This window comes from Isoptericola sp. NPDC056573 (genome assembly GCF_042793335.1).
GTDB lineage: Bacteria > Actinomycetota > Actinomycetes > Actinomycetales > Cellulomonadaceae > Isoptericola.
This window is the reverse complement of sequence record NZ_JBHTUY010000001.1, coordinates 111274-168224: the sequence shown is the minus strand read 5'-3', so window position 1 is coordinate 168224 and position 56951 is coordinate 111274. Positions and strand designations below refer to the sequence as shown.

The window sequence follows — 56951 nt, the reverse complement described above, 5'->3', positions numbered from 1 at the left end:
GGCCTCACGGACCAGGTCCGTGCGACTTCACCCCAAGGACGCCGTGGAACAGCGCCCGAAATTGGGTCCCCCGCCCCTGCGTGCGGTCAAGGTCCCCGACCGGCTGCAGGGCTCGGCGTTCCGGTCGAGACCCGGCGGATCACCCGCCGAGTGGTTGACACCGTAGCGGACGCGCGAGGCGATGTCACGTTTCGGTCACAGCGTCTGTGGACGACGCTCCCGGACGTGCGTCCGCCCAGGTCGAACCGGTTACCCGTGCACGACGAAGCCCCGCCGCGCAAGGGCGCGGCGGGGCTCCGTGTGACGTGTCGGACAGACTCAGCCGACGCGGATGAACGTGGGGTTCGACTGCCAGATGGCGCGGTACTTCACGACGTCGCCCGGCTTCGGGGCGTCGATCTGCATGCCGTCACCGGCGTAGATCGCGACGTGACCCGGGGTCCAGACCAGGTCGCCCGGCTTCGCCTCGGAGGCGGAGACGACGGTGCCGGCGTTGCGCTGCGCGGACGAGGTGCGCGGCAGGTTGATGCCGACCTGCGCGTAGACGTACTGCGTCAGGCCGGAGCAGTCGAAGCCGGACGGGCTGGAGCCGCCGGAGACGTACGGGACGCCCACGTAGCGCATCGCGATGGAGACGATGGCCGAGCCGTTGGCGGACGCCGGGACGGCGGTCTCGACCTCGGCGCGCTCCTCGGAGCGGGAGACGGTGCTGGTGGAGCGGTCCGCGTCGACCGACGACTCCTCGACGACGGGCTCCGGCTCCGGCTCGGGCTCCGGGGCCGGGGTGATCTCGGCGCCGGCCGCGATCTTCGCGGTGACCTTCTCGACGTCGACCTTGGCCTTGGCGTCGACGGTGACGACCGGGGCCGCCTCGAGGGCCTCGCGGGCCTGGTCGGTCAGGGCACCGAGGTCGACGGTGCTGAGCTTCTTGGCGGCGTCGGTGTCGACCGGGGCGGCCTGCGCGGCGCCGGCGCTGGCGAAGGTCGAGACCAGGAGGCCACCGGCGGCGGCGGCCACGGCCACACGGCGGCCGGCGACGCCGGACGGGGCGAGGGCGATCGGACGACGGGCGGCGCGGTGCCGGCCGTGGTTCGTGCGTGCGCTCACGTGTCTACCTCTCCTGTCGCCTGCGAGGTCAGCTGTCGGGTTCGGGTGGGAGAAACACCCGGCCGTCCGTGCCCGTGACCGGGCCCGTCCGGCTTCACCCCAAGGACGTCGTCACCGACGCCCGAAGTGGGTCCCCCGCTCCTGCCGTGCGGATGTCCGTGGAGCTCGGCCGGTGGCAGGGTTCGGCGGTCCGGTCGAGCGCCCGCAGGATGAACTCCGACGAGCGCCCCGACCGTACCGGACAACCCCGGGCGATGTCACGCTGCGGTCACGATGTGGCGTGCCGCCCCGGCTCAGGAGCCGGACCGCAGGTCAGCGGCTCGCGACGAACAGGTGCTTCGCCAGCTCCTCGGGCAGGTCGAGCACGATGCCGGACCCCTCGACCTCGACCGCGACGTCGTCGCCGGCGGTGCGCGCGACGATCTGCGCGCCCGGCACGAGACCGGACTCGGCGAGACGCGCCAGCAGCTCGATGTCCACCTGGAGCGGCTCGGCGATCCGCTGGAGCACCAGCTCGACGCCGTCGCCGTCCGCCAGGCCCTTCGCCCTGCGCGCCTCGAGCACGCCGGGCAGGGACTGCACGCCCTCGAGGAACGGCACGTCCTTGTACTGCTCCCCCAGCTCGGACAGACCCGGGATCGGGTTGCCGTACGGGTCGGCGTGGGGGTGGTCGAGCAGGGTGACGAGCCGCTTCTCGACGAGGTCGCTCATCACGTGCTCCCAGCGGCACGCCTCGGTGTGCACGTGCTCCCAGTCGAGCTTGATGACGTCCGTGAGGAGCCGCTCGGCGAGCCGGTGCTTGCGCATCACGCGGGTCGCCTTGGTCTGCCCCGCCTCGGTGAGCTCCAGGTGGCGGTCCCCCGTCACGACGACGAGACCGTCGCGCTCCATGCGCGCCACCGTCTGCGACACCGTCGGCCCGGAGTGCCCCAGTCGCTCGGCGATGCGGGCGCGGAGCGGCGGGATGCCCTCCTCACCGAGCTCGTAGATCGTCTTGAGGTACATCTCGGTGGTGTCGATCAGGTCGGTCACGTCCACTCCCGTCATTCGGCGCGGCCTAGTCTATTCGCACGCGTGGGCGCAGGCCGGGTCGCGCGGCGCCGTCGTGCGCACTCCTGACGAGACATCCTGCCCTGCCCCACCGACGACCCGCTCCCACTCGCCCGGAACCGGAGACACCATGCCCGCTGCGTCGAGCCACCCGAGCCCTTCGAGCCACCCGAGCGTCGTCATCCCGGCGTCGCTCCTTCCGGCCGACGGCCGCTTCGGCTCCGGCCCGTCCAAGGTGCGCCCCGCCCAGGTCGCCGCGCTGGCGGCCTCGGGCGACCCGGCGGCCCCGGTGCTGGGGACGTCGCACCGGCAGCCGGCCGTGAAGGACCTCGTGCGGCGCGTCCGCACGGGCCTCGGCGAGCTGTTCGCCCTGCCCGACGGGTACGAGGTGGCCCTCGGCAACGGCGGCGCGTCGGCGTTCTGGGAGGTCGCCGCGGCGAGCCTCGTCGAGCGCCGTGCACAGCACGCGGTGTTCGGGGAGTTCGGCGGGAAGTTCGCCGCGGCGACGACGCGCGCACCCTTCCTCGCCGACCCGGACGTGGTGTCGGCCGAGCCGGGCACCGTGGCGCACCTCACGCCGGTCGACGGCGTGGACGTGTACGCGACGCCGCACAACGAGACCTCGACCGGCGCGATGGCGCCGGTGCGGCAGGTGCCCGGCGCCCGCGCCGACGGGGCCCTGCTCCTCGTGGACGCGACGTCGGGCGCGGGCGCGCTGCCGGTGGACGTCGCCGACACCGACGTCTACTACTTCGGCCCGCAGAAGGTCTTCGCGGCCGACGGCGGCCTGTGGCTCGCGGTCTGCTCGCCGGCCGCGGTCGAGCGCGCCGAGCGCGTGGAGGCGTCCGCCGGGACCGCTACCGGGCGGTGGGTGCCGGAGTTCCTGTCCCTGACGACCGCGCTCGCCAACTCGCGCCTCGACCAGACGCTGAACACGCCCGCGGTCGCGACGCTGGTGCTGCTCGCCGAGCAGGTCGAGTGGCTCCTGGGGTCGGGCGGCCTCGCATGGTCGAGCGCCCGTACCGCGGAGTCCGCGGGCGTGCTCTACGACTGGGCCGACGCGCGCGACTGGGCGACGCCGTTCGTCGCCGACCCGGCCGAGCGGTCCACGGTCGTCGCGACGATCGACCTGGACGACGCGATCGACGCCGCCGCCGTCGTCCGCGTCCTGCGCGAGAACGGCGTCATCGACGTGTTCCCGTACCGCAAGCTCGGCCGCAACCAGCTGCGCGTGGGGGTGTTCCCCGCCGTCGAGCCCGACGACGTCCGGGCCCTCACCGCCTGCGTCGACCACGTGGTGGCACACCTCGGCTGACGCCCTCGCCGGCGGGGCCTCCCGAGCACGCCTCACATCGTCCCAGTTCAGCGAGCATTTTTCACCCGTTAGGTCACGGGCTGATAACGTGCCGCCTCGTCACAGACGGGCGATGTTGCCGGGAGGCCCCGCATGCCGGAGATGCACCATTTCACCTACGGGCTGATCACCCCGCTGCTCGCGTACGCCGCGTCGTGCCTCGGGGCGGCCACCGGCCTGTCCGCGACGGCGCGAGCCCGCGCCGCGACGGACACGAAGACCCGCGCGGCCTGGCTGCTGGTGGCCTCCGTCGCCATCGGCGGCACGGGCGTCTGGGTCATGCACTTCATCGCCATGCTCGGCTTCACGGTCACCGACATGACGATCAACTACGACGTCCCGCAGACGGTCCTCAGCGCCCTCGTGGCCGTGGTCGTCGTCGCGCTGGGGCTGTTCCTGGTCGGCTTCGCGGGCGACCGCCCCCTGTGGCTGGTCTCCGGCGGCATCGTCGCCGGGCTCGGCGTCGCGGCGATGCACTACATGGGCATCGCGGCCATGCGGATGACGGGCCACATGGAGTTCTCCCTGCCCGTGGTGGGGCTCTCCGTGCTCATCGCGATCGTCGCGGCGACGGCGGCCCTCTGGCTCAGCGTGAACGTGCGCGGCCGCGCCGCGACGTTCGGTGCAGCCCTCATCATGGGCGTCGCCGTCAGCGGCATGCACTACACCGGCATGGCCGCCCTGACGATCACGGGGGCCTCGGGCGTGCCGACGACCGGCACGACCGCCATCGACCTGCTCGGCCCGCTCATCCTCGGGATCGCGGCGCTCACGGTCGCGCTCATCTTCGTCGTGCTGATGTGGCCGAACGAGGAGGAGATGCGGGACCAGCAGGAGTTCGAGGCACGGATGCAGCGGCGCGCGAACGGGATCACCCCGCCGGCGCGGCGCGCCTCGCGGCGGGAGCCGGCCACGCACCGGCACTGAGCGCGCCTCCGCGGCGCCTGCGCCGCGGAGGGCCCGACGCCGTCAGGCCGTCGTCGGCACCCGCTCGGCGTCGGCGCGGCTCAGCTCGCGCCGCACGCCGTCGCGCGTGGTGACGCCCTCGAGCACCTCGCGGTCGAGGTAGACGACCTCGAGGTGCGGGCGCGACAGCACCCGGTAGCGCACCCGCAGGTGCCAGCGCCGTACCGCCCAGGCGGTCGCGCCGGCGGCGACGAGGAACGTGGCGATCGAGCCCACGAGGATCGACCAGCGCGGGCCCCACGCCTCGCCGATCCAGCCGACGATGGGCGAGCCGATCGGCGTCGCGCCCTGGAAGACCATCACGTACAGGGCGATGACCCGGCCCCGCATCGCCGGGTCCGTGGACACCTGGAGCGCGCTGTTGGCCGCCGTCATCATCGTGAGCGACGACAGCCCCACCGGGATGCACGCGACGACGAACGCCGGGTAGGTCGGCATGAGGCCGAGCACCGCCGTCGAGAGCGCGAAGGCGAACGCCGAGCCGATGACCAGCCGCACCCGCGGGCGGTCCCGGCGCGCGGCGAGCAGGGCTCCCGCGAGGGAGCCGATCGCGAGGACCGAGCCGAGGATGCCGTACTCGCTGGCCCCGCGTCCGAACTCGACCCGCGCCATGAGCGCGGAGGTGAGCTGGAAGTTCAGCCCGAACGTCGAGACGACGAACATCACGACCATGATCACGACGATGTCGGACCGCCGGCGCACGTACTGCACCCCCTCGCGGATCTGACCCTTGGCGCGCGGCGCGGCCGGCTGGGGCCGCAGCTCGCGGACTCGCATGAGGGCCAGGGCCGCGATCGTCGCCCCGAAGGTCACGCCGTTGATCATGAAGACCCAGCCGGCGCCGACGGCAGCGATGAGCAGCCCGGCCACGCCGGGGCCGATGAGGCGCGCGGCGTTGAACGACGCGCTGTTCAGGCCGACGGCGTTCGGCAGCTTGTCGGCCGGCACCATGTCGGCGACGAAGGTCTGGCGCGCGGGGTTGTCCAGCGCGGACACGACGCCGAGAAGGAGCGCGAAGACGTAGACGTGCCACAGCTCCGCCCGGCCGGACAGCACGAGGGCACCGAGAGCGAGGGCCAGCACGCCCATCCCGCCCTGGGTGGCCATGAGGAGACGACGGCGCGGCAGCCGGTCGGCGAGCACGCCCGCCCACGGGGAGAGCAGCAGGAACGGCACGAACTGGAGGGCCGTGGTGAGGCCGACGGCGATGCCCGAGTCGTCGCTGAGGTCGGTGAGGACGATCCAGTCCTGGGCGATGCGCTGCATCCACGTGCCGACGTTGGCGACGAGAGCCGCCGCGAACCAGATGCGGTAGTTCGTGTACTTCAGGGAGGAGAAGGTGGCGCTCATCGATCGAGCTCCCCGGCTGGTTCGTCGCTCGCGGGGGCCACGGATCTCCTTCTCCTCGGGGTGTCGTCGACCGTGGCAACAGACTATCGAATCGTTCTATTCCCCGCCTGGTGAGTGACCCGGCCCACCCGTCCGACGAAGTCCAGTACGGTGTGCGCCGTGTGCACCGCGGGTGTCGGGCCTTTCAGCACGCCGGGCTCGTGCCGGGCCCCGACGAGGGACACGATGGTGCTCACGACGACGTCGCGTCGGACGGCACGGACCACGTGCTGACGTGTTCGTGAGGACTGGACCGGCGGAGGACACCAACGATGCGCGGAATCATCCTGGCGGGCGGCAGCGGCACCCGGCTGCACCCGATCACCCTCGGGGTGAGCAAGCAGCTGGTGCCGGTCTTCGACAAGCCGATGATCTACTACCCGCTGTCGACGCTGCTGCTCGCGGGCATCCGCGACGTGCTGGTGATCACCACGCCGCACGACGCCGCGCAGTTCCGGCGCCTCCTGGGCGACGGGTCGCAGTTCGGCATCTCGATCGCCTATGCCGTGCAGCAGGTGCCGAACGGGCTGGCGCAGGCGTTCGTGCTCGGCGAGGACTTCCTCGGGTCCGACGCCGCGGCGCTGGTGCTCGGCGACAACATCTTCTACGGCCAGGGCCTGGGCGACCAGCTGCAGAAGTTCACCTCGGTCGAGGGCGGCGCCGTGTTCGCCTACCGGGTCGCGGACCCGACGGCGTACGGCGTGGTCGAGTTCGACGCCGACGGGCGCGCCGTGTCGCTGGAGGAGAAGCCGGCGCGGCCGAAGTCGAGCTACGCCGTGCCGGGCCTCTACTTCTACGACAACGACGTGGTCGAGATCGCCAAGGGCCTCCAGCCGTCGGCGCGCGGCGAGTACGAGATCACGGACGTCAACCGCACCTACCTCGACCGCGGGGACCTGCACGTGGAGGTCCTGCCCCGCGGCACGGCCTGGCTCGACACGGGCACGTTCGACTCGCTGCTGGAAGCGTCCGACTTCGTCCGCACGATCGAGCGCCGCCAGGGCCTCAAGGTGGGCGCGCCCGAGGAGGTCGCGTGGCGGCGCGGCTTCCTGTCCGACGACGACCTGCGCGTCCGCGCCGAGGCCCTCGTGAAGTCCGGCTACGGCACCTACCTGCTCGGCCTGCTCGAGCAGTAGCCCGGCAGTCTCGGGCGAGCACCCGTCGGGCGAGACCCGTCAGGCGAGCACCTCGGCCGCGGCGGCGTCCCAGCGCTCCGCCCAGTCGCCGATGGGCTCGACGCCGGCAGCCCGTAGGGCGTCGTGGCCGAGCACGGAGAACGCCGGCCGCGGCGCGGGGCGCACGAACGCGTCGGACGTCGTGGGCTCCAGCGGGGTGTCCAAGCTCGCGGACGCGAGGACGCGGCGGGCGAACCCGAACCACGACGTCCGCCCCGAGGCCGTGCCGTGGTACGTGCCCGCCGGGACCCCCGCCTCGACGAGGCGGGCGATCAGGTCGGTCAGGTCGCGCGTCCAGGTGGGCTGGCCGACCTGGTCGTCCACGACCGCGAGACGGTCCTTCTCGGCGCCGAGGCGCGCCATCGTCCTCGGGAAGCAGCCGCCGTGCGCCCCGTACAGCCAGGCGGTCCGCACGATCAGGTGGTCCGGCGCCTCCGCGCGCACGGCCCACTCCCCCGCAGCCTTGGTGCGCCCGTACGCGGACACGGGCGCGAGCGGCGCGTCCTCGTCGTAGGGCGCGGTGGCGGCGCCGTCGAACACGTAGTCCGTGGACACCTGCACCAGGCGGGCGCCCGCCGCGTGCGCGGCCCGCGCGAGATTCGCGGCTCCGGTCGCATTGACGCGGAACGCCTCGGCCTCGTGGGCCTCGGCGTCGTCGACCGCCGTCCACGCGGCGGCGTTGACCACGACGTCGAACCCGCGGGCCGCGGCCAGGACGGCGTCGGCGTCCGTGACGTCGAGGTCCGCCCGACGCAGCCCGACGACGTCCGCCCCGGCGTCTCCGAGACGGGCCAGCAGGTCGGTCCCCAGCATTCCCGTGGCGCCGACGACCAGCCAGCGTCGCGACGCGGAGGTGGCGGGCGGTGCCGTCGTGGTCTCGGTCACCGTAGGATCCTACGGGCCCGACCGTCGTCGAAACCTGGCCGACCCCGCGAAGGAGCGCCCCGTGCAGATCCGCGAGCTGGCCGTCCCCGGCGCCTACGAGATCACGCCGCAGCAGCACGGCGACCCTCGCGGCGTCTTCCTCGAGTGGTTCAAGGCCGGGCCGTTCGCGGACGCCGTCGGCCACCCGCTCGACCTGCGGCAGGCCAACGCCTCGGTGTCCGCCGCCGGCGTGCTGCGCGGCATCCATTTCGCCGACGTCCCGCCCGGCCAGGCGAAGTACGTCACCTGCGCGAAGGGCGCCGTCCTCGACGTCGTCGTCGACGTCCGCGTCGGCTCGCCCACCTTCGGGCGGTGGGACTCCGTCCTGCTCGACGACGTCGACCGGCGCGCCATCTACCTCGGCGAGGGCCTGGGCCACGCGTTCATGTCCCTGGAGGACGGCTCGACCGTGCTCTACCTGTGCTCCGCGGGCTACAACCCCGGCCACGAGCACGGCATCCACCCCCTGGACCCGGAGGTCGGCATCGAGTGGCCCACGACGGCCCGCGACGGCTCGCCGCTGGTCGCGCAGCTGTCCGACAAGGACACCGCCGCCCCCGGCCTGGCCGAGGCGAGGGCCCAGGGCCTGCTGCCCACCCACGACGCCGTCGAGGACTACCTCGCGTCGCTCCGCGGCTGACGCCGCGCACCCCTACTGGCCGCTGCGGGCGTACTTCGCCTCCACGGCCGCCTTGGCCGGGCGCCACCAGTCCTCGTGCGTCCGGTACCAGTCGACCGTCGCGGCCAGGCCGGAGCGGAAGTCGGTGAACTGCGGGGTCCAGCCGAGCTCGGTCCGCAGCTTCGTGGCGTCGATCGCGTAGCGCAGGTCGTGCCCGGGCCGGTCGGCGACGTGGTCGAAGTCGTCCGCGTCGCGCCCGAACAGCTCGTTGAGGGTGCGGACCACCTCGAGGTTGTTGGTCTCGCCGTCGGCGCCGATGAGGTACGTCTCGCCGACGCGGCCGCGGTCGATGATCGCCCACACGGCGGTGTTGTGGTCGTGGACGTGGATCCAGTCGCGCACGTTCAGCCCTGCCCCGTACAGGCGGGGACGGGTCCCGTCGATGAGGTTGGTGACCTGCCGCGGGATGAACTTCTCCACGTGCTGGTACGGGCCGTAGTTGTTCGAGCAGTTCGAGATCGTCGCCTCGATGCCGAACGAGCGTACCCACGCGCGCACCAGCAGGTCGGAGCCGGCCTTCGTCGACGAGTATGGGCTCGAGGGGTTGTACGGCGTCGCCGGGGTGAACCTCTCGTCGCCCTCCAGCGGCAGGTCGCCGTACACCTCGTCCGTCGAGATGTGGTGGTACCGCACCCCGTGGCGGCGCACCGCCTCGAGCAGCGTGAACGTGCCCACCACGTTGGTCTGCACGAACGGCGACGGGTCCGCCAGCGAGTTGTCGTTGTGCGACTCCGCGGCGAAGTGCACGACGAGGTCCGCGTCGCCCACGAGGCCGTCCACCGCCTCCGCGTCGGTGACGGACGCCTGGACGAAGTTCACCCGGTCCGCGACCGGGGCCAACGACGACCGGTCCCCGGCGTACGTCAACGCGTCCAGCACCGTCACCACGGCGTCCGGGCGCTCCGCGACCGTCTGCTGGACGAAGTTCGCCCCGATGAAACCGGCGCCACCGGTGACCAGAACCCGCATGAGGACCTGAACCCATCTGTGGAGGGAACGACCGGCTCAGCGCCGGCCGAGAGCACGATACTGCCAGCCGCCCCCGGTCCACGCGGCGCGGTCCAGGGCGTTGCGGCCGTCGAGGATCGTGCGCTGCGCGACCAGCGTGCCCACGTGCTCCGGGTCGAGGTCGCGGTACTGCTTCCACTCCGTGAGGAGGAGGACGGCGTCCGCGCCGGCGAGCGCGGCCTCCAGGTCCCGCTCGTAGTGGAGGTGCGGCTGCTTCGCGCGGGCGTTGTCGATGGCCTGCGGGTCGTGCACCGTCACGACGGCGCCGAGCTCCGCCAGGCGGGCCGCGACGTCGAGGGCGGGCGAGTCGCGGACGTCGTCGCTGTCGGGCTTGAACGCGGCGCCGAGCACCGTGACCTCGGCGCCCTCCACCATCCCGCCCAGCACCTCGGACGCGAGGTCCACCATGCGGGTACGACGGCGCGTGTTGATGGCGTCCACCTCGCCGAGGAAGGCGACGGCGTCGCCCGCCCCGAGCTCGTCGGCGCGGGCGCGGAAGGCGCGGATGTCCTTGGGGAGGCAGCCTCCCCCGAAGCCCAGGCCGGCGTTGAGGAAGCGGCGCCCGATGCGCGCGTCGTGGCCGATCGCGTCCGCGAGGCGGGCGACGTCGCCCCCCGCCACCTCGCACAGCTCGGCCATGGCGTTGATGAAGGAGATCTTGGTGGCGAGGAACGAGTTGGCGGCCACCTTCACCAGCTCGGCCGTCGGGTAGTCCGTGACGATCCGCGGCACGCCCTCGGCGAGCGGCCGGGCGTAGACGGTGTCGAGCGCCGCCGTGGCCCGCTCCCCCGCCGCGCCGTCGGGCACGCCGTAGACGAGGCGGTCGGGGTGCAGCGTGTCCTGCACGGCGAAGCCCTCGCGCAGAAACTCCGGGTTCCAGGCGAGCACCGCCCCTGGCCGCGCCGCCGCGACGACGCCCGCGAGTCGTTGCGCCGTGCCCACCGGGACGGTGGACTTGCCGACGACGATTTCACCCGCCGCGAGGTACTCGACCAGCTCGTCCACCGCGGCGTCCACGAAGGCGAGGTCGGCCGCGGGGCCGTCCTTCCGCTGGGGCGTCCCGACGCACACGAAGTGCACCTGTGACCCGGCGACCGCAGCCATGTCGGTCGAGACGGTCAGCCGGCCTGTGCCCATGACCTGCGACAACAGCTCGTCCAGCCCTGGTTCGAAGAACGGCGCCTTGCCCGCGGCCAGCGCGTCCACCCGCTCGGCGTCGACGTCGACGCCCACGACGTCGTGGCCCAGCTGCGCCAGGCTCGCGGCGTGCACCGCACCGAGATACCCCAGACCGATCACCGAGACCTGCACGTTCGCTGCCCTTCATCGAGGCATCCGTGGGACGACGAGGCGCCCCAGGACGCCCCGCGCTCACTCTAGGTCGCGCCCGGACGTCGGACGAGGCCGGAACCCCCGGACAGCACGACGGCCCCGGCCGGTCGCGAGGACCGTCCGGGGCCGTCGGATGCGACGTCGTCGCGCGACGTCAGAGACCCAGTGCCGCCTGGATGGGCTCGAGCGTGAAGTAGACGAGGAACATGGCCGCGGCCACCCACATGAGCGCGTGGATCTGGCGCACCTTGCCGAGCGCGAGCTTGATGATCACGAAGGCGATGAAGCCGGCGCCGATGCCGTCGGCGATGGAGTACGTGAACGGCATGATGATGATCGTGAGGAACGCCGGGATGGCGATCTCCACGTTGCGCCACGAGATGCCCGCGACCTGCGCCATCATCAGGTAGCCCACGAAGACGAGGGCGGGCGCGGCGGCCTCGTAGGGCACTAGCGCGACGACGGGCGACAGGAACGTCGCGAGCAGGAACAGGACGCCGGTGACGACGGCGGCGAAGCCGGTACGCGCGCCGGCACCGACGCCCGTCGTCGACTCCACGTACGCGGTGTTGGACGACGTGCTGCCGACGCCGCCCAGGACCGCGGCGAGCGAGTCGGCCACGAGGATGGCGCGCGTGCGAGGCGGGTTGCCGTCCTTGTCGAGGAGCTTCCCCTCGGAGCCGACGGCGACCATCGTGCCCATCGTGTCGAAGAAGTCCGCGATGAGCAGCGAGAAGACGATGAGGACCACGGACACCGCCGCGATGTTCTGGAACGAGCCGAGCAGGGAGAACTGGCCGATCAGGCCGAGGTCCGGCGTCGTGACCACGCCCGAGAAGGTGGGCGCGTTGAGGTTGAAGCCGTCAGGGTTCTCCGCGCTCTTGGCGCCGATGTGCAGCGTGTTCTCGAGGACGACGGCGAGCGCCGTCGCCGTGATGATCGCGACGAGCATGGCGCCGCGCACCTTGCGCACGAACAGGACGATGGTGAGGACGAGGCCGACGACGAACACGAGCATCGGCCACGTGCCGAGGTTGCCGAGCGCGACGACGGTGCCCTCGCCGGGCACGACGAAGCCGGCGTTGACGAGGCCGACCAGCGCGATGAACATGCCGATGCCGACGCTGATCGCCGTCTTGAGCTCCACGGGCACCGCGTTGAACACGGCCTCACGGAAGCCGGTGAGCACGAGGATCAGGATGATGACGCCCTCGATCACCACGAGCCCCATGGCGTCGGCCCAGGTGACGTTCGGCAGGCCGGCGATGGAGTACGCGACGACGGCGTTGAGGCCGAGGCCGGCGGCCAGGCCGAGGGGGTAGTTCGCGAAGACGCCCATGAGGAGCGTCGCGACGCCGGCGATCAGCGCGGTCGCGGCGGCGACCATGCCGAGCGTCTCCGGCGTGGCCTCGGTGCCGCCGCCGAGCACCTGGCCCGTGCCGTCGGGCACGGTGCCGATGATCAGCGGGTTGAGCACGATGATGTAGCTCATCGCGAAGAAGGTCACCAGACCGCCGCGGATCTCCGCGCCGATGGTGGAGCCTCGTTCGGTGATCTTGAAGAAGCGGTCGATCGCGCTCAGCTCGCCCTGCGGCGGCGCGGTGGTCTGGTTCGCCATGAGCAGAATCGTGCCAGATCCTGTGAAGGGTTCTTGCACGGAAACCGCGTGGTGACGCGGATTTCACATCGGCGACGCCGGGAGAGGCGACGACCTGTCAGTACGCCCCGCGCCCTGTGACCACGGCTTTCGCGGTGCGGGCGAGGATGAGGAGGTCGCCGAACACGGTCCAGTTCTCCGCGTAGAAGACGTCGAGACGCACGCCTTCCTCCCACGACAGGTCGGACCGGCCGCCCACCTGCCACAGCCCGGTGAGGCCGGGCTTGACGCGCAGCCGCCGCCGCACGCGCGCCTCGTACCTCGACACCTCGGCGGGCAGCGGCGGCCGCGGCCCGACGAGCGACATCTGGCCGGCGAGCACGTTGAACAGCTGCGGCAGCTCGTCGAGGGACAGCCGGCGCAGCACGCGCCCGACCGGGGTGATGCGCGGGTCGTCGTGCAGCTTGAACAGGACGCCGTCGCCGTCGCTGGGCCCGGTCAGCACGGTGTGCTCGCGGTCCGCGCCCTGGCGCATGCTGCGGAACTTCAGCATCTCGAACGTGTGGCCGTCGCGCCCGACCCGGTCCTGGCGGAACAGCACGGGCCCGCGGCTGGTGACCCGCACGGCGAGGGCGACGACCGCCATCACGGGCAGCAGGAGCAGCGTGATGAGCGCGGCGCCCGTCCAGTCCACGACCGACTTGAGCACGTACCGCGGCCCCGTGAAGCGCGGGGCGTCGACGTGCAGCAGGGACACCGACTGCTCGGGGGTGACGGTGATGCGCGGCCCCGCGACGTCGGCCAGCTCGGCGGTGAGCATGAGGTCCACGCCGGCGGGCTCGAGCTCCCACCCGAGCTTGCGCACGACGTCCGCGGTGATCGCGTCGGACCCGCTGACCGCGACGCAGTCCGCACCCACCTGGGCCGCCATCGTGCCGGCGGTGCGCAGGTCCCCGAGCACGGGGACCCCGAGGATCTCCTCGCCCGGCCGCACGTCGTCGGACGTCGGCACGCACACCCCGACCACGCGGTACCCGGAGGTGCGGTCGTTGAGCTCGTGCACGAGCCGCTCCACCTGGTCGCGCAGCCCCACCGCGAGGACGAGCGTGACGCACGCGCCCTGCCGGCGCTGCCGGTGCAGCCAGCCGCGGCACAGCCACCGACCGAGCAGCAGCGCGACGATGCCGGTGGGCACCGCGACGAGCAGGAACGTCGAGATCCCGGGCCGCGCGACGAGCAGGGCGAGCAGAGCGAGCGGGGCCACGAGCCGCCACGACGCGTCGAACACCCGCTGGTACTCGGCCGGCCCGGACGCGAACACCCGCACGTCGTAGGCGCGGGCGACCCACAGGCTGCCGAGCCACGTCGTCACCAGGACGACGACGGACAGCAGCTGGTCCCCCAGCACCGAGGGCGTGACGTGGTCGTGCACGGCGACGCCCCGCACGACGGCGGCGGCCACCGCCGCTGCCACCACCACGACGACGTCCGTGCGCACCAGGCGGCGGCGGTAGGAGGTCTGCCACGACTCCGCGCGGAACGAGTCCCGCACCTCCTTGAGGCGCGCGGCCCGCAGCGCGGCGGTGCGCGACCGGAGGGGCTGGCCGATGTCCGAGACGGTGATCACGGCGGCCTCCTCTCCCGGGTCGGGCACCGTGCCCGTGCACGGTGGCGTCACCAAGGTAGGAGCGTCACGGGGCTTGCGGAGAGCCTTCCGGGGCCCTTTCACCCCGGCTTTCACCCGACCGGGTTTTCACCCGCTGACCTGCGGTTTCACCCGCATTTCAACCACGCCCCCGCGTCATGGGCGAGGTGCCTCGGACGACTGCCGCCGCGGGCCACGGTCCCGGGTCCCGCGGCATAGGATGAGCGGGTGCCCTCGCTCGTCCGCCTGCTCACCCATCCCGAGGAGCGCCGCCCCGGTCCGCCGCCGCTGCGCGTCGACCTGCGGCGCGTGCTGCTCGGCGGCATCGGCCTGTGGGCGGTCGCGCTCGTCGCGACGCTCGTCGTGTACCTGATGGGCCGCGGGACCCAGGAGGCGGTCGTCACCTGCGTGGCGGGCGTCCTCCTCGGCGGTGCCGGCATGCTGTGGGAGCGCAAGCACCGCGACGAGTACCGCGGCGAGGACTGACCCTCCCGGGCCTCAGCGCCCCCACTTGGCAGCGGGCGCGCGCCAGGCGTCCAGCGCGTCGAGGAGAGCCGCCGGCGTGTCGGCGACGACCAGCGCGTCGCGGTAGGCCGACGCGAGGAACCCCTCGGCGACCATGTGGTCGACCATCGCGAGCAGGGGCTGCCAGAACCCGCCGACGTCGTACAGCGCCACGGGCTTGGCGTGGATGCCGAGCTGCTGCCAGGTCCACACCTCGAACAGCTCCTCCAGGGTGCCCGCGCCGCCCGGCAGCGCGACGAACCCGTCGCCGAGCTCACCCATCCGCAGCTTGCGCTCGTGCATGTCGGCGACGACCTCCAGCCGCGTGAGGCCGGGGTGCGCGATCTCGCCGTCGACCAGCGCCTGCGGCATGACGCCGAGCACCTCGCCGCCGCCGGCGAGAGCGGCGTCCGCGACCTCGCCCATCAGCCCGACGCGGCCGCCGCCGTAGACGACGCCGACGCCGCGGCCGGCCAGCTCCGCTGCCAGGTCGCGCACGGCCGCGGCGTACCGCGGGTCGCGGCCCGGCGACGAGCCGGTGAAGAGGGTGAGGCGGCGCAGCGCGCCCGCGGTCGACGGCGTCAGATTCTGCGGTTCGAGCACCCGGACATCGTACGGACGCCCGGCGGCGACCCGTCAGCCCCAGGCCGTCGTGACCCAGAGCTCGGCGGCGCGCTCCGGCGCGGCGAGCACCGTGGCGAGCAGCGCGCACCGGTCCGGCCTGCCCAGCACGTCGGCGAGCGCGGCGGCGAGCCCGGCCCGGTCGGTGGCGTGCGCGCGCCCGTCGGCGTCCACCCACCACGGCACGGGGCTGCCGGCCACGGACAGCCGGCCGTGCTCGAACCACACCTCGGGCAGCCGCGGGTCGAGGGCGGCCACGTGCTCGTCGAGCGCCCGCTCGCGGCCCGGCCCGTCGGGGGCGGGCAGCCCGTCCTCCCCCACCACCGGCAGGTCGAGCAGGTCGGCCACCGCCGCGACCTCCGCCTCGGGCACGGGCAGCACCGCGCCCAGCACGGCCCAGCGCGCCGTGCCGGCCACCTCGACGTCGTCGGCCCGGCGCACGACGACGTCGCTCGCGTCGAGCGCGGGCAGCCGGTCCGGCAGCGGGTCGAGCGCGGCGGCCCGGGCGGCGGGCGCGAGCCGCACCGCGAGCCCCGCGAGGCCCCGCCACACGCCGAGCGCGACGGGCAGCGGCACGGAGGTGCCGACGTCGGGCAGCCGGTCGAGCGCCGCGGGCCAGTCCATCGGGTCGAGCCGGTCGAGGCCGTCGACCACGCCGAGCGCCCGGCGCGCCTCCGCGTCCAGGGCGGCGACGGCGGGCGGCGCGGGCGGCAGCAGCGGCACCCCGTCGTGCGCGGCGAACGGCGCGCCCAGGCGGTCGCGCAGCCACCACGCCGTGTACGACGGCGCCCCGGCCACGGGGGTGACGAGCGCGCGGCGCGCGTCCGGGTCCGCGACGAGCGCGGCGAGCACCGGCCCCCACGGGTCGGCGTCCGCCTCGTCGGTGTCGTCGGCGTCGTCGGCGTCGTCGGTGTCGCTGTCGCCCACCGCGTCGAGGTCCGCGACCGCCTCCACGTCCCCGACGTCGACGCCGGGTCCGAGCCGGCCGGCGAGGAACTCCAGGTAGTCCTCCCACCCGGACAGCCAGCCCGCCGGGTCGTCCGGCCCGTGCTCGGCCTCGGGGTCCGCGGGGTCGGGCGTGAGCACGTCGCTGACGCGGTACGTGTCGACGTCCGCCCGCACGCCCAGCGCCACGAGCAGCGGGGCGGGGTAGTACGCGACGGCCGCGCGCGTGACGGGTGCGAGCCCCGGCATCGCCCCGGCCGCCCACGACCCGGGCAGCACGGCCTCGCGCGCGGGGCGCCAGCCGTCCTCGGTCGGCACCGGCAGCTCGCCGAGCCAGAACGGGAAGTCCTGCCCGCCGCCCGCGTGTGCCAGGCGCGCCAGCGCGAGCACGTTCTGCACCACCTCGCGCGGGCCCTCGTCCACCGGCCCCACCAGGGTGGGCGCCGCGACCGCGCCGGTCTCCGGCACCTCGGGCGCGCCGTCGAGCAGCGCCTCCGACGCCGCCAGCGCGAGCGCGCGCACCCCCGCGTCGTCGAGCAGCGCGCGCGGGCTGGTGGACGACGCCCCCGCCCGCACCAGCAGCGGGTGCGCCGCGTCCGGGTGCACCACGCGCACGCCCAGCGTCCGGGCGACCGCGGCGAGCGCGGGATCGTCGTCGTCCTCCGGCAGCACGACCGTGCCCCGCACCCCGGACGCCGTGCGCCCGCCCGCGAGCGGCACGCGCGCGCCGGCCAGCGCCTCCAGCACCCCCGGGTCGACGGCGTACGGCTCGAGCGCGTCGCACAGCGCGTGCCAGCGCGACGGGGCCAGGCCGCCGGGCAGTTCGGCGACGACGTCGGCGAGCGTCGTGGGCGTCGCGCCCAGCCGGCGTGCCACGCCCTGCTGAACCGTCGTGAGCGCCACCAGCCCCGGCACGACGCCGGCCAGCACGCCGACGAGCCGCGGGTCGTCCCCCGCCGCGCCCACCAGCACCGTCGCGTCGGCGGGGGCGACCCTGGCCGCGACGGGCGCGTCGTCGCCCGCGGACGTGTCGGGCGGCGCGGGCAGCAGGGGCACCGAGCGCAGCGCGTCGAGGGCGGACTCGCGGACGGCGGCGTCGAGGTCCCCGGCGGGCATCCCGCCGGGCACGAGGTCGAGCACGTCCGCGCCCCGCTCGTGCGCCAGCCCGGCCAGCAGGTCGGCGTACGCGCGGCCGGCCTCGGCCGTGAGGCGGTCGGTCAGCGGCCCCGGCAGCACGCGCCGGCGGCCCGGGTCCACGGGGAACGACGCCACCAGCAGCGCCGGGAACGTCAGCGGCACGTCCGTCGGCGTGGGCGCGTGCAGCACGGCGCCGTGGTCGGCCGCCGCGCCGTCGCCCGGCGTGCCCGCGTGCCGGCGCACCGCCCACGCGAGGGTCCAGCGCGGGCGGCGCTGCTCGCGGGGAAGGTCCGCCGTCTCGTCGTCGGCCACCGCGCCCGACCGGCGCAGCACCGCCCACCGGTCGTCGACGTCGGCGAGCACCCGCGTCCGCCCGTCGTCGCCGTGCACGGCGACCGAGGCGAGGGCGGGCAGCGCGAGCAGCAGCGCGTCGTCGACGGCGTCGAGCTGCGCGCGCACGGACGCCGCCGCGTCGGCGTCGCGCAGCACCAGCTCGACGACGGTGGCGAAGCCGTCCCCCACGTCGTCGGTCCCGTCGGCCCCGTCGGCCGCCTCGCCCAGCGCGGGCGCCGGGAACGGCAGGCGCAGCACCGGCAGGTCGTCGCCGCGCCCGGCGACGGCGTCCCGCAGCGGCGAGCCCTCCGGGGCGACGTCGTCGAGCAGGTCGCGCGTCGCCGGGAGGGAGAACCGCACGCCGCCGGTGGTGGAGCGCACCGTGGCCTCGTCGGCGACCGCCCGCACCGCGGCGAAGCCGACGCCGAAGCGGCCCACCTCGGCGGAGGTCCCCGCGGGGGGCTCGGCGGACTCCGCCGCCGAGGAGCCCGTCTTCGCCGACGCGCGCAGGGACGCGAGGGACGCGACGCCCTCCGCGGTCAGCGGGGCGCCGGTGTTGGCGGCGACGAGGACCGCGACGCCGCGCGGGTCGTCGGTGAGCTCGGTGAGGCGCAGCAGCAGCCGCCCGCGGACACCGGCCCGCGCGGCCGCGTCGGCGGCGTTCTGCGCGAGCTCGGTCACCACGCGGTCGCGGTAGTAGCCGCGCGCATGGTCCTCCTCCGCGTTCGCGTCCTCCCGGAAGCGCGTGCCCGACCCGAGCCACGCCTCCGTGACCGCGTGCCGCAGCGCGGCGGTCCCGAAGACGTCGCCCGTCACTCGGCGACGGGGCGCTCGGGAGCGGCGTCCGCCTCCGCGACGTCGGTCGTGCCGTCACGGGCCGCGTCGGCGGTGTCGGCAGGCGCGTCGCTCTGCGGCGCGCGCCGCTCGACCGTCACGGCCTCCACCCGGAGCTCGTCGATGAGCGGCGCGTCGGCCGGCCAGTCGCTCGGCGGGTGCGGGGCGTCGGTCTCGGAGTGCGCGCCGCAGCCGTGGTCCAGCGACACGACCTTGCCGTCGTCGGGCGACCACGCGTTGGCGCAGACGCCGAAGAGCTGGCCGAGCGGACCCTGGAGCGGCACGAGGAAGCCGCACGTCGTGCACTCCGCGGGCGAGGCGACCGCGCCCGGCGCCGTCGGGCCGCGCGAGCCGCGGTACCAGCGCTCGGCGGCCTCGTCACGGCCCTGCGGGGACAGCACGCGCTCGCGCGCGAGGGCGAGCTCGTCGATCGCGACGGAGTCGAGCTCCTCGTCGCCCGTGGCCTTCCAGCCGGGCTCGAGGCGCGGGTCGTCGGCCTTGAACGGCAGCGTGTCGCCGGGACCGACGTCGCCCGGGCGCAGGCGCTCCGACCACGGCAGCCAGGCCGGCGCGAGCAGGGCGTCGTCGCCGGGCAGCAGCTCGACCTCGCACACCGTCGCGACCTTCCCGCGCGGCACGCGCGCCAGCGTCACGGTCCAGTGCCAGCCGCGGTAGCCCGGCATCGTCGCGGCGAACCGGTGGGACATGAGGCGCTCGCCCTCGGCGACCGCGCCCAGGTGCTCGCCGACGTCCGACGGCGACGACGCGCCCTCCTGCGCGGCCTCGCGTGCCAGGTCGACCGCGCCGAGCAGCACGGCGTCCTTGCGCGCGCGGGAGCTGACCCGCGTCGTGCGTGCGGGGGCGTCAGCGGCAGCGGTCACCATGTCCTCGTCCTCTTCGTGCTCGTCATGTCCTCGTCTCGGGCCCTCGTCTCGGGCGTGGTCGTCGGCCGGAGCGTCAGGAGTCGAGGTCGTCGGCGACGGCGCGCAGCAGCGTGGCCACGCGCTTGCCCCCCGCGGCGTCCGGGTACTTGCCCCGCTTCAGCTGGTCGCCCACGCGGTCGAGCACCTTGATGAGGTCCTCGACGATGCCGGCCATCTCGGACGGCGCCTTGCGCTTGGCCTTGGCCACCGACGGTGCCGGGTCCAGGAGCTTCACGGACAGCGCGGACGGGCCGCGACGGCCGTCGGCCACACCGAACTCGACCCGGGCACCGGGCTTGACGCCCTCGACGTCCGAGGGCAGCGCGGACGCGTGCAGGAAGATCTCCCCACCGTCCTCGCTGGCGATGAAGCCGAACCCGCGCTCCGCGTCGTACCACTTGACCTTGCCGGTGGGCACCTGAACCTCTTCGTGCTCGTCGTCGACTACGGCCCCGCGCCGGTGCGCGGAGCCGGATCCGGCCGGTGCACGGGCGCGCGCCCGGCACACGGCCAGAGGCTCAGGCTACCGGCCGGTGCGGCAGGGTGCCGCATCGGTCCGGGTCCGCGCCCCGGGCCCGGCGTCGTCAGCGGATGCCGAGGTCGGCGGCCAGGCGGAGGGCGACGGCGTCGAACCACGCCTCCGGGTCGGCGACGGAGCCGACGAGGTGCCCGAAGATCTCGAACGACACGGTGCCGAACAGGGTGGTCCAGGCCATGAGCGTGCGGGCGACCAGCTCCGTGGGCGCGTCCTGCACGATCCCTCGCTCGGCGACGAACCGCCGTGCCGGGTCGACGACGGCGGTGGCGTCGCGGGCACCGTCCGGCGCGGGCCGCGGGGTCGCGCCGGCCGCGTGGGCGCGCGCCACGACGGTCACCAGCACGCGGACGACGCGGGTGGCCGGGTCGACGGTGTCGCGGGGCGCGGCGTACCCGGGCACCGGCGTGCCGTACAGCAGGCCGAGCTCCGCGGGGTGCGTGACGGCCCACGCCCGCAGCGCGCGGCAGGCGGCGAGCCAGCGGGCGGCGACGTCGTCGCGGTCGGCCACCGCGGCGTCCGCGTCCTCGACGGCGGCGCCGAGCTCGTCGTAGCACTCGACGATCAGCGCGGTGAGCAGCGCGTCGCGGCTGGGGAAGTAGCGGTAGACGGCGGAGGAGACCATCCCGACGTCGCGCGCGACGGCGCGCAGCGACAGGGCGACCGGGCCGTCGGTCGCGAGGCGGGCGCGGGCTGCGGCGCGGATCTCGCGGGTGAGCGTCTCGCGGGCGAGGGCGCGGGCGGTGCGGGGAGCGTCGGCCATGGGCTTCAGCCTGTCACGCGAGAGCAGTCGTCACCAACGAGAGCATCGCTCTTGTCAGGCGGTCGGCGGCGTGCCACGATCGACCAGACAGAGAGCACCGCTCTCGGATTGGAGCACCAGTCATGACCGACCGTCACCTGATCGTCGGCGCCGGGCCCGTGGGCCGGCACGTCGCCGCCCTGCTCGCCGAGCGCGGCTCCGACGTCACCGTCGTCACCCGCAGCGGGCGCGACACCGGGATCGCCGGGGTCGGGCACGCCGCCCTCGACGCCTCCGACGCCGACGCCCTGAGCCGCGCGGCCGACGGTGCCGACGTCCTGTACAACTGCGCCAACCCCGGCGACTACACGCAGTGGGAGCGCGCCTGGCCGCCGCTCGCGGCCGCGTTCCTCGCCGCCGCCGAGCGCACGGGCGCCGTCTACGCGATCACCGGCAACCTCTACCCGTACGGCCCGGTCGACGGGCCGATGACCGAGGACCTGCCCGACGCGGCCACCGACCACAAGGGCCGCCTGCGCGCCCGGCTGTGGTCCGACGCCCGGCACGCGTTCGAGGCGGGCCGGCTGCGCGGCGCCGTCGAGGTCCGCGCGTCCGACTACATGGGTCCCGGCGTCGGCGGCAACGGGCACGTCTCGCGCGTCCTGCCCGCCGCCCTGCGCGGCAGGGCCGTGACGATGATGGGCCGCACCGACCAGCCGCACACGTTCACCGACGTCGGCGACGTCGCGCGCACGCTCGTCGCGGCGGCCGAGGACCCGGGCTCGCACGGCCGCACCTGGCACGTGCCGAGCAACGCGCCCCGCACCCAGGCGCAGACGCTCGCCGACGTGCTCGCCACCGCCGGGCGCCCGCCCGTCCCCGTCCGCTCGCTGCGGGGCCCTGCGCTCGCCGCCGTCTCCGCCGTCTCCCCGTTCCTGCGCGAGCTGCGCCAGCTCGGCTACCAGTGGGAGCGGCCGTACGTCCTCGACGACTCCGCCGCCCGCGACCGCTGGGGCCTCGAGCCCACCCCGTGGGACGAGGTCTGCCGCCGCACGGCCCGGGGCTGACGACCATCGGGCTGTCGCCGAACAGGCAGTTGCGCACGTTCTGAGTCCGTATTCGGTGCACAACGACCTGTTCGGCGACGAGGGGGCGGCGCGTAGCATCGATCAGATGGCCAGCACGTCGCCCCGGCGCACGGCGGAGGCCGACGTCGCGGACGGCGCCGGCACCACGGGCGCGCCCCGCACCTTCACCGAGGCGATCCGCGGCCGCGACGACGCCGAGCTGCTCGCGCTGCTGCGCGCCCGGCCCGACCTGGCCACCCCGTCACCGTCCACACTGCGGTCGCTGGCCGCCCGCGCGTCGAGCCGCACGGCCCTCGAGCGGGCGCTGGCGCACGCGGACGCCCGCACCCTGCAGGCGCTGGAGGCCGTCGTCGCGCTCGCCGGGGACGGCCCGGTGTCCCCTGACGACGTGCGGCACGCGGTCGGCGCCGACGGCACCGACGACACCGACGACACGGACGACACGGACGACACGGACGACGGCGGGAGCACGCTCGACGGCGGGTCCGCCGTCGAGCGATCGCTCGCCGACGCGCTGACCGCGGCGCTGCTGTGGGACGCGGGCGAGCCCGGCCGCCCGGACCTGCGCCCCGCGCCCGGGCTGGACGACGTCCTCGGCCCGCACCCGGCGGGCCTCGGACCCGTCCGCCCCGACTCCCGTCCCTCCCTGTCGCCGACCGGGCCCGGAAGCGCCGCAGGCAGCGACGCGAGCGGCCCGCACCTGCCCGACCTGCCGCGCGGCGGGCAGGAGGTGCTGGACGCGCTGACGTGGGGCCCGCCGATCGGCCTGGTCCCGGCGCCGGGGACACCGGCGCGCGCGGCCGTCGACGCCCTGGTCGACGCGCGGCTGCTGCTGCGCACGGACGCCCGGCACGTGACGCTGCCGCGCGACGTCGGGCTCGCGCTGCGCGGCGGTCGCACGCACCGCTCCCCCGAGCCCGCGCCGCCCCGGCCGGACGGCCGCGCGGTGCCGCAGGTGGTCGTCGACGCGGAGGCCGCGAGCGCCGCGCTCGAGCTCGTGCGCCGCGTCGACCTCCTGGTCGCCGCCTGGGACGACACGGCGCCGGCGGTGCTGCGCAGCGGGGGCCTCGGCGTGCGCGACCTGCGCCGCACGGCCCAGGCGCTCGGTGCCGACGAGGCGGACACGGCGTTCGTCGTCGAGCTGGCGGCCGCCGCGGGCGTGGTGGCCGACGACGGCGAGGCGCCGCCGTCGTACCGGCCCACGACCGTCGCCGACCGCTGGGAGGTGATGGACGACGCCGAGCGCTGGGCGCTGCTCGCGGCGGCGTGGTCGGGCTCGCGACGCACGCCGTGGCTGGTGGGCTCGCGCGACGAGAAGGGGAACCTGCGGGCGCCGCTGTCCGGCGACCTGCACCGCGGCTGGGTGCCGCGGCTGCGTCGTCAGGTGCTGCAGGTCCTGGCGGCGCAGCCGGGCACGGCGCTCGACGTCGACGCCGTCATGACCGTGCTGCGCTGGCACGCTCCGCGCACGGTGCCCCCGGAGCAGGCGGTCGCCGGCCTGCTGACGGAGGCCGCGCTGCTCGGCGCGACGGGCGCGGGGGCGCTGTCCGGCCCCGGCGCCGCCGTCCTCGCCCACCTGACCCCGCAGGGGTCGGACGCCCCGCACGACCTGGAGGCGGCGCTGCGCGCGGCGCTGCCGCCGGAGGTGGACGAGGTGCTGCTGCAGGGCGACCTCACCGGCATCGTGCCGGGCCGGCCGTCGCAGGCCCTCGCCCTCCTGCTGGAGCGGTCGGCCGACGTGGAGTCGCGCGGGGCGGCGACGACGGTGCGCTTCTCGCCGTCGTCGGTGACGCGCGCGCTGGACCACGGCACGACGGCGGACGAGCTGCTGGACGCGTTCGCCCGCCGCTCCCGCGTGCCCGTGCCGCAGCCGCTGGAGTACCTGGTGCGCGACACGGCGCGCCGGCACGAGTCGCTGCGGGTGGGGTCGGCCGGCTCGTACGTGCGCGCGGCGGACCCGGCGGTGCTCGCCGGGCTGGTGGCGGACCCTCGGCTCGCCCACCTGGGCCTGGTGCGGCTGGCGCCCACGGTGCTCGCCGCGACGGTCCCCGCCGTCGAGCTGCACGACGCGCTGCGTGCCCGCGGCCTGCTCTCCGCCGTCGAGGGCCCCGACGGCCGCGTGCTCAGCGCGCGCCTGCGCCGGCCGCCGCGTCCGGACCGCTCCCCGCGCGACCCGCGCCGCGGCCCGGTCGCCGAGCCGGAGGCGACGTCGGACGACGCCCGCGCCCACCTGGTGGCCCGCCTGCGCGCCGCGGACGCCGGCGACGAGACGGCCGTGGACCGGCTGGCCGGCGCGCACCGCGCCGCACCGTCGGGCGCCGTCGGGACGACCCCGCGGGGGCCCGCGAACGGCGGCCGGGCCACCGCGACGGGCGGCCGCCCTCGCGCCGCCGAGCCCGGCGACGCGCTGGCCACCCTGCACGACGCGCTGCGCGACGGCCGCGTCGTGTGGATCGAGATGGTCGGCGCGTCGGGCACGCTGGAGCGGCGCGCGCTCAAGCCGCTGCGCCTCGACGGCGGCCGGCTGCGCGCGCTGGACCCGGCGCGCGAGGCGGAGCTCACCGTCGCCGTGCACCGCATCGCCGGCGTGGAGCCGGTGGACGGCTGACCTCGCCGGACGCCGCCACGGAACAAGCGCGCCCGCCCACGACGTTGACGCCTCGGGTCCAGCCCCTGGATCGCCACCCCTCGGAAGGAGCCGCATGACCGACGGCCCGCTCATCGTGCAGAGCGACAAGTCCATCCTGCTGGAGGTGGACCACCCGCGCGCGGACGACGCGCGCCGCGCCATCGCGCCGTTCGCGGAGCTGGAGCGCGCGCCGGAGCACGTGCACACCTACCGGCTCACCAGCCTGGGGCTGTGGAACGCGCGCGCCGCGGGCCACGACGCGGAGCAGGTCGTCAACACGCTCATCGAGTACTCCCGGTACCCGGTGCCGCACGCGCTGCTCATCGACGTCGCGGAGACGATGGGGAGGTACGGACGGCTGACGCTCGCGACGCATCCCACGCACGGTCTCGTGCTCGAGTCGACGGACCGGGCCGTGCTCGCCGAGGTGCTCAAGTCGAAGCGCACCGCCGGCCTGGTGGGCGACCACGTCGACGAGCAGACCGTCGTCGTGCACCCGTCCGAGCGCGGCCATCTGAAGCAGGTCCTGGTGAAGCTCGGCTGGCCCGCCGAGGACCTCGCCGGGTACGTCGACGGCGAGAAGCACGAGATCGCGCTGGCCTCCCCCACGCACCCCCGCACCCCGCACGAGCAGCCGAAGACGTGGGAGATGCGCCCCTACCAGGCGCAGGCCGTGGACGGCTTCTGGCACGGCGGCTCCGGCGTCGTCGTGCTGCCCTGCGGCGCCGGCAAGACGATCGTCGGCGCGGGCGCGATGGCGAAGTCCGGCACCACCACGCTCATCCTCGTGACCAACACCGTCAGCGCCCGCCAGTGGCGCGACGAGCTGGTGCGCCGCACCACGCTGACCGAGGACGAGATCGGCGAGTACTCGGGCTCCCGCAAGGAGATCAAGCCCGTCACGATCGCCACGTACCAGGTGCTCACCACCAAGCGGAAGGGCGTGTACAGCCACCTCGAGCTGCTCGACGCCCGCGACTGGGGCCTCATCCTCTACGACGAGGTGCACCTGCTGCCCGCGCCGATCTTCCGCATGACGGCGGACCTGCAGGCGCGCCGGCGCCTCGGCCTCACCGCCACGCTGGTGCGCGAGGACGGGCGCGAGGACGAGGTGTTCAGCCTCATCGGCCCCAAGCGCTACGACGCCCCGTGGAAGGACATCGAGGCGCAGGGCTACATCGCGCCCGCCGACTGCGTCGAGGTGCGCCTCACGCTGCCCGAGCACGAGCGGATGGTGTACGCGACGGCCGAGCCGGAGGACAAGTACCGCCTGGCCGCGTGCGCGCCGGGCAAGAACCGCGTCGTCGAGCGGATCGTCGCGCAGCACCCGGACGACCAGGTGCTCGTCATCGGCCAGTACCTCGACCAGCTGGAGGAGCTCAGCCAGCACCTCGACGCGCCGCTCATCACGGGCGCGACGACGGTCCGCGAGCGCCAGAAGCTGTTCGCCGCCTTCCGGGAGGGCGAGATCAGCCGCCTCGTGGTGTCGAAGGTCGCGAACTTCTCCATCGACCTGCCGGAGGCGTCCGTGGCGATCCAGGTGTCCGGGTCGTTCGGGTCGCGCCAGGAGGAGGCGCAGCGGCTGGGGCGCGTCATGCGGCCCAAGGCCGACGGCCGGACGGCGCACTTCTACGCCGTCGTCGCCCGCGACACCGTGGACCAGGACTTCGCCGCCCACCGGCAGCGGTTCCTCGCCGAGCAGGGCTACGCGTACCGCATCGTCGACGCGGAGGACCTCGAGGCCCCCGACGCCGCGCGGTAGTCCGGGACGACGACGGCGTGCGGGCATCCACCCGCCGTCGCACGGTGGCCGCATGACCCGTTTCGGCTACACCCTGATGACCGAGCAGGCCGGCCCGAAGCGCCTCGTCGAGTACGCGGTGCGCGGCGAGCGGGCCGGCTTCGACTTCGAGGTCATGAGCGACCACTACTTCCCGTGGTTGGACGCGCAGGGCCACTCCCCGTACGCGTGGAGCGTGCTCGGGGCCGTGGCGCACGCGACCGAGCGCGTGGGGCTCATGACGTACGTGACCTGCCCGACGCTGCGCTACCACCCGGCCGTCGTGGCGCAGAAGGCGGCGACGGTCGGGCTGCTCTCCGACGGCCGGTTCACCCTCGGCCTCGGCGCCGGCGAGAACCTCAACGAGCACGTCGTCGGCGCCGGCTGGCCCGCCGTCGACGAGCGGCACGAGCTGCTGGCGGAGGCCGTCGAGATCATCTCCGTGCTCTTCAGCGGCGACCTCGTCAGCTACCGCGGTGACCACTTCCAGGTGGACTCGGCGCGACTGTGGGACCTGCCGGACGAGCCGGTCGACATCGGCGTGGCCGTCTCGGGCCGGCAGTCGGTCGAGCACTTCGCGCCGCTCGCCGACCACCTCGTGGCGACCGAGCCGAAGGCTGGCCTGGTCGAGCGGTGGGACGCCGTCCGTGAGGACGCGGCGCTGCCGCCGTCGCGGAAGATCGGCCAGATGCCGATCTCGTGGGACCCGGACCGGGACGCGGCGATCGCCCGCGCGCACGAGCAGTTCCGCTGGTTCGGCCTCGGCTGGCCGGTGAACGCCAACCTGCCCACCACCGAGGCCTTCGACCGCGCCACCGCGTTCGTCCGCCCCGAGGACGTCGCGGACTCGATCCCGTGCGGCCCGGACCTGGACGCGGTCGTCGAGGCCGCCTCCGCCTACTGGGAGGCGGGGTTCACGGACCTGGCGCTCGTGCAGATCGGGGACGAGCGCCAGGGCCAGTTCCTCGACGAGGCGGCCGGCCCGCTCCTGGAGCGGTTGCGGTCCGCCGCCCCGGGCGACGTCGAGGGCGGCGTCGAGGGTGGCGTCGAGCCCTGATGCCCGGCCCGGAGGGCGGGCCGGCGTCGGTGCCGCAATTGCGTCGGATGCCCGCGCGCGACACGATCGGGTCGTGAATCCCCGTGTCGCCCCCGCTGCGCCGCGCCGCGCCGCAGCGGCCGTCGGTGCGTGCGTGCTGGCCCTGGTGCTGGCGCTCGCCGGCGCCGCCGTCCTCGCGCTCAGCGCCTCCGCCGTCCCTCCCCTGACCCAGCTCGACAGCGAGATCACCGACCAGTCGGGGGTGCTCGACGACGGCGACGTGGCGCAGGTGCAGGCCTCGCTCGACCAGCTCGCGGACGACACGCCGTACCAGCTGTTCGTCGTCTACGTGGACTCGTTCGACGGCACCGACGGACGCGACTGGGCGAACCGCACCGCGACGGACGCGGGCCTCGGGGTGAACGACCTGCTGCTCGCCGTCGCCACCCAGGACCGCGCGTACGGGCTGTCGGTGGACACGAACAACGGCCTCTCGGACGCGCAGCTCGACCAGGTGGAGCAGGTCGCCGAGGACCACCTGCGCGACGACGACTGGGCCGGCGCGGCGATCGCCGCCGCGGACACGATCCGCACCGGCGGCACGACGTCCTCCGGCGGCGGCTGGGGCGTGGCGGCCGCGGTGGGCGGCGTCGCCGTGGCGGGCGGGGTCGGTGGCTGGCTCTGGGTCCGGTCGCGCCGCAGGAAGCAGGGCACCGCCGCCCCGGCCGGTCCGGGCGACCTGTCCGCCGTGCCGACCGAGGAGCTCGAGCGCCGCGTGGGCACCGCGCTCGTCGAGATCGACGACGCCCTGCGCACGTCGGAGCAGGAGCTGGGCTTCGCCCAGGCGGAGTTCGGGCTGGAGGCCACCCAGGACTTCTCCGCGGCTCTGGAGGTCGCGAAGGCCGACGTCGGGCAAGCCTTCCATCTGCGCCAGGAGCTCGACGACGACGTTCCGGACAGCGAGCCGCGCCGCCGCCAGCTGCTCGCCGGCATCCTCGAGCTGACCGAGCACGCCGGGGCGTCGCTCGATGCGCAGACCGACGCGTTCGACGAGCTGCGCGCCCTCCAGCAGCGGGCCCCCGAGCTGCTGGACGAGACGGAGCAGCGCGCCGGCGAGATCGAGGCCCGCGTCCCGGTGGCGCGCGAGACGCTCGACGGGCTCGCGGCGTCGTACCCGGCCTCCGCGCTCGCCTCCGTCCGCGGCAACCCCGACCAGGCGACCGCCCTCGTGGCGCACGCCCGCGAGGCCGTCGCCTCGGGCCGCACCGCCCTCACCGGCCGCACCCGCGCCGCCTCGGTCGCCCACCTCCGGGCGGCGCAGAACGCGCTCGGTCAGGCCGCGACGCTGCTCGACGCCGTCGACCAGGCGGGCGCGCAGCTCGCCACGGCCGGCGCCGACCTGGACAAGGGTCTCGCGTCGATCGGCCAGGACGTGGCCGACGCCGCCCGCCTCGTGCCCGCCGGCGGTGCGGGCGACGGCCAGGCGGACCGGGCGGCCGTGGCCGCCGCGCTCGCCGAGGCCGAGTCCGCGATGACCCAGGCGCGCGAGGCCCGGTCCGGGGGCGACCCGCTCGCCGCGCTGCACCGGCTCACCGCGGCCGAGGCCGCCCTGGACACCGCGCTCGCCCCGGCGCGCGAGAAGGCGGAGGCGGACGCCCGCGCCCGCGCCCTGCTGCGCGACACGCTCGGCCGCGTGGACTCGCAGGTGCGCGCCACGCAGGACTACGTCGCGACGCGGCGCGGTGCCGTCGGCCCCGAGGCCCGGACCCGCCTGGCCGAGGCGGCGCGGCTCGTCGCCGAGGCCCAGGCGCTCCAGTCGCAGGACCCGACGGCGGCCCTCGAGCGCGCCCAGCAGGCCGAGCGGTACGCCCAGCAGGCGACGCAGCTCGCGGAGCAGGACACCTCGTCGTGGGGCGCGAACCAGGGCGGGCAGGGCGGGCCGAACGTCGGCGGCATGGTGCTGGGCGGGATCCTGCTCGACTCCGTGCTGCGCGGGTCCGGCGGCGGCATCAGCGGCGGGTTCGGCGGCGGCTACGGGGGCGGCCGACGCCGGGGCGGCTATGGCGGTGGTTTCGGCGGTGGCCGCGGTGGCGGCGGGTTCGGCGGCGGCCGGAGCAGCGGCGGCGGCCGCGGCGGGAGGTCGCGCGGCGGCCGCTTCTGACCCCGTCGTACGGGCCGGAACCGGTCCGGGGCGGCGCACGTTCTGGCAGGCACACGACGACGGCACACCATCTCAGCAGGGCGACGGAAGGAAGCACGACCATGACGCAGAAGCAGAGCATCCTCGGGCGCATCAGCCAGCTCGCGAAGGCGAACATCAACGCGCTGCTCGACCGCGCCGAGGACCCGCAGAAGATGCTGGACCAGCTGGTCCGCGACTACACGAACAACATCGCGGAGGCCGAGCAGGCCATCGCCCAGACCATCGGCAACCTGCGCCTCGCCGAGCAGGACTACAACGAGGACGTCCAGGCGGCGAGCGAGTGGGGCACCAAGGCCCTCGCCGCGTCGCGCAAGGCCGACGAGTACCGGTCCGCCGGCAACACGGCCGACGCCGACAAGTTCGACAGCCTCGCCAAGGTGGCGCTGCGCAAGCAGCTCGACGCCGAGTCCGAGGTCAAGACGGCGCAGCCGATGATCGAGCAGCAGCGCGTCACGGTCGAGAAGCTCAAGACCGGCCTGGCCGCGATGAAGGACAAGCTGGGCGAGCTCAAGTCCCGGCGCGACCAGCTCGTCGCCCGCCAGAAGGCGGCGCAGGCGCAGCAGACCGTGCAGGGCGCGATCAGCTCCATCAACGTGCTCGACCCGACCAGCGAGCTGGCCCGCTACGAGGAGACCGTGCGCCGCGAGGAGGCCATGGCGATGGGCCAGGCCGAGGTCGCGGCGGCGTCCCTCGACTCCCAGTTCGCCGAGCTGGAGGCGTCCGACAAGGACATCGAGCTCGAGGCCCGGCTCGCCGCCCTCAAGGCGGGCAACGCGCCGGCGCCGCAGATCTCCCCGTCCGACCCGGCCTGACCCGCGAGGTAGCACGAGACCCCGCGAGGTAGTGCGCGGCCCGGCGAGGTAGTTCCCCTGCCTCGCCGGGCCGCGCACCGTCCCGGCAGCCGACACGGATACCCTGAGAGGCATGTCTCCCGCCTTCACCGCCCCGGCCCCCGCGAGCGCGCCCGCCCCCGAGCAGGCCACGGGCCGCCGCACCTACCTCCTGGTGGACGGCGAGAACATCGACGCCACGCTGGGCATGAACGTGCTGAACCGGCGGCCGAACCCGGAGGAGCGCCCCCGCTGGGACCGCATCTCGACGTTCGCGCAGAAGCTGTGGGACCAGGACGTCGTGCCGCTGTTCTTCCTCAACGCCAGCAGCGGGCAGATGCCGATGGCGTTCGTGCAGGCGCTGCTCGCGATGGGCTACAAGCCGATCCCGCTGGCCTCGTCCGGCACGGAGAAGGTCGTCGACGTCGGTATCCAGCGCACGCTGGAGGCCCTGGCGGACCGCGACGGCGACGTCCTGCTCGCCAGCCACGACGGCGACTTCCTGCCGCAGATCGAGGCCCTGCTCGGCGACGAGCGGCGGGTGGGCCTGCTGGCGTTCCGCGAGTTCGTCAACGGGCAGTTCTCGCAGCTCTCCGAGCGCGGGCTCCAGATGTTCGACCTCGAGGGCGACGCCGACGCGTTCACCGCCCCGCTGCCGCGCGTCCGGATCATCCCGCTCGACGAGTTCGACCCGCTGCGCTACCTCTGACAGCCCGCCGGTGCGTCACGTGTCGGCGGTGAGCAGCTCCCGGTACACCGGGGTGACGTAGCCGGGCGTGAAGGTGCTGCCGCCCAGCGCCTCGTGGAGCCGGGTGGCCTCGGCGGCGACGGCTGCCTCGCCGTCGGTCCCGATGTCCTCGAGCAGCCGCCAGACCAGCTCGCCGTCCGGCCGCACGATCCACGCCCCGACGATCCGGCCCTGCCACCAGACCGTGGCGCCCGCGTTGCCGGCGCTGTCGAAGAGCTGCGGGCGATGCGGACCCAGGTACCAGTCGCGGGCGGTCCAGCCCATCGTGGTGGGGTCGAGGGTGGGCAGCAGCGCGGCGTGACCGCCGACGACGTCGTCCAGGGCGGGATCCAGGTCGGCGTCCAGGTCGGTGGCGCGCAGCACGACCCCGTCGGCGACGACGGTGTCCCCACCGGGCGGGCCGACCTCCAGCTCGACCTCGCGCACGTCGAGGGCGGCGACGGCCCGGCGCGCCTGCCCGAGGTTCCAGCCGGTCCACCACCGGAGGTCCGCCACCGTGGCGGGGCCGAACGCCTCGAGCCACGCGCGGGCGAGCTCGACGCGGGCCGCCTCCTCGTCCATCGCGGGGATCCCGTCGGGGAACCAGTCGGTCATCGGCGACCACACGTGCCGCGGCGACGACCACGCCCCGCGGGGCTCGCCCCGCACGACGGAGCCCTCCGCGGAGAGCACCGACAGCAGCGGCGACGTCATGGTGCGGCGCACGTCCCACGCCTTGTCCGTGGTGGGCAGGAACGCGGTGCGCAGCAGCGGCGCGGCCCGCGAGAGCTCCGCGCCGTCGAGCGGCCCGGCGGCGAGCGCGGCGTGCACCTGCGCCTCCGCGGCCGCGACCAGCGCCTCGGGGTCCTCGACGGCCGGGTCGGTGGGCAGCGTCGCGAGCTCCTTGAGCAGCCGCGTCCGCAGCCGCGCCGCGACCGGGGCCGACGCCGCCGCGTGCACGACCGGTACCAGGTCGCGCGGCACGACGAACATCGTGCGCCGCATACCCAGGACTTTGACGAGGCTGCGCCGCTCGAAGAGCGCGTCGCGCACGTCATCGAGCCCGAGCCCCGGCACCCGCGCGAGCACCGCGAGGTGCACGCTCGGCGCGTCCGTCGCGTGCAGGGCGACCAGCCTCCGCGTGACCTCCTCCGGCGTCCTCGCCGCCGGCGACCCCGGCAGGTCCGCGCCGAGCGCGAGCTGTCGCACGACCAGGCGCCGCCGGCGCTGCTCCCCCGTGATCCGCACCCCGCCATCATGGGCGCGGCCACCCACACGCGCGCCCGCCCGGCGCACCAGCGCCGTCCGAGCCCCTTCCCAGGCAACGCTCAGACCCCGGTCGCACACTGAGGTCATGAGCGCACCCGAGGCACGTCTCGTCGTCGTGGACGACGAGCCCAACATCCGCGAGCTGCTGTCCACGTCCCTGCGTTTCGCCGGGTTCGAGGTCCACGCCGCCGGTGACGGGAACGGGGCGCTGCAGCTCGTCCGCGACGTCGAGCCCGACCTCGTCGTGCTCGACGTGATGCTGCCCGACATGGACGGCTTCACCGTGACCCGCCGCATGCGCTCCACCGGCCGGCACACCCCCGTGCTGTTCCTCACCGCCCGCGACGACACGCAGGACAAGGTGCAGGGGCTCACCGTCGGCGGGGACGACTACGTCACCAAGCCGTTCAGCCTGGAGGAGGTCGTGGCCCGCATCCGCGCGGTGCTGCGCCGCACGCACGCGGGCGAGCCCGAGGACGACGCCGTCCTGCGCGTCGGCGACCTCGAGCTCGACGAGGACTCGCACGAGGTGCGCCGCGCCGGCGTCGAGATCGACCTGTCCCCCACCGAGTTCAAGCTGCTGCGCTACCTCATGCTCAACGCCGGCCGCGTGCTGTCCAAGGCGCAGATCCTCGACCACGTGTGGCAGTACGACTGGGGCGGCGACGCGAACATCGTCGAGTCCTACATCTCCTACCTGCGCCGCAAGATCGACAACCTCTCCGTCACCGGCCCCGACGGCGACGACGTCACGCTGCCGCCGCTCATCCACACCAAGCGCGGCGTCGGCTACCTCTTGCGGGCGCCCCAGGCGCCGCGATGAGCACGCCCACGCCCGGCGCCCCGGTCACGGCCCCGGGGACGACGGCGGACGGCCGGGCCCTGCCTGCTGACCCGCGGTCGGGCCCGACGCCGCCCCTCCCGGAGCCCGCACCCCGGTCCGCTCCGCGGTCCGCGCCGTGGACGTGGCTCGAGCGGCTCCCCCTGCGCACCCGGCTGGTCACGATCACCGTCCTGGTGCTGGCGGCCGGGCTGATCCTGGCCGCCGTGGTGACCCGCACCGTCGTCTCCGGCTACCTCGTGGCCCAGACGGACCAGCAGCTCACGCAGTCCGCCAAGGGCGTGGCGAACATGACGCTCAACTCCTCCGGCGACCTGGCGCAGCGCGCGCCGAGCGAGTACGTCGTCATCCTGCGCGACGCCGACGGCGCCACCTCGGAGCCCACCGTGTGGCCCGCGACTCAGGACAAGTACGGCATCCCCGACATCCCGGACGAGCCGGTCTCGGCCGTCGTCGACCGTGGCCTCGAACCCTTCACCGTCGCCTCGGTCGGCGGCACCGAGCCCGGCGACTGGCGGGTCGTCGCCCTGCCGTACGGCTCGTCCGGCACCATCCAGGGCGCCGTCTACGTCGGCCTGCCCCTGGCGGAGGTCCAGCACACGGTCGCCTACCTCACGCGCTCGCTGCTGTTCTCGGCGCTCGGCATCGTCATCCTCGGCGGCGCGATCTCGTTCCTGCTGGTGCACCGGTCGCTGCGGCCGCTGCGCCAGATCGAGACGACGGCGGCGGAGATCGCCGCGGGCGACCTGTCGCAGCGCGTGCCCGAGCGCCCGACGTCGACCGAGGTGGGCTCGCTGTCCGCGTCCCTGAACACGATGCTGGCGCAGATCGAGCAGGCGTTCTCCGCGCAGGAGGAGTCGGAGCGCCGCATGCGCCGGTTCGTCTCCGACGCGAGCCACGAGCTGCGCACACCGCTGGCCACCGTGAAGGGCTACGGCGAGCTGTACCGGCTGGGCGCGCTGGACACCCCGGACAAGGTGGACGACACCATGGGGCGCATCGAGGACTCGGCGCGCCGCATGAGCACGCTGGTCAACGACCTGCTGGTGCTCGCCCGCCTGGACGAGGGCCGGCCGATGCGCAAGGACCCGGTGGACCTCGCCGCGATGGCCCGCGACGCGGCCCAGGACCTGCACGCCCTGGACCCGACGCGCGAGGTCACGGTGACCGGGCTCGCGCCGGGCTCCCCCGCGCCGTCCGGCCTCGTCGTGACCGGCGACGCCGACCGTCTGCGCCAGGTGCTGACCAACCTCGTGGGGAACGTGGCGAGGCACACACCGGCCGGCTCGCCGGCCGAGCTGGCAGCGGGCCGGGCGCCCGACGGCGGTGCCGTCGTCGAGGTGCGCGACCACGGCCCCGGCATCACGCCGGAGCAGTCGAAGCGCGTGTTCGAGCGGTTCTACCGTGCGGACTCGTCGCGGAACCGGGAGTCCGGCGGCTCCGGCCTGGGGATGGCGATCGTCGCGGCGATCGTCGGCGCGCACCAGGGCCACGTGTCGGTGAGCGAGACGCCCGGCGGCGGGATGACCGTGCGGGTTCTTCTCCCGTCGGCGGACGGCTACGATGGCGCGTCGTCCTCCTCCGCCTGACCGGAAGGCTGACCAGAAGGCGTGGCCAGCACCCTCACCGCGGTGCGATGTCGCCCCGCGGTCGTAGTCTGACGAGGAGGAGGACAGTCCGAGTCCGACGACCGAAGGTCTGATTGCGATGGGCGTCATGAGCGCCGACGCGCCCCAGTGGTTCCTCTCCGCGTTCGTCCGCACCTGTCACGGTGCGGGCGCGACCGCCGACGACGCGGAGATCCGTTCCGTCGGGGAGGACCTCATCGACCGGTGGTCCGCCCCGGAGCGCCACTTCCACAACCTGCGCCACCTGGCCGACGTCCTGCACCGCGTGGACGAGCTGTCCCAGGAGACGCACGAGCCCGACCTGGTGCGCCTCGCGGCCTGGTACCACGGCGCGGTGTTCGACGCGACGCGCAAGGTCGCCCAGGCGAACCAGGGCGGCGAGCAGACCACGGTGAGCGCGAACCTCGCGCGCACGCAGCTCACGGAGCTCGGCCTGCCGGAGACGGCGGTGGAGCGCACGGCGCGGCTGGTCGACTCGATCGACCGCCACAAGCCGCTGCCCGACGACGTCGACTCCGCCGTGCTCAACGACGCCGACCTCGCCATGCTCGCGGCCGAGCCGCAGCGCTACAAGGACTACATGGCCAACGTGCGGGCGGAGTACTCGCACATCCCGCTGACCGACTATCTCGACGCCCGCGTGCGCGTCCTGACCAAGCTGCTGCAGCGCCCGTCGCTGTACTTCAGCCCGATGGGCGCGGCATGGGAGGAGGCGGCGCGGCAGAACCTCGACGGCGAGCTGCACCGGCTGCTCAAGGAGCGCCGCCTGCTCGAGGAGAAGCCGGCCTCCTGACCCCGGCAGGGCTCGGTTCTCCACAACCTGTGGACGACGGCGTCCGCGGGTGGTGCGCGCTCCGTAACGTCGTCGTCGGCAACCCCGCAGGGGGCAACGGCGACGAAGGAGGACACGTGCGGTACGAGGTCGACAGCGAACGGGTCGCGCAGGCGAGCGCGGCGGTGAACGGTTCCGTGGCGGCGATCCGCTCCGAGGTGGGGGCGATGATGCGGCACCTGCAGGACCTGCAGTCCGGCTGGCACGGCGGCGCCGCGACCCAGTTCGCGGGCGTCATGGGCCAGTGGCAGGCCACGCAGACCCAGGTCGAGGCGGCGCTCGACGCCGTGACGGCGGCCCTGTCGTCGGCGTCGCGCACCTACGCGGACGCGGAGGCCCAGGCCACGCGGCTCTTCGCGGCCCGCTGACCCGGGCGGTCGAGGGCGTCCCGCGCCGCGCGGGACGCCCTCAGCCGCGTGCGGGCGTCACGGCGCGCTCCCCGCACGCTGGGCCGCGAGCGACCACACCTGCTCCAGGGGCGCGAACCCCTCCGCGCCGTCGGCGTCGCGGAACACCTCGACCCAGCGGCCGATCGACGCCTGCCACGCCAGGTTGGCCGGGTCGTCGTCGAGCGCGGCGATCGCGGCGTCGAAGTCGTTGCAGTCGACGACGTGGAACAGCCGCTCGCCGGAGCGCCAGATCGTCCACCCGCGGATGCCCACCCGGGAGAAGGCGGCGTCGAGGTCATCGGGGACGACGGCGTGCTCGACTCGGTACCCGTCGACGGCGCCGGGCTTGAGGACCGAGTGCAGGGCAACGATCATGCGTGGATCCTCAAGGTGGCGCCGCGGCGCTGTCAACCGTCGCGCCAGGCGCCCGCACGCACGACGGGCCCCCACCCCGGAGGGTGAGGGCCCGTCGTCGAACCGTCAGGCTCTGGCAGGACTCCGGATCAGAAGTCCATGCCGCCCATGCCACCGTCACCGGCGGGCGCGGCCGAGGCCGGCTCCGGCTTGTCGGCCACGACGGCCTCGGTGGTGAGGAACAGCGCGGCGATCGACGCGGCGTTCTGCAGCGCGGAGCGCGTGACCTTGACCGGGTCGTTGACGCCCGCGGCGAGCAGGTCCTCGTACACGCCGGTCGCGGCGTTGAGGCCGTGACCCGAGGTGAGGTTGCGGACCTTCTCCGCCACGACGCCGCCCTCGAGGCCGGCGTTGACGGCGATCTGCTTGAGCGGGGCGTCGATCGCGGCACGCACGATCTGCGCACCGGTCGCCTCGTCGCCCTCGAGCTCCAGCTTCGGGAACGCGGCGGCACCGGCCTGGATCAGCGCGACGCCACCACCGGCGACGATGCCCTCCTCGACCGCGGCCTTGGCGTTGCGGACGGCGTCCTCGATGCGGTGCTTGCGCTCCTTGAGCTCCACCTCGGTGGCCGCACCGGCCTTGATGACGGCCACGCCGCCGGCCAGCTTGGCGAGGCGCTCCTGGAGCTTCTCGCGGTCGTAGTCCGAGTCCGACTTCTCGATCTCGGAGCGGATCTGGTTGACGCGGCCCGAGATGAGCTCGGCGTCGCCCGCACCCTCGACGATCGTGGTCTCGTCCTTGGTCACGACGACCTTGCGCGCCTGGCCCAGCAGGTCGAGGGTCGCGTTCTCCAGCTTGAGGCCCACCGTCTCGGTGATGACCTGGCCGCCGGTGAGGATCGCGATGTCCTGCAGCATGGCCTTGCGGCGGTCGCCGAAGCCCGGGGCCTTGACGGCGACGGACTTGAAGGTGCCGCGGATCTTGTTCAGCACGAGGGTGGCCAGGGCCTCGCCCTCGACGTCCTCGGCGATGATGAGCAGGGAGCGACCGGCCTTCATGACCTGGTCGAGCACCGGCAGCATGTCCTTGACGTTCGAGATCTTCGACTCGACGATCAGGACGTACGGGTCCTCGAGGACGGCCTCCTGGCGCTCCGGGTCCGTCTCGAAGTAGCGGGCGAGGAAGCCCTTGTCGAAGCGCATGCCCTCGGTGAGCTCGAGCTCGAGGCCGAACGTGTTCGACTCCTCGACCGTGATCACGCCCTCCTTGCCCACCTTGTCGAGGGCCTCGGCGATGAGCTCGCCGATGGAGGCGTCGCCGGCCGAGATGGCGGCCGTGGCGGCGATCTGGTCCTTGGTCTCGATCTCGACCGCGGCGTTGAGCAGCTGCTCGGTGACGGCCTCGACGGCCTTCTCGATGCCGCGCTTGACGGCGATCGGGTTGGCGCCGGCGGCGACGACGCGCAGGCCCTCGCGCACGAGCGCCTGGGCGAGCACGGTGGCGGTGGTGGTGCCGTCACCCGCGACGTCGTCCGTCTTCTTGGCGACCTCCTTGACGAGCTCCGCGCCGATCTTCTCGTACGGGTCGTCGAGCTCGATCTCCTTGGCGATGGAGACACCGTCGTTGGTGATCGTGGGGGCGCCCCACTTCTTGTCCAGGACGACGTTGCGACCCTTGGGGCCGAGCGTGACCTTCACGGTGTCGGCGAGCTGGTTGAGCCCGCGCTCCATGCTCCGACGAGCTTCCTCGTCGAACGCGATGATCTTGGCCATGGGGACTGATCCTCCGCTGGTGGCTGAGATGGCCGGCCGGCGCCCGCGACGGACGACCCACCCCGCGGCGTTCAGGTCACGCACGCGCGGAGGGTCTCACCGAACGACCCGAATGCTTCACCCGCGGCCCAGGAGAACGCCGCCCCGGGGGACGGCTGTCACTCACAGGCCGAGAGTGCTAAGCCATTATTGGCACTCTCGGGTGGCGAGTGCAAGACGTTCGCCGAGGGCGTGCAACGCCCGGGGACGACGAAGGCCGGCGCCCCCGACGCGTCGCTGCGTCCTGGGGTGCCGGCCTCTCGCGGTCGACGGTGTGGTCGACAGCGGGTCGACGGCGCGGTCAGAGCGGGCGGACCTGCTCGGCCTGCGGGCCCTTCTGACCCTGGCCGACCTCGAACTCGACGCCCTGGCCCTCGTCCAGGGTGCGGTACCCGTCGGTCTGGATGGCGCTGTAGTGGACGAACAGGTCCTGCCCGCCCGCGGTCGGGGTGATGAACCCGTACCCCTTCTCCGCGTTGAACCACTTGACGGTGCCCTGGGCCATGTACCTCTCCTCGTGCTCCTCGGCCGCGGGGCAGGCACCCCACGGTGAACGGGAGCCTAGTAGCGGCGATCGCGGCAAGGGAAGCACCGATGTCCGGAATGTCGGCATCCGAGATGCCGGCGCTCCGGAGGTGCGGCGTCGGTCAGCCGACGGGCGACCTGAGGACCACCCAGACGGCCTGCTCGCTGGCCGTGACGTCGTCGGACTCCTGCACGTTCGCCGGGTCGACGCCGAGCGCCTCCGCGACGGCGCTGGCGGTGTCCGCGCGGTCCGCGCCGTACAGGACGGTGGTGTCCTCGTAGGCACCCTTCAGCGTGTCCGGCGCGTCCGTGGCAGCGACGTCGACGAACCCGCCGTCGCTCGTGAGGACGCCCTGGCCGGCCGCGGCCTGCCCCTGGCCCGCACCGTCGTTGTAGACGACGACCGACGCCTCGAGGTTCGCGGCCGACGGGTCACCGGGCAGCTCGGTCGCCGCGTCGGAGGCGTCGTCGCCGGGCTCCTCGTCGGCCGGGTCCTCGCTCGCCTCGCCGTCGGCCGGCGGCTCCTCGCCCTCGGCGTCGGCGGACGCGGAGGCCTCGGGCTCGGCGCCCGCGGACTGCTCGGCCGCGGGGGGCGTGGCCGGCTCGCCGTCGTCGGACAGGAAGGAGACGATGCCGACCGCGAGGCCGCCGCACACGACGACGATCAGCAGGAACGGCCACACCGAGCTCCACCCGCTGCGCGGCTCACGATGCACACCGACCGGCGTGCCCTCGGGCCCGCGGACGTCGAACTCGTCGGGCGGGTAGGGGTAATGGCTCTTGCTCACGGCGGACAGGGTAGCCGTTCCAGGTGTCCGCCCGTCCAGGCCGCTCTCAGCGAGGCCTTGGCCTGCCGGTCCGACCAGGTCACGGCCGCGCCGTCGGTCCGACCCTCGGCCCGTCCGTCAGCCCCGTCCGTCAGCCCTGGCCGTCGGAGAGGCGCCGCGCCGACCGGGCGCGCTGGCGCGTGGAGCGCATCCGCCGCAGCCGCTTGACGAGCATCGGGTCGTGCGCGAGCGCCGCCGGCGAGTCGATGAGGGCGTTCAGCACCTGGTAGTAGCGCGTCGCGGACAGGCCGAACAGCTCGCGCACCGCCTGCTCCTTCGCCCCGGCGTACTTCCACCACTGCCGCTCGAAGGCGAGGATCTCGCGGTCGCGGTCGGAGAGGTCGCCCTCGGCCGACGTCGGCACCGTCGACGACTCGGTCGCCGTCGTGCCCGACGCCTCCGGGTCCGGCTGGACCTCCTGGACCAGGATCTCGCTCATGGCGCACCAGTATGGCGCGTCCGTGCGCCCGACCCGACGACGTCGCCCCGCGCGCCGCGATCCCGCGCCCTGTCGGCGTCCAGGAGTTGTCGGGGCGTGCGCGCGGGATACTCCGCGCTCGCCCTGACAACTCGTGGGGTGGGGTGCGCTAGCGTCGCGGCGTGGACACCTCGACGACGACCGGCACCGGCACGACGACGCAGGAGCGGCCGCCCCTCGACCAGGTGATGGCGCCGGACTGGGCCGCCGCGCTGGCCGGCGTCGAGCCGCAGATCCACGCGATGGGCGACTTCCTGCGCGCGGAGGTCGCCGCCGGCCGCACGTACCTGCCCGACGGCCCGCACATCTTCGCGGCGTTCTCCCGGCCCCTCGCGGACGTGCGCGTGCTCGTCGTCGGGCAGGACCCGTACCCCACGCCCGGTCACCCCATGGGACTGTCGTTCTCCGTGCAGCCGCAGGTGCGGCCGGTCCCCAGGTCGCTCGTGAACATCTACACCGAGCTCGCGGAGGACGTCGGCGTGCCGACGCCGTCGAACGGCGACCTGCGCCCCTGGGCCGACCAGGGCGTCATGCTGCTCAACCGCGTGCTCACCGTGCGGCCGGGCACCCCGGCGTCGCACCGCGGCAAGGGGTGGGAGCAGGTGACCGAGGCCGCGATCAAGGCGCTCGTGGCACGCGGCGGCCCGCTCGTCGCGATCCTGTGGGGCCGCGACGCCGCGTCGCTCAAGCCGTGGCTGGGCGACGTCCCGACCGTCGAGAGCGCGCACCCCAGCCCGCTGTCCGCGTACCGCGGGTTCTTCGGCTCCCGCCCGTTCTCGCGCGTCAACGCGCTGCTGGAGGCGCAGGGCGGGACGCCGGTGGACTGGCGCCTCGCCTGACGGCCGGCCGCACCGCGGGGACACGGCCCGACGTCGTCGCCCCGAGCGCGCACCGCCGCACGAGGAGCACAATGGCGGACGTGACCACGCAGGACTCCACCCCGACCCCTGACGGCACGACCCCCGCCCCCGCTCCCCCGTGGACGCGCTACGTCGCGATCGGCGACTCGTTCAGCGAGGGCCTGTGGGACCCGTACCCGTTCGACGACGGCACCCCGGCACCGGCGGGCACCGAGTCGCCGGCGAAGCAGCGCGGGTGGGCCGACCGGCTCGCCGACGCGCTGTCGACCCGCCGCACCGCCGTGGGCGCGCCCGGCCTGGAGTACGCGAACCTCGCGATCCGCGGCCGGCTGCTGCGTCACATCCTCGACGAGCAGGTCGACGTCGCGCTGGAGATGCAGCCCGACCTGGTGTCGTTCGTCGGCGGCGGCAACGACATCCTGCGTCCGCAGGCCGACATCGACGTGCTCTCCGCGCGGCTGGAGCAGGGCGTGGCGACGATCCGCGCGACGGGGGCCGACGTGCTGCTGGGCACGGGCTTCAAGGCGGGCGCGGGGCTGAGCTGGACCCGCGGCCGCGTGGGCCAGTACAACGCGAACATCTGGACCATCGCGCGCAAGCACGGCGCGCACGTGCTGGACCTGTGGGGTCTCGACCCGCTGTTCGACCTGCGCATGTGGGCCGACGACCGCATCCACCTCACGCCCGAGGGGCACCGCCGAGTCGCCGACGCCGCGCTCGTCGGCCTCGGCCAGGAGCCCGACGACGCCGACTACGCCGTCGCGCTCGACCCGCTGCCGCCGCAGGCGTTCGTCGAGCGCGCCCGCGCCAACGCGCAGTGGGCGCGCACGCACGTCGTGCCCTGGGTGCAGCGGCGGATCAAGCACACGTCCAGCGGTGACGGCCGCGCGCCGAAGTGGGGCGAGCCCGCCGCCTGGCCCCCGGCGGACGACGCGCGATAACCCGCCGGTACGGCGACGGGGCGGACGGTGGCCTGGCCACGGTCCGCCCCGTCGTCGTGCGGGGAGCCGCCTGTCGGATTCGAACCGACGACCTTCCGTTTACAAGACGGGAGCTCTACCAGCTGAGCTAAGGCGGCGGGAGCGCGGCACAGCCTACCGGGGCGGGCAGGCCGTGCCGCACGTCTGTCAGCTGCCGGCGGCCGCGGTCACGGCCTCGCCGATGGCGCCCTGCGTGCCCCAGTTGTCGAAGCGCTCGCCGCCGACGAGGACGGTCGGCGTGCCGAACGACTTCGACTGCGGGTTCTGCAGCGCCTCGTCCGAGGTCGCGTCCTGCGTGGCCGAGTGGACGTACTGGCCGAAGGTCTCGCGGGCGGTGCCGTCCTCGATGGCGGTCGCGACGTCGGCGGGAGCCCCCGCCTCCTCGGCGTACGACCCGAGCTGCTCGTCCGAGAGGCCCTCGGTGTTCTCCGCCGGCTGGTTGGTGAACAGCGCCGCGTGGAACGCCGGGAACGCGTCGGGGGCCTTGTCGGCGACGTACGCCGCGGCGGACGCGGCGCGCGTCGAGTAGTCCGTGCCGGCGGACAGCCGGTCGAGGATCGACACGGGGTGGTAGACGACGGTCGCGTCGCCGGCCGCGACCATCTCGTCGATGTCGGCGGCGTTGGTCTGCTCGAACTGGCCGCACACGGGGCACATGTAGTCGAGGTACACGTCGACGACGGGGGCGTCGTCGTTGGTCGTGCCGGCCGCGTTGTCGGCGCCGACGGGGATGCCGCCGTTCTCCTGCGCCGTCGAGGGCATGGTCACCTCGGCCAGGGGCACGTCGTCGACGTTGTTCTTGGCACCCTGCTGAAGGATCATCCAGACCACGACGCCGAGGGCGACGAGCGCGACGCCGAGCACGGACAGGGTGATGATCCGGTTGCGACGGTCGCGCTGCTGCTCCTTCTCGCGCAGGGCGAGCGCCTCGGCGCGCGCCGCGTCGCGGCGCTGCGCCTTCGTCATGTTCGGGTTCTTCGTCGACATCGTGTCCTCGAGGATCTCGGGAGAGCGGGGCGGCGCGGCAGCGCCGGACGGGGCGAAGCCTACCCGCGGCACCTGGACGTTCGCCGGGAATGTCCTGCCGGGCCGTGCGACGACGAGCGCGAGTCGTCAGAGGATCTCGGGCGGCCCGCTGATGGGCCACCACTCGATCGTCGGGTCGGTGAGCACGGGTGCGACGAGGATCACCGTCAGCACCAGGCAGACGCCCACGAGGACGGCGGCGCCGACGCGCCCCGGGGCGATCTTGCCGAGGATGATGCGGCCGCCCTCTCGTGCCGTGCCGCCGGCCGGCCCGAACCACGTGGCCAGGAGCGCGACGACCATCACCCCCGCCAGGACACCGTTGAACACGATGTCCTCGTTCATCCCGCCCTGGGACCGTGCCTCCAGGTCCCCGCGGGGCAGCACGATGAGGTGCCCCGCGCCGAACAGCCACCAGCCCGCCAGCAGCGTCAGCAGGCCGGCGCACGCGCCGACCAGCACCGCGGGGATCGACCCGAGGACGCCCAGGAGCGCGTGCCACGGGAACAGCAGCGTGCCCACGAACCCGTCGGAGCGGCGCACTCCCTTGTGCTCGCGCCGCGTGTGCAGCCGGTCGCCGGACGTCGCGACGGCGCGGCACACGAGGACGAGCGCGACGAGGGCGCCGAAACCGATGAGCGGGCGGGTGGCCGCGAGCGCCACCAGCGGCAGCGCGACGGCGACGGCGGTCCCCGTGCGCCGCCGGTGCACGGGTCGCTCGTACGGGCCGGGGGGCTCGGGCGGCAGCTCCTCGACCAGCTGGTCGTAGCCCTTGTAGCGGACGTCGCCGACCGGGATGGCGCGGGTGCCGCCGTCCTGCGCCTGCAGCCGGTCGCGCTCCAGCGCGGTCATCGTCTGCGTGGGGTCCTCGGCGTCGGCCGGCGTGGTGGGCGCCGGCACGACGGTGGCCGACGTGGTGGGGCGGTCCGGCGCGACCGGCGGCGGGGGCGGGGGCGACCCCGGCCCGGTGCCGGGTGCGATCGGGACGGCGCCGGTCGGGGGGTACGACGCCGGGGCCGCGGCCGCCGCGACGACCTGCGTCGGCAGCCCCACCCGCTGGGTCTCCACGGACTGCGCGATGCGCTGCGTGGCGTCCGGCGCGGCCCAGGGGTCGGGCGCACCGCCCAGGGCGTCGTCGAGGTCCCGGCGCAGGGCACGCGCCACCTCGGTGGGGCCCCAGCGGAGCGCCGGGTCGGCCTGGAGCGCCCCCGCGAGCGCCCGCGCGGTGCGGGCCGGCAGCCCGTGCAGGTCGGGCCGACCCTCCCGCGAGCGCCGCAGCACCAGCTCGGTGGGCCGGACGCCGAACGGCGAGCGGCCGGTGGCGGCGAAGGAGAGCAGGGCGGCCCAGCTCCACCAGTCGGTCTCCGCGACGGGCGCGCCGCCGTCGAGCAGCTCGGGTGCGATGTAGCCGGGGGTGCCCATGACGAACCCCGCGGACGTGGTCCGGGTGTCGCCGGGGCCCTGCGCGATGCCGAAGTCGATCAGCACGGGCCCCTGCGCGGTGATCATCACGTTCGAGGGCTTGAGGTCGCGGTGCACCACGCCGGCGTCGTGCACGGCCTCGAGGGCGGCGGCGAGCTGGTCCGCGAGGGAGAACACGTCGGCGGCGTCGAGCGGGCCGCGCTCGTCCACCTCCTCCTCGAGGGTGACGCCGTCCACCAGCTCGGTCACGACGAACGCGTAGGGGCCCTCCAGCTCGGCGTCGAGCACCTGCGCGACGGCAGGGTGCCGCAGCCGCTGCAGGGCCGCGGCCTCGCGCCGCAGCCGCTCGCGCCCGGCGGGGTCGGCGTCGACGTGCGCGTGCAGCACCTTGAGCGCCACGCGACCGCCGCCGCCGTCGACCGCCTCGTAGACGGCGCCCATCGCGCCGCTCCCGAGCGGTCGCACCACGGTGTACCCGCCGACCTCCGAACCCTCGGCCAGGCCACCGTCACGGGTCCGGGAGACGCGCGGCGCGCGGTCCGACGACGTGCCGTCCTCCCCGCCGTCCGACGCCGGCCCCGGGCCCCTCGCGCCGCCGTCGCGGGCGGCCGACGGCGGACCGGGCACCGGGTTCCGCCCCGGGACCTGCATCGCGTCGACCTCACCCATGGGGCACACCGTATCCGTCCGGACCTCCCGAGGCGCGCCGTGCCGCGCGGGTCCGCAGCAGGTCACCGTCGGGTCTCGAACGGGTCGCGCGCAGGTCGTGGCGCGCCCGCGCGCCCCTCGACGGGAGTGCGCGAACGGGTGACGTCGCGCCGCGCCGGGGCGAGCCCGAGGCCGCGTCGGTACCCTGTCCGGGGAGGACGCTGTTCTTTCGAAGCCCTCCGGAGTCTTGAGAGATTCCTGGCAGAACCCGTGGAGAGAGGTCCCTTGGCAGGCAAAGGTTCGTCAAGCAGCCATCGTCGGAAGGGCGACGGGTACGACCTCGTCGTCGTCGCCAACCGGCTCCCCGTCGACTTCACGGTCGACGCCGACGGCGGGGTGGACTGGCACCGCTCCCCCGGCGGCCTCGTCACCGCCCTCGAGCCGGTGATGCGCGAGGCGGACGGCGCCTGGGTCGGCTGGTCCGGCGCCCCCGACCTCGAGCACGAGCCCTTCGAGGCCGACGGCATGCTCCTCGTGCCGGTCTCCCTCAGCCAGGGCGACATCGAGCGGTACTACGAGGGGTTCTCCAACGACACCCTCTGGCCGCTGTACCACGACGTCATCTCGCCCCCGACCTACCACCGGCAGTGGTGGGACGCCTACCGCCGCGTCAACCGCCGCTTCGCCGAGGCCGCGGCCGCGCAGGCGGCCCAGGGCGCCGTCGTCTGGGTGCACGACTACCAGCTCCAGCTCGTGCCGAAGATGCTCCGCGAGCTGCGGCCCGACCTGCGGATCGGGTTCTTCGACCACATCCCCTTCCCGGCGGTGGAGCTGTTCCAGCAGCTGCCGTGGCGCACGCAGATCGTCGAGGGCCTGCTGGGCGCGGACCTCATCGGCTTCCAGCGCGGGGGCGACGCGTCGAACTTCGTGCGCTCCGTGCGCCGGCTCACGAAGCACACCACCCGCGGGCCGATCATCACGGTCGCGGAGGAGGACGGCCGCCCCGCCCGGCACGTGCGCGCCGCGGCGTTCCCCATCTCGATCGACTCCCACCACTTCGACGCCCTGGCCCGCGAGCCGGAGGTGCAGGCCCGCGCGAAGGAGATCCGGGCCGACCTGGGCGACCCGAAGGTGATGATGCTGGGCGTCGACCGCCTCGACTACACCAAGGGCATCCGGCACCGCATCAAGGCGTACGGCGAGCTGCTGCAGGACGGCCGGCTCGACGTCGAGCACTGCACGCTGGTGCAGGTCGCGAGCCCGAGCCGCGAGAACGTCGGGGCCTACCAGGACCTGCGCGAGCACGTCGAGGGGCTCGTGGGCCGCATCAACGGCGAGTTCGGCGAGCTCGGGCACTCGGCGATCCACTACCTCCACCATTCCTACCCGCCCGACGAGATGGCCGCCCTGTACCTGGCGGCCGACGTCATGCTCGTCACGTCCCTGCGCGACGGCATGAACCTCGTGGCCAAGGAGTACATCGCGGCGCGCTCGGACGAGCAGGGGGTGCTGGTGCTGAGCGAGTTCACCGGCGCCGCAGACGAGCTCGCCCCCGGGCCGCTGCTGGTCAACCCGCACGACATCGACGGGATGAAGGACACCATCGTCGCGGCGGCGCACATGCCCCCGCGCGAGCAGCGGCGCCGGATGCGCCGGCTGCGCCGCAAGGTGATGGCGGACGACGTCGCGAAGTGGTCCGAGACGTTCCTCGGCGTGCTCACCGCCATGCCGGCCCGGTCGAGCCGCGGGTGAACGGGCGACAGATGACCGGGCCCGTGCCGGGCGGGACCGAGGCGGCCGAGGCCGCGGTGCTGGCGTTCGCCCGCCGGCCGGGGTCGACGCCGCGGGTCGCGCGGCTCGTCGCGCTCGACTTCGACGGGACGCTCGCGCCGCTGGTCGACGACCCCTCCGCATCGACGATGACGCCGGCCGCGCGCTCGGCCGTGGACCGGCTCGCCGCGCTCGCGGCGCGGCCGGTGCCGACCGGGGGCGACGAGCTGCGGCTCGCCCTCGTCTCGGGCCGCAACCTCACGGACCTCGCCGCCCGGTCGGGCGTCCCCGCCGGCACGTACCTGGTGGGGAGCCACGGCGCGGAGACCGGCCGGGTCGCCGCGCACGGCGTCGACGCCGTGCCGCTGCGCCTCACCGACGCGCAGGCGGACAGCCTGGAACGGCTGCGCGAGGGGCTGCAGGACGCGGTCGACGGCCGGCGGGGCGCGTGGGTGCAGGACAAGCCCAGCGCCGCCGTCCTGCACACCCGGCTCTGCGACGCCGACGACGCGCGCGCCGCGGCCGCCGACGCCGACGCGGTGGCGGCACGCCTCGGCCTGCACGCGATGCACGGCAAGGACGTCGTCGAGATCGCCGTCGTCCCCACGTCCAAGGGGATCGCCGTCGAACGGCTGCGCCAGGAGCTGGAGGAGGGCGACGAACGCCTCCGGGGGCTCGTCCTCTACGCCGGCGACGACACCACCGACGAGGCCGCGTTCGAGGTGCTCGGGCCGGGCGACCTGGGCGTGAAGGTCGGCCCGGGGGCGACGCGGGCGAGCGAGCGCGTGGCGGACGCGGACGCGCTCGCGGCCCTCCTGGAGCGTCTCGCGGACGCGCTCGAGGCCTGACGGACAGCCCTTTCCGAACCCTCGCGAGCCCCTGACCTGGGCTGTGTCAGAACTCACGCCCGGGGCATGTACGATCATCCCGGCGCACCGATCCGAGGCCGGTCCGGCCGAGGCCCGGAGCGCACGACAACAGAATGTGTCACCGCCGACACGCCAGCGTGAAAGCAACGGCACCCACCCACAACGGATCGTCCGGCACGTACCTGCCGGTGGAGGGATTGCAACCATGGCAACGGTCACCTTCGACCACGCGACGCGCATCTACCCGGGCACGGAGCGCCCGGCCGTCGACCAGCTCAACCTGCACGTCGAGGACGGCGAGTTCCTCGTCCTGGTCGGCCCCTCGGGCTGCGGCAAGTCCACCTCGCTGCGCATGCTCGCCGGCCTGGAGGACGTCAACGGCGGCAGCATCCTCATCGGCGACCGCGACGTCACGGACGTCCAGCCGAAGGACCGCGACATCGCGATGGTGTTCCAGAACTACGCGCTGTACCCGCACATGTCGGTGGCGGACAACATGGGCTTCGCGCTGAAGATCGCCGGCACCCCCAAGGCCGAGATCCGCCAGCGCGTCGAGGAGGCCGCCAAGATCCTCGACCTCACCGAGTACCTCGACCGCAAGCCGAAGGCGCTCTCCGGTGGTCAGCGTCAGCGCGTCGCCATGGGCCGCGCGATCGTGCGCCAGCCGCAGGTGTTCCTCATGGACGAGCCGCTGTCGAACCTCGACGCCAAGCTCCGCGTCCAGACCCGCACGCAGATCGCGTCGCTGCAGCGCCGCCTCGGCGTCACGACCGTCTACGTGACGCACGACCAGACCGAGGCGCTCACCATGGGCGACCGCATCGCGGTGCTCAAGGGCGGGCTGCTGCAGCAGGTCGGCACGCCGCGCGAGATGTACGACACCCCGGCCAACGTCTTCGTCGCGGGCTTCATCGGCTCGCCGGCGATGAACATCGCCACCTTCAAGGTCGACGGGGGCGTGGCCCACGTGGGCGCCGCCCGCGTGCCGCTGGAGCGGTCGACCGTGGAGCAGCTCACCGACGCCGACGGCGGCAAGATCACCATCGGCTTCCGCCCCGAGGCGCTCGAGGTGGTCTCGGACGGCACCGAGAACGCGATGCCCGTGGCCGTCAACCTCGTCGAGGAGCTCGGCTCGGACGCCTTCGTCTACGGCACGCTCGTCGGCCCCGCCGCCGAGGAGGCCGAGGTCCGCTCGGGCGCCGGCGACAACCAGGTGATCGTGCGCATCGACCCGCGCAACGTCCCCATGAAGGGCGACACGATCCACGTGACGATCAAGCCGGGGCAGTCGCACCTCTTCTCGGCCGCGACGGGCAACCGCCTCAACTGAGTCGCCGCTGAGTCGGCAACGACTCACCGCACCGCCCGGGGGGCGGGTCCGGCTGCTGCCGGGCCCGCCCCTCGTCGCGTACCCTGACGAGCCGGGCCATCCGCCCTCCCGCACGACATCCGGCCTCCCGTACGACACCTGGAGCGACGTGGAACAGCTGCAGATCACCTCGGCGACGCCGGACTCCGCGCTGCTCGACCTGCCGTGGCGCGCCCCCCTGGCCGACTGGCCCGCGGACGTGCTCGCCGCCCTCCCCCGCGGCATCTCGCGCCACGTCGTGCGGTTCGTCCGCCTCGACGGGCGCGTGCTCGCGATCAAGGAGATCAGCGAGGCGGTCGCGTTCCGCGAGTACGACCTGCTGCGCCAGCTGCGCAAGCTCGAGATCCCCGCCGTGCGCCCGGTGGGCGTCGTGACGGGCCGGCGGGACGACGACGGCGAGCCGCTCGAGGCCGCGCTCGTCACGGAGCACCTCGCGTTCTCGCTCCCCTACCGGGCCGTGTTCAGCCAGGCCCTGCGCCCCGACACCGCGGCCCGCCTCATCGACGCGCTGGCCGTCCTGCTGGTGCGGGTCCACCTCGTCGGCTTCTACTGGGGCGACGTGTCGCTGTCGAACACCCTGTTCCGGCGCGACGCGCACCAGTTCGCCGCCTACCTCGTCGACGCCGAGACCGGCGACCTGCACCGCGAGCTCACCCCCGGTCAGCGCTCCTACGACGTGGACCTCGCCCGCACCAACATCATCGGCGAGCTGTTCGACCTCGAGGCGGGCGAGCTGCTCGACGAGGAGGTCGACGCCATCGCGATCGGCGACGCCCTCGTGTCCCGGTACACGGAGCTGTGGGAGGCGCTCACGGGCGTCGAGTCGTTCAGGTCCGACGAGCGCTGGCGGGTCGCGGCGCGCATCGACCGGCTCAACGACCTGGGCTTCGACGTCGGCGAGCTGTCGATCACCACGGACATCGACGGCACCACCGTGCGCATCCAGCCCCAGGTGGTCGACGCCGGGCACCACTCGCGCCGCCTGTTCCGCCTCACCGGCCTCGACGTCCAGGACAACCAGGCCCGCCGGCTCCTCAACGACCTCGACTCGTACGTGGCGGCCACGGACCGCCAGGAGGACGACCCGCAGATGGTCGCGCACGACTGGTCGCAGAACATCTTCCAGCCGACCATCCGCGCCGTCCCCCGCGAGCTGCGCCGCAAGCTCGAGCCGGCCCAGCTGTTCCACGAGATCCTGGACCACCGCTGGTTCATCTCCGAGCAGGCGGGGCGCGACGTCCCGATGCCCGAGGCCACGGCGTCCTACGTGGAGCACGTGCTGCGCCACCGCCGGGACGAGAAGGCGATCCTCGGCCTGCCGCCGGGCGAGCCGGACCGCGAGGGCGACGTCGACATCGTCGACATGGGCGCCGGACCGGACGCCGCCCCCGAGGACGACCACTTCCACCTGTCGACCTGACCGCCCGCTCCCGGGCGGCGCGGTGGGCCCGGGTCAGCGGCGGGCCTGGGCCACCTCGTAGAGCGTGATGCCCGCGGCGACGCCCGCGTTCAGCGACTCGACGTCGGACGAGATGGGGATGGACGCGACGGCGTCGCAGGTCTCGCGCACCAGGCGCGAGAGCCCGTGCCCCTCGGAGCCGACGACCAGCACCAGCGGGTCGGTGGCGAACGCGAGGTCGCGCACGGTGGTGTCCCCGCCGGCGTCCAGACCGACGACGAACGCGCCGGACTTCTTCAGGTCGGTGAGGGTGCGCGCCAGGTTGGTCACCTTGGCCACGGGCACCCGGGCGGCCGCGCCCGCGGACACCTTCCACGCCGACGCGGTGACGCCGGCCGACCGGCGCGACGGCACGACGACGCCGTGCGCGCCGAAGGCCCCGGCGGACCGGAGCACGGCGCCCAGGTTGCGGGGGTCGGTGACGCCGTCGAGCGCGACGATCAGCGGCGGCTGGCCGGCCTCGGCGGCGGCGTCCAGCAGGTCCTCGACGTCCGCGTAGTCGTAGGGCGGCACCTGCGCGGCGACGCCCTGGTGCACGGAACCCTCGGTGAGGTGGTCCAGCTCGGTGCGGCTCACCTCGAGCAGCTGCACGGAGCGGGTCGACGCCAGCTCGAGGATCTCCCGCGTGCGGTCGTCGTGGTCGATGCGCGCGGCGAGGTGCACCGCGGTGACCGGCACGTCGGTGCGCAGCGCCTCGAGCACGGCGTTGCGGCCCGCGACCACCTCGGCGCCGCCGGTGGGGCGGCGCGTGCCGCGCACGACGCCCTTGCTGGCGCCCTTCTGCGCCTGCACGGCCTGCCGCTTCTCGGCCGCCACCTTGCGCTTGTGCGCCGGGTGGTACGTGCGGTCCTCGGCCTTCGGCGTCGGGCCCTTGCCCTCGAGCGCCTTGCGGCTGTGCCCGCCGGTGCCGACCTGCGCGCCCTTCTTGCTGCCGGCCTTGCGGACGGCCCCGGGACGTCGGGTGTTGCCTGCCATGGTGTCTCTTCTCAGGTGGTCGAGCGGGTCAGTCGGTCAGCGTCCAGCGGGCACCGTCGGCGGAGTCCTGCACGACGACGCCGGCGGCCGCGAGGCGGTCGCGGATGGCGTCGCTCGTGGCCCAGTCCTTCGCGGCGCGCGCGGCGACCCGCGCGTCGAGCTCGGCCGCGACGAGCGACTCCAGGGCGGAGCGCGCCGTGGAGTCGTCGGATCCCGAGGCCCACTGCGGGTCGTGCGGGTCGAGGCCCAGGACGTCGAGCATGCCGCGCAGGGCGACGAGTTCCTCACGCGCCGCGGCGTCGTCGCGCGACGCCAGCGCGCTGTTGCCGGCGCGCAGGTGCTCGTGCACGACGGCGAGCGCGGCGGGCACGTTGAGGTCGTCGTCCATCGCCTCGACGAACCCGACCGGCAGCTCGGCCTTCGCGACCTCGTCGGCGGGCACCCCGCCGACGCGCTCGGTGGCGCGGTCCACGAAGCCGGACAGCCGCTCCCAGGTGGTGCGGGCCTCGTCCAGGGTGTCGGGCGACCACTCGAGCATCGAGCGGTACTGCACCGCCGCGAGGGCGTACCGGATCACCGGCGCGGGCGCCTGCGCGAGCAGCTCGCTCACGAGCAGGCCGTTGCCCAGCGACTTGCTCATCTTGACGCCCTGCTGGGTGACCCACGCGCAGTGCATCCAGCGCTGCGCGAAGCCGTACCCGGCGGCGCGGGACTGCGCCTGCTCGTTCTCGTGGTGCGGGAACCGCAGGTCGAGGCCGCCGCCGTGGATGTCGAACGTGTCGCCGAGGTAGCGGCGGGCCATCGCGGAGCACTCGAGGTGCCAGCCCGGCCGGCCGCGGCCGAACGCCGTCTCCCAGGACGCCGTGCCCGGCTCGCCCGGCTTGGGCGCCTTCCACAGCGCGAAGTCGTGCGGGTCCCGCTTGGCGGACGCCGCGACGTCGTCGCCCGCGGGCTCGGGGTTGAGGTCCTCGAGCCGCTGCTTCGTCAGCTCGCCGTACGCGGGCCACGACCGCACGTCGAACCAGACGTCGCCCGGTCCGGTCGTGTACGCGTGCCCGCGGTCGACCAGGCGCTGCATGAGCTCGGCCATGTCGAGCACGTGACCCGTCGCCCGCGGCTCGTACGTCGGCGGGATGACGCCGAGCGCGTCGTAGGCGCGCGTGAACATCCGCTCGTGCGCGGCGGCGTGCGCCCACCAGGCGACGCCGGCCGCGGAGGCCTTGGCGAGGATCTTGTCGTCGATGTCGGTGACGTTGCGGATCAGCGTGACCCGCAGCCCCGAGCGCTCCAACCAACGCCGCAGCACGTCGAACGCGATGACGGGCCGGAGGTGGCCGATGTGGGGCGGGGCCTGCACGGTGGCGCCACACAGGTAGATACCGACCTCGCCCGGGTTCAGGGGGACGAAGGCGCGCACGTCGCGCGTCGCGGTGTCGTACAGGTGCAGGCTCACCGGTCCAGGGTACCGGCCGGTCCCTCAGCCGAAGGTGCGTCCCTCGCCGCGGTAGGTGGGGACCGACTCGACGATCTCGTCGCCGCGCACCAGGTGGACGACGTCGAACCGCTCCATGAGCTCGCCCGCCTTGGCGTGCCGCAGCCACACGCGGTCCCCGACGGCGAGGGGCGGCGCGTCGCGATGCCCGCGCAGCGGCGTCATGACCTCCCCCGCGCCCTCGGTGCCGGTGAGCGACCAGCCGGGCGTCGCGACCCGTGGCAGCCGCGAGCGCCCCGCCGGCCCGGAGGCCACGTACCCGCCCCCGAACGCCGTCGCCCAGCCCGGGGCGGGCACCCGCGCGACGTCGAGCCCGAAGAACGCGGCGGGCCGCGGGTCGAAGGAGCGGTACCCGTCGAACAGGCCGGGGACGAACAGCCCGGAGCCCGCGGTCACCTCCGTGACGGTGGGCCCGACCGACGACGTCTCGAGGGAGCCCGTGCCGCCCGAGTTCACCAGCTCCACGGCGCGCCCGACGGCGGTGCGCACGGCCTCGACGACGGCCGACCGGCGCCCGTACAGCTCGGCCACCGACAGCCTCTTGACCAGCCGGACGGCCGGGTTGGTGTCGGGCAGGCCCGCGACCTGCGCCTCGTAGAACATGAGCCCCCGCAGTCGCGCGCCGGGCAGCGCCTCGACGCGGCGGGCGAGCGCGGCGACGTCGTCCGGGGTGCGCAGCGGCGACCGCCGCGTGCCCAGGTGCAGGTGCAGCGGGCCGGCGTCGAGGCGCAGCGACGCGTCGACGTCCAGGCAGACCGCGACGTCGGGCAGGTCGCCCGTCCCCGCCGGCACCTCGACGGACGACAGGGCGGCGTCCAGGAGGGCGAGCTGGGCGACGTCGTCCGCCATCAGCGTGACCTCGCGCCGCGCGCGGACGTCGGCGGCGAGCCGCGCGAGCGCGTCCCGGTCCACGGTGGGGTAGCCGACGAGGACGTCGCGCACCCCCTCCTGCACGAGCCAGAGCGCCTCCGCCAGGGAGAACGCCATGACGCCCTGGAACCCGGCATCGAGCGCCCGGCCGACGAGCGAGCGCACCCGCACGGACTTGCTCGCCACCCGCACGGGGATGCCCCGGGCGCGGCGGCGCAGGTCGGCGGCGTTGGCGTCGAAGGCGTCCAGGTCGACCACGGCCACGGGAGCGGACAGGTGCGCGGTGGCGCGGGCCAGCCGCTCCGTCTGGGTCATGACCGCACGCTACACCGGGCGCGGGGCGTCGTCCGACGGCCGTGCGGGGTGATCCTGCGGGCGATCCGACGGGTCGCCGACGATCCACCCGGAGGGGGATCCGCCGGGGCCTCCGCCCGTGGCAGAGTGTGCCGCGTGACCTCGAGCACCGTCGCCCGCACACCGGCCCCCGCCACCCCCGACACCCCGCTGCGCACCTGGGGCGGCACGCACTCGTGGCAGCCCGCGCGCCGCGTCGCGCCGCGCGACGAGGGCGAGCTGGGCACCGTCGTCGCCGGGGCCGCCGCCGACGGGCTGCGGGTGCGCGCGATGGGCGCGGGCCACTCCTTCACGGCCGCGGCGGTGACGGACGGCGTGCACGTGGGCCTCGACCACCTCAGCGGCATCGAGGCGGTGACGCCGCAGGCCGACGGCACGTCGCTGGTCACCGTCCGGGCCGGCACCCGGCTGCACCATCTCAACCGCCTGCTCGCGGCGCTCGGCCTGGCGATGCGCAACCTCGGCGACATCGACCGCCAGTCCGTCGCGGGCGCGATCTCGACCGGCACGCACGGCACCGGCGCGCGGCTGGGCGGCCTCGCGACGCAGGTGCGCGGCGTCCGCGTGGTCGGGGCCGACGGCGTGGTCCGGTCCGCGTCGGACGCCGCGGCCCCGGGCTCGCCCGAGCGCGAGCTGTTCGAGGTGGCGCGGCTGGGCCTCGGCGTCGCGGGCGTGCTGTCCGCGGTCACGCTCGAGGTGGTGCCCGCGTTCTGGCTGCGGGCCCAGGAGGAGCCCTGGCCGCTGGACCGGGTGCTGGAAGGGCTCGACGAGTACGTCGACGGCAACGACCACGCGGAGTTCTACTGGTTCCCCGGCACCCGCCGGGCGCTGACCAAGCGCAACAACCGCGCGACGGCGGACGAGGTCGAGGGGTGGGCGGCCGGCCGGGCCGGCGCCCGCGGCGCCGTCCGCACGGCGGGCGCCCGCGCCCGCGCGCTGCTCGACGAGGAGGTGCTGTCCAACGGCGTCTTCGAGGTGGCGAACCGGCTCGCGTTCGCCGCACCCGGCATCGTCCCCCGGCTCAACGCGGTGAGCGCCCGGGCGCTGGGCGCGAAGACGTACCTGGCGCCCTCGGCCGACGTCTTCGTGACCCGCCGCCGCGTGCGGTTCGTGGAGATGGAGTACGCCCTGCCGCGCGCCGCGCTGCGCCCGGTGCTCGACGACCTGGACGCCTGGCTGCGCGCCTCCGGCGAGCCCGTCCCGTTCCCGGTGGAGGTGCGCTTCGCCGCCGCCGACGACGTCTGGCTCTCGACGGCGCACGGCCGCGAGACGGCCTACGTCGCGGTGCACCAGTACGCGCCGATGCCGTACCAGCGGTACTTCAGCGCGGCCGAGCAGATCTTCGCCGCCGCGGGCGGGCGGCCGCACTGGGGCAAGATGCACACCCGCACGGCGGAGTACCTGGCCGACCACTACCCCCTGGCCGACGTCGCCCGCGTGCGGGCCGCCGTCGACCCCGACGGCGTCTTCCGCAACGGCTACACCGACACGGTCCTCGGCACCGCCGACTAGCGGCCACGACTAGGCGGAGGGCCACCACCCCGGTGGGGCGGCCCGCTCCCCCGGGAGCCGCACCGTGGCGCGCAGGCCGCCGTCCCCCAGAGCGGCGAGCGCGAGGGTGCCCTGGTGCGCCTCGGCGATGCTCCGCACGATCGCCAGGCCGAGCCCGACGCCCGCGTGCTCCCCGTGCGTGCGCCCGCCGCCGCGCTGGAACGGCTCGACGAGCGTGGGGACGAGCCTCGGGTCGAGCGGCTCCCCCGAGTTCTCGACGGTGAGCACGACGTCGTCGCCCCGGACGGCGGTCTCCACCCGCACCGTGCCGCGCGCCGGGAGGTTGTGCACGATCGCGTTGTGCACGAGGTTCGTGGCGAGCTGCAGCAGGAGCGCGTGCGAACCCGCCGCGAGGGCGACGTCGCCCCCGACCCGCACGTCGACGCCCCGCCCGTCCGCGAGCGGCTGCAGCGTCTCGGCCGCCTCCTCCGCGACGAGGGACAGGTCGACGCGCTCCCGCACGAACGTCCCCCGGTCGGCGCGACTGAGCAGGAGCAGCGCCTCGGTGAGGTCGATGGCGCGCGCGTTGACGGCCTCGAGCCGTCGCAGGAGCTCCTCCGTGTCCCGTTCCGGGTCCTGGGCACCGACCTCGAGCAGCGTCCGCGTCACCGCGAGCGGGGTGCGCAGCTCGTGGGAGGCGTTCGCCGCGAACCGCTGCTGCTCGGCGACCTGCGCCTCCAACCGGGCCAGCATCGCGTCGAACGCGTCGGCGAGCTCGCGGAACTCGTCCTGCCGGCCCGCGAGCCGGACCCGGTGGGACAGCGAACCCTCCGCCGCCCGGCGGGTGGCGTCGGTGATGCGGTCCAGCGGGGCGAGCATCCGCCCGGCGAGGAACCACCCGCCGAGCAGGCCGAACACCAGGAGGAAGACCATCGCCCAGGCCGCCCGTGGGGCGAACGCGCGCTCCAGGTCGGAGCGGTTGGGGACGAACTGCCCGGGCCCGGGGCGGGACGGTGCGACGTCGACGATGATCGTGTCCGGCACGTACCGCAGCAGGAAGACCCACACGACGGCGAGGAGCAGCGCGCCGGCCACCACGAGGAACCCGGCGTAGCTGAGCGTGAGCTTCAGCCGGACGCTCGGGCCGGGGCTCCTAGCCACGGCGGGCCTCGCGCGCCTCGTGCGGGGCCCCGTCCTCGGGCCCGGTCGCGATGCGGTAGCCGACGCCGGGCACGGTGGCGATCACCCACGGCTCGCCGAGCCGCTTGCGCAGCGCCGACACCGTGATGCGCACCGCGTTGGTGAAGGGGTCGGCG

The 56951-nt window shown here is 74.6% G+C and carries 49 protein-coding genes, 1 tRNA gene and 2 riboswitches (2 of these 52 only partly in view); of the genes, 23 read left to right on the top strand and 27 right to left on the bottom strand.

The window, feature by feature from the left end; genetic code table 11:
- Window positions 1-128, bottom strand: a riboswitch (cyclic di-AMP (ydaO/yuaA leader) (it extends 59 nt beyond the left edge of the window).
- A 190-nt stretch (window positions 129-318) separates the two neighbouring features.
- A complete protein-coding gene (locus ACFQ8E_RS00795) occupies window positions 319-1107 on the bottom strand; it encodes a C40 family peptidase (RefSeq protein ID WP_430548660.1) in 789 nt (262 codons plus the stop codon).
- A gap of 3 nt (window positions 1108-1110) precedes the next feature.
- Window positions 1111-1288, bottom strand: a riboswitch (cyclic di-AMP (ydaO/yuaA leader).
- Window positions 1289-1419: 131 nt separating this feature from the next.
- On the bottom strand, window positions 1420-2139 hold the full coding sequence (locus ACFQ8E_RS00790) for a metal-dependent transcriptional regulator (protein WP_430548659.1): 720 nt from the start codon (window positions 2137-2139) through the stop codon (window positions 1420-1422).
- A gap of 148 nt (window positions 2140-2287) precedes the next feature.
- Here ACFQ8E_RS00790 and serC point away from each other — a divergent pair, with 148 nt between their 5' ends.
- Window positions 2288-3472, top strand: a complete 1185-nt coding sequence (gene serC, locus ACFQ8E_RS00785) for a phosphoserine transaminase (RefSeq protein ID WP_430548658.1) — start codon at window positions 2288-2290, stop codon at window positions 3470-3472.
- A 132-nt stretch (window positions 3473-3604) separates the two neighbouring features.
- Window positions 3605-4438, top strand: coding sequence for an MHYT domain-containing protein (locus ACFQ8E_RS00780; RefSeq protein WP_430548657.1), 834 nt, complete (start codon window positions 3605-3607; stop codon window positions 4436-4438).
- A 42-nt stretch (window positions 4439-4480) separates the two neighbouring features.
- Here the strand turns inward: ACFQ8E_RS00780 and ACFQ8E_RS00775 are convergent, their stop codons facing one another.
- Window positions 4481-5827 (bottom strand): MFS transporter, encoded by a 1347-nt coding sequence (locus ACFQ8E_RS00775; RefSeq protein ID WP_430548656.1) that lies wholly within the window; start codon window positions 5825-5827, stop codon window positions 4481-4483.
- Between the two features lie 311 nt (window positions 5828-6138).
- On the opposite strand from ACFQ8E_RS00775, the gene rfbA reads away from it, so the two are divergent.
- Complete coding sequence (gene rfbA / locus ACFQ8E_RS00770; RefSeq protein WP_430548655.1) at window positions 6139-7002, top strand: glucose-1-phosphate thymidylyltransferase RfbA; 864 nt, start codon at window positions 6139-6141, stop codon at window positions 7000-7002.
- A 39-nt stretch (window positions 7003-7041) separates the two neighbouring features.
- On the opposite strand, the gene rfbD is transcribed toward rfbA, so the two are convergent.
- Window positions 7042-7926, bottom strand: coding sequence for a dTDP-4-dehydrorhamnose reductase (gene rfbD, locus ACFQ8E_RS00765; protein WP_430548654.1), 885 nt, complete (start codon window positions 7924-7926; stop codon window positions 7042-7044).
- Between the two features lie 61 nt (window positions 7927-7987).
- On the opposite strand from rfbD, the gene ACFQ8E_RS00760 reads away from it, so the two are divergent.
- The gene (locus ACFQ8E_RS00760) at window positions 7988-8605 is read left to right on the top strand and encodes a dTDP-4-dehydrorhamnose 3,5-epimerase family protein (protein WP_430548653.1); all 618 of its coding nucleotides are present in this window, start codon (window positions 7988-7990) and stop codon (window positions 8603-8605) included.
- A gap of 12 nt (window positions 8606-8617) precedes the next feature.
- On the opposite strand, the gene rfbB is transcribed toward ACFQ8E_RS00760, so the two are convergent.
- From rfbB to ACFQ8E_RS00740, 4 genes are all read right to left on the bottom strand, one after another.
- Window positions 8618-9613: a dTDP-glucose 4,6-dehydratase gene (gene rfbB, locus ACFQ8E_RS00755; protein ID WP_430548652.1), complete on the bottom strand. Its 996-nt coding sequence runs from the start codon at window positions 9611-9613 to the stop codon at window positions 8618-8620.
- Between the two features lie 36 nt (window positions 9614-9649).
- Complete coding sequence (locus ACFQ8E_RS00750; protein WP_430548651.1) at window positions 9650-10963, bottom strand: UDP-glucose dehydrogenase family protein; 1314 nt, start codon at window positions 10961-10963, stop codon at window positions 9650-9652.
- A 175-nt stretch (window positions 10964-11138) separates the two neighbouring features.
- The gene (locus ACFQ8E_RS00745) at window positions 11139-12602 is read right to left on the bottom strand and encodes an NCS2 family permease (RefSeq protein WP_430548650.1); all 1464 of its coding nucleotides are present in this window, start codon (window positions 12600-12602) and stop codon (window positions 11139-11141) included.
- Window positions 12603-12699: 97 nt separating this feature from the next.
- Window positions 12700-14208, bottom strand: coding sequence for a sugar transferase (locus ACFQ8E_RS00740; protein ID WP_430548649.1), 1509 nt, complete (start codon window positions 14206-14208; stop codon window positions 12700-12702).
- 246 nt (window positions 14209-14454) lie between these two features.
- Here ACFQ8E_RS00740 and ACFQ8E_RS00735 point away from each other — a divergent pair, with 246 nt between their 5' ends.
- A complete protein-coding gene (locus tag ACFQ8E_RS00735; RefSeq protein WP_430548648.1) occupies window positions 14455-14712 on the top strand; it encodes a DUF2530 domain-containing protein in 258 nt (85 codons plus the stop codon).
- Window positions 14713-14724: 12 nt separating this feature from the next.
- On the opposite strand, the gene ACFQ8E_RS00730 is transcribed toward ACFQ8E_RS00735, so the two are convergent.
- From ACFQ8E_RS00730 to ACFQ8E_RS00710, 5 genes are all read right to left on the bottom strand, one after another.
- A complete protein-coding gene (locus tag ACFQ8E_RS00730; protein WP_430548647.1) occupies window positions 14725-15333 on the bottom strand; it encodes a TIGR00730 family Rossman fold protein in 609 nt (202 codons plus the stop codon).
- A 33-nt stretch (window positions 15334-15366) separates the two neighbouring features.
- Window positions 15367-18582, bottom strand: a complete 3216-nt coding sequence (locus tag ACFQ8E_RS00725; protein ID WP_430548646.1) for a sacsin N-terminal ATP-binding-like domain-containing protein — start codon at window positions 18580-18582, stop codon at window positions 15367-15369.
- Entirely contained in the window at window positions 18579-19484 is a 906-nt protein-coding gene (locus tag ACFQ8E_RS00720) for a DUF3027 domain-containing protein (protein ID WP_430548645.1), read from the bottom strand. Before ACFQ8E_RS00720 ends, ACFQ8E_RS00725 begins: the two co-directional genes overlap by 4 nt.
- A 73-nt stretch (window positions 19485-19557) precedes the next feature.
- On the bottom strand, window positions 19558-19941 hold the full coding sequence (locus ACFQ8E_RS00715; protein WP_430548644.1) for a cold-shock protein: 384 nt from the start codon (window positions 19939-19941) through the stop codon (window positions 19558-19560).
- Window positions 19942-20107: 166 nt separating this feature from the next.
- Complete coding sequence (locus tag ACFQ8E_RS00710; protein WP_430548643.1) at window positions 20108-20821, bottom strand: TetR/AcrR family transcriptional regulator; 714 nt, start codon at window positions 20819-20821, stop codon at window positions 20108-20110.
- 122 nt (window positions 20822-20943) lie between these two features.
- Between ACFQ8E_RS00710 and ACFQ8E_RS00705 the strand changes: the two genes are divergently transcribed.
- From ACFQ8E_RS00705 to ACFQ8E_RS00675, 7 genes are all read left to right on the top strand, one after another.
- Window positions 20944-21867: an NAD-dependent epimerase/dehydratase family protein gene (locus ACFQ8E_RS00705; RefSeq protein WP_430548642.1), complete on the top strand. Its 924-nt coding sequence runs from the start codon at window positions 20944-20946 to the stop codon at window positions 21865-21867.
- A gap of 106 nt (window positions 21868-21973) precedes the next feature.
- On the top strand, window positions 21974-24496 hold the full coding sequence (locus tag ACFQ8E_RS00700; RefSeq protein WP_430548641.1) for a helicase-associated domain-containing protein: 2523 nt from the start codon (window positions 21974-21976) through the stop codon (window positions 24494-24496).
- A 94-nt stretch (window positions 24497-24590) separates the two neighbouring features.
- Window positions 24591-26279: a DNA repair helicase XPB gene (locus tag ACFQ8E_RS00695; RefSeq protein ID WP_430548640.1), complete on the top strand. Its 1689-nt coding sequence runs from the start codon at window positions 24591-24593 to the stop codon at window positions 26277-26279.
- Window positions 26280-26331: 52 nt separating this feature from the next.
- Window positions 26332-27354, top strand: coding sequence for a TIGR03557 family F420-dependent LLM class oxidoreductase (locus tag ACFQ8E_RS00690; RefSeq protein ID WP_430548639.1), 1023 nt, complete (start codon window positions 26332-26334; stop codon window positions 27352-27354).
- 73 nt (window positions 27355-27427) lie between these two features.
- Complete coding sequence (locus ACFQ8E_RS00685) at window positions 27428-29494, top strand: TPM domain-containing protein (RefSeq protein ID WP_430548638.1); 2067 nt, start codon at window positions 27428-27430, stop codon at window positions 29492-29494.
- A gap of 101 nt (window positions 29495-29595) precedes the next feature.
- Window positions 29596-30348 carry a PspA/IM30 family protein gene (locus ACFQ8E_RS00680; RefSeq protein WP_430548637.1) on the top strand — a complete coding sequence of 251 codons (753 nt, stop codon included), beginning with the start codon at window positions 29596-29598 and terminating at the stop codon, window positions 30346-30348.
- Between the two features lie 112 nt (window positions 30349-30460).
- Complete coding sequence (locus ACFQ8E_RS00675; RefSeq protein WP_430548636.1) at window positions 30461-31075, top strand: NYN domain-containing protein; 615 nt, start codon at window positions 30461-30463, stop codon at window positions 31073-31075.
- Window positions 31076-31090: 15 nt separating this feature from the next.
- Here ACFQ8E_RS00675 and ACFQ8E_RS00670 read toward each other — a convergent pair whose 3' ends face one another.
- Window positions 31091-32341 carry a winged helix DNA-binding domain-containing protein gene (locus ACFQ8E_RS00670; protein WP_430548635.1) on the bottom strand — a complete coding sequence of 417 codons (1251 nt, stop codon included), beginning with the start codon at window positions 32339-32341 and terminating at the stop codon, window positions 31091-31093.
- Between the two features lie 106 nt (window positions 32342-32447).
- On the opposite strand from ACFQ8E_RS00670, the gene ACFQ8E_RS00665 reads away from it, so the two are divergent.
- The 4 genes from ACFQ8E_RS00665 (at window position 32448) to ACFQ8E_RS00650 (ending at window position 36031) form a co-directional block, all read left to right on the top strand.
- Window positions 32448-33185, top strand: coding sequence for a response regulator transcription factor (locus ACFQ8E_RS00665; RefSeq protein ID WP_430548634.1), 738 nt, complete (start codon window positions 32448-32450; stop codon window positions 33183-33185).
- Window positions 33182-34792 (top strand): ATP-binding protein, encoded by a 1611-nt coding sequence (locus tag ACFQ8E_RS00660; RefSeq protein ID WP_430548633.1) that lies wholly within the window; start codon window positions 33182-33184, stop codon window positions 34790-34792. Before ACFQ8E_RS00665 ends, ACFQ8E_RS00660 begins: the two co-directional genes overlap by 4 nt.
- Window positions 34793-34919: 127 nt before the next feature.
- Window positions 34920-35624, top strand: a complete 705-nt coding sequence (locus ACFQ8E_RS00655) for a hypothetical protein (protein ID WP_430548632.1) — start codon at window positions 34920-34922, stop codon at window positions 35622-35624.
- Window positions 35625-35740: 116 nt separating this feature from the next.
- Window positions 35741-36031 (top strand): WXG100 family type VII secretion target, encoded by a 291-nt coding sequence (locus ACFQ8E_RS00650; protein WP_430548631.1) that lies wholly within the window; start codon window positions 35741-35743, stop codon window positions 36029-36031.
- 57 nt (window positions 36032-36088) lie between these two features.
- Here ACFQ8E_RS00650 and ACFQ8E_RS00645 read toward each other — a convergent pair whose 3' ends face one another.
- The 5 genes from ACFQ8E_RS00645 to ACFQ8E_RS00625 form a co-directional block, all read right to left on the bottom strand.
- On the bottom strand, window positions 36089-36427 hold the full coding sequence (locus tag ACFQ8E_RS00645) for an L-rhamnose mutarotase (RefSeq protein WP_430548630.1): 339 nt from the start codon (window positions 36425-36427) through the stop codon (window positions 36089-36091).
- Between the two features lie 128 nt (window positions 36428-36555).
- On the bottom strand, window positions 36556-38181 hold the full coding sequence (groL, locus tag ACFQ8E_RS00640) for a chaperonin GroEL (protein ID WP_430548629.1): 1626 nt from the start codon (window positions 38179-38181) through the stop codon (window positions 36556-36558).
- Between the two features lie 340 nt (window positions 38182-38521).
- Entirely contained in the window at window positions 38522-38725 is a 204-nt protein-coding gene (locus ACFQ8E_RS00635) for a cold-shock protein (RefSeq protein ID WP_416344544.1), read from the bottom strand.
- A gap of 142 nt (window positions 38726-38867) precedes the next feature.
- Window positions 38868-39533 carry a LytR C-terminal domain-containing protein gene (locus ACFQ8E_RS00630; RefSeq protein ID WP_430548628.1) on the bottom strand — a complete coding sequence of 222 codons (666 nt, stop codon included), beginning with the start codon at window positions 39531-39533 and terminating at the stop codon, window positions 38868-38870.
- 130 nt (window positions 39534-39663) lie between these two features.
- A complete protein-coding gene (locus ACFQ8E_RS00625) occupies window positions 39664-40011 on the bottom strand; it encodes a DUF3263 domain-containing protein (RefSeq protein ID WP_430548627.1) in 348 nt (115 codons plus the stop codon).
- A 227-nt stretch (window positions 40012-40238) separates the two neighbouring features.
- Here ACFQ8E_RS00625 and ACFQ8E_RS00620 point away from each other — a divergent pair, with 227 nt between their 5' ends.
- Both ACFQ8E_RS00620 and ACFQ8E_RS00615 read left to right on the top strand, forming a co-directional pair.
- Entirely contained in the window at window positions 40239-40889 is a 651-nt protein-coding gene (locus ACFQ8E_RS00620) for a uracil-DNA glycosylase (RefSeq protein ID WP_430549028.1), read from the top strand.
- A 71-nt stretch (window positions 40890-40960) separates the two neighbouring features.
- Window positions 40961-41851, top strand: a complete 891-nt coding sequence (locus tag ACFQ8E_RS00615) for an SGNH/GDSL hydrolase family protein (RefSeq protein ID WP_430548626.1) — start codon at window positions 40961-40963, stop codon at window positions 41849-41851.
- 64 nt (window positions 41852-41915) lie between these two features.
- Here ACFQ8E_RS00615 and ACFQ8E_RS00610 read toward each other — a convergent pair.
- The 3 genes from ACFQ8E_RS00610 to ACFQ8E_RS00600 all read right to left on the bottom strand — a co-directional run bounded on the left by ACFQ8E_RS00610 (window position 41916) and on the right by ACFQ8E_RS00600 (window position 45007).
- Window positions 41916-41988, bottom strand: a tRNA-Thr gene (locus tag ACFQ8E_RS00610).
- A gap of 49 nt (window positions 41989-42037) precedes the next feature.
- Window positions 42038-42877: a DsbA family protein gene (locus tag ACFQ8E_RS00605; protein WP_430548625.1), complete on the bottom strand. Its 840-nt coding sequence runs from the start codon at window positions 42875-42877 to the stop codon at window positions 42038-42040.
- Window positions 42878-43003: 126 nt separating this feature from the next.
- Window positions 43004-45007 (bottom strand): protein kinase, encoded by a 2004-nt coding sequence (locus tag ACFQ8E_RS00600; protein ID WP_430548624.1) that lies wholly within the window; start codon window positions 45005-45007, stop codon window positions 43004-43006.
- 264 nt (window positions 45008-45271) lie between these two features.
- On the opposite strand from ACFQ8E_RS00600, the gene ACFQ8E_RS00595 reads away from it, so the two are divergent.
- From ACFQ8E_RS00595 to ACFQ8E_RS00580, 4 genes are all read left to right on the top strand, one after another.
- Window positions 45272-46738 (top strand): trehalose-6-phosphate synthase, encoded by a 1467-nt coding sequence (locus ACFQ8E_RS00595; protein ID WP_430548623.1) that lies wholly within the window; start codon window positions 45272-45274, stop codon window positions 46736-46738.
- Window positions 46739-46749: 11 nt separating this feature from the next.
- Window positions 46750-47604 (top strand): trehalose-phosphatase, encoded by an 855-nt coding sequence (gene otsB, locus ACFQ8E_RS00590; RefSeq protein ID WP_430548622.1) that lies wholly within the window; start codon window positions 46750-46752, stop codon window positions 47602-47604.
- 226 nt (window positions 47605-47830) lie between these two features.
- Window positions 47831-48955 carry an ABC transporter ATP-binding protein gene (locus ACFQ8E_RS00585; RefSeq protein ID WP_430548621.1) on the top strand — a complete coding sequence of 375 codons (1125 nt, stop codon included), beginning with the start codon at window positions 47831-47833 and terminating at the stop codon, window positions 48953-48955.
- A 148-nt stretch (window positions 48956-49103) separates the two neighbouring features.
- Window positions 49104-50414, top strand: a complete 1311-nt coding sequence (locus tag ACFQ8E_RS00580) for a DUF4032 domain-containing protein (RefSeq protein WP_430548620.1) — start codon at window positions 49104-49106, stop codon at window positions 50412-50414.
- Window positions 50415-50447: 33 nt separating this feature from the next.
- On the opposite strand, the gene rlmB is transcribed toward ACFQ8E_RS00580, so the two are convergent.
- From rlmB to ACFQ8E_RS00565, 3 genes are read right to left on the bottom strand one after another with little or no spacing between them, the layout of a single operon-like run.
- Window positions 50448-51428, bottom strand: a complete 981-nt coding sequence (gene rlmB, locus ACFQ8E_RS00575) for a 23S rRNA (guanosine(2251)-2'-O)-methyltransferase RlmB (RefSeq protein WP_430548619.1) — start codon at window positions 51426-51428, stop codon at window positions 50448-50450.
- Window positions 51429-51456: 28 nt separating this feature from the next.
- Window positions 51457-52881, bottom strand: coding sequence for a cysteine--tRNA ligase (cysS, locus tag ACFQ8E_RS00570; protein ID WP_430548618.1), 1425 nt, complete (start codon window positions 52879-52881; stop codon window positions 51457-51459).
- A 24-nt stretch (window positions 52882-52905) separates the two neighbouring features.
- Complete coding sequence (locus ACFQ8E_RS00565) at window positions 52906-54105, bottom strand: alanine racemase (RefSeq protein ID WP_430548617.1); 1200 nt, start codon at window positions 54103-54105, stop codon at window positions 52906-52908.
- Window positions 54106-54240: 135 nt separating this feature from the next.
- On the opposite strand from ACFQ8E_RS00565, the gene ACFQ8E_RS00560 reads away from it, so the two are divergent.
- Entirely contained in the window at window positions 54241-55656 is a 1416-nt protein-coding gene (locus ACFQ8E_RS00560; protein ID WP_430548616.1) for a D-arabinono-1,4-lactone oxidase, read from the top strand.
- A gap of 9 nt (window positions 55657-55665) precedes the next feature.
- On the opposite strand, the gene ACFQ8E_RS00555 is transcribed toward ACFQ8E_RS00560, so the two are convergent.
- Both ACFQ8E_RS00555 and ACFQ8E_RS00550 read right to left on the bottom strand, forming a co-directional pair.
- Window positions 55666-56796 (bottom strand): sensor histidine kinase, encoded by a 1131-nt coding sequence (locus ACFQ8E_RS00555; RefSeq protein ID WP_430548615.1) that lies wholly within the window; start codon window positions 56794-56796, stop codon window positions 55666-55668.
- On the bottom strand, window positions 56789-56951 hold the 3' end of the coding sequence (locus tag ACFQ8E_RS00550; RefSeq protein ID WP_430548614.1) for a response regulator transcription factor. 545 nt of this gene lie beyond the right edge of the window; 163 of the gene's 708 nt are visible here — the last part of the coding sequence; the start codon falls outside the window, past its right edge; it ends in the stop codon at window positions 56789-56791. The genes ACFQ8E_RS00555 and ACFQ8E_RS00550 overlap by 8 nt, the downstream gene beginning before the upstream one ends.

Bases quoted from the DNA above. Each gene is read 5' to 3' on its own strand.
- ACFQ8E_RS00645 (WP_430548630.1), bottom strand. From the start codon at position 36,427: ATGATCGTTGCCCTGCACTCGGTCCTCAAGCCCGGCGCCGTCGACGGG.
- ACFQ8E_RS00675 (WP_430548636.1), top strand. From the start codon at position 30,461: ATGTCTCCCGCCTTCACCGCCCCGGCCCCCGCGAGCGCGCCCGCCCCC.
- ACFQ8E_RS00605 (WP_430548625.1), bottom strand. From the start codon at position 42,877: ATGTCGACGAAGAACCCGAACATGACGAAGGCGCAGCGCCGCGACGCG.
- rfbB (WP_430548652.1), bottom strand. From the start codon at position 9,613: ATGCGGGTTCTGGTCACCGGTGGCGCCGGTTTCATCGGGGCGAACTTC.
- ACFQ8E_RS00705 (WP_430548642.1), top strand. From the start codon at position 20,944: ATGACCGACCGTCACCTGATCGTCGGCGCCGGGCCCGTGGGCCGGCAC.
- rlmB (WP_430548619.1), bottom strand. From the start codon at position 51,428: ATGGCAGGCAACACCCGACGTCCCGGGGCCGTCCGCAAGGCCGGCAGC.
- ACFQ8E_RS00600 (WP_430548624.1), bottom strand. From the start codon at position 45,007: ATGGGTGAGGTCGACGCGATGCAGGTCCCGGGGCGGAACCCGGTGCCC.
- ACFQ8E_RS00745 (WP_430548650.1), bottom strand. From the start codon at position 12,602: ATGGCGAACCAGACCACCGCGCCGCCGCAGGGCGAGCTGAGCGCGATC.
- ACFQ8E_RS00680 (WP_430548637.1), top strand. From the start codon at position 29,596: ATGACGCAGAAGCAGAGCATCCTCGGGCGCATCAGCCAGCTCGCGAAG.
- ACFQ8E_RS00635 (WP_416344544.1), bottom strand. From the start codon at position 38,725: ATGGCCCAGGGCACCGTCAAGTGGTTCAACGCGGAGAAGGGGTACGGG.
- otsB (WP_430548622.1), top strand. From the start codon at position 46,750: ATGACCGGGCCCGTGCCGGGCGGGACCGAGGCGGCCGAGGCCGCGGTG.
- ACFQ8E_RS00615 (WP_430548626.1), top strand. From the start codon at position 40,961: ATGGCGGACGTGACCACGCAGGACTCCACCCCGACCCCTGACGGCACG.
- ACFQ8E_RS00780 (WP_430548657.1), top strand. From the start codon at position 3,605: ATGCCGGAGATGCACCATTTCACCTACGGGCTGATCACCCCGCTGCTC.
- ACFQ8E_RS00620 (WP_430549028.1), top strand. From the start codon at position 40,239: ATGGCGCCGGACTGGGCCGCCGCGCTGGCCGGCGTCGAGCCGCAGATC.
- ACFQ8E_RS00720 (WP_430548645.1), bottom strand. From the start codon at position 19,484: ATGGTGACCGCTGCCGCTGACGCCCCCGCACGCACGACGCGGGTCAGC.
- ACFQ8E_RS00775 (WP_430548656.1), bottom strand. From the start codon at position 5,827: ATGAGCGCCACCTTCTCCTCCCTGAAGTACACGAACTACCGCATCTGG.
- groL (WP_430548629.1), bottom strand. From the start codon at position 38,181: ATGGCCAAGATCATCGCGTTCGACGAGGAAGCTCGTCGGAGCATGGAG.
- ACFQ8E_RS00695 (WP_430548640.1), top strand. From the start codon at position 24,591: ATGACCGACGGCCCGCTCATCGTGCAGAGCGACAAGTCCATCCTGCTG.
- ACFQ8E_RS00585 (WP_430548621.1), top strand. From the start codon at position 47,831: ATGGCAACGGTCACCTTCGACCACGCGACGCGCATCTACCCGGGCACG.
- ACFQ8E_RS00665 (WP_430548634.1), top strand. From the start codon at position 32,448: ATGAGCGCACCCGAGGCACGTCTCGTCGTCGTGGACGACGAGCCCAAC.
- serC (WP_430548658.1), top strand. From the start codon at position 2,288: ATGCCCGCTGCGTCGAGCCACCCGAGCCCTTCGAGCCACCCGAGCGTC.
- ACFQ8E_RS00660 (WP_430548633.1), top strand. From the start codon at position 33,182: ATGAGCACGCCCACGCCCGGCGCCCCGGTCACGGCCCCGGGGACGACG.
- rfbA (WP_430548655.1), top strand. From the start codon at position 6,139: ATGCGCGGAATCATCCTGGCGGGCGGCAGCGGCACCCGGCTGCACCCG.
- ACFQ8E_RS00700 (WP_430548641.1), top strand. From the start codon at position 21,974: ATGGCCAGCACGTCGCCCCGGCGCACGGCGGAGGCCGACGTCGCGGAC.
- ACFQ8E_RS00710 (WP_430548643.1), bottom strand. From the start codon at position 20,821: ATGGCCGACGCTCCCCGCACCGCCCGCGCCCTCGCCCGCGAGACGCTC.
- ACFQ8E_RS00690 (WP_430548639.1), top strand. From the start codon at position 26,332: ATGACCCGTTTCGGCTACACCCTGATGACCGAGCAGGCCGGCCCGAAG.
- ACFQ8E_RS00625 (WP_430548627.1), bottom strand. From the start codon at position 40,011: ATGAGCGAGATCCTGGTCCAGGAGGTCCAGCCGGACCCGGAGGCGTCG.
- ACFQ8E_RS00565 (WP_430548617.1), bottom strand. From the start codon at position 54,105: ATGACCCAGACGGAGCGGCTGGCCCGCGCCACCGCGCACCTGTCCGCT.
- ACFQ8E_RS00655 (WP_430548632.1), top strand. From the start codon at position 34,920: ATGAGCGCCGACGCGCCCCAGTGGTTCCTCTCCGCGTTCGTCCGCACC.